Source organism: Pseudomonas deceptionensis (assembly GCF_900106095.1).
In the GTDB taxonomy this organism is placed as follows: Bacteria; Pseudomonadota; Gammaproteobacteria; order Pseudomonadales; family Pseudomonadaceae; genus Aquipseudomonas; species Aquipseudomonas deceptionensis.
In genome coordinates this window covers 691,099-746,599 of sequence record NZ_FNUD01000002.1, presented here as the reverse complement: position 1 = coordinate 746,599, position 55,501 = coordinate 691,099, and the positions used below count along the sequence as shown (strand labels likewise).

At 59.4% G+C, this 55,501-nt stretch carries 54 protein-coding genes and 2 tRNA genes (2 of these 56 running past the window's edge); 18 read left to right on the top strand and 38 right to left on the bottom strand.

All coding sequences use genetic code 11. The features are described from left to right. The 6 genes from BLW11_RS03200 to BLW11_RS03175 all read right to left on the bottom strand — a co-directional run. Nucleotides 1-382 carry the start of a DegT/DnrJ/EryC1/StrS family aminotransferase gene (locus BLW11_RS03200; RefSeq protein WP_048360554.1) on the bottom strand. The gene continues 761 nt to the left of window position 1, outside the view, so only the first 382 of its 1,143 coding nucleotides appear in the window; the start codon lies at nucleotides 380-382; its stop codon lies off the left edge, out of view. A gap of 178 nt (nucleotides 383-560) precedes the next feature. Next, entirely contained in the window at nucleotides 561-875 is a 315-nt protein-coding gene (locus BLW11_RS03195; protein ID WP_048360649.1) for a DUF2388 domain-containing protein, read from the bottom strand. A gap of 66 nt (nucleotides 876-941) precedes the next feature. Continuing rightward, nucleotides 942-1,391, bottom strand: a complete 450-nt coding sequence (locus tag BLW11_RS03190) for an NfeD family protein (protein WP_048360553.1) — start codon at nucleotides 1,389-1,391, stop codon at nucleotides 942-944. A gap of 3 nt (nucleotides 1,392-1,394) precedes the next feature. Further along, nucleotides 1,395-2,315: an SPFH domain-containing protein gene (locus BLW11_RS03185; RefSeq protein ID WP_048360552.1), complete on the bottom strand. Its 921-nt coding sequence runs from the start codon at nucleotides 2,313-2,315 to the stop codon at nucleotides 1,395-1,397. Between the two features lie 99 nt (nucleotides 2,316-2,414). Beyond that, nucleotides 2,415-4,181, bottom strand: a complete 1,767-nt coding sequence (gene tfpB, locus BLW11_RS03180; protein WP_048360551.1) for a type IV pilus assembly ATPase TfpB — start codon at nucleotides 4,179-4,181, stop codon at nucleotides 2,415-2,417. A 104-nt stretch (nucleotides 4,182-4,285) separates the two neighbouring features. Next, nucleotides 4,286-4,621: a hypothetical protein gene (locus BLW11_RS03175; protein WP_048360550.1), complete on the bottom strand. Its 336-nt coding sequence runs from the start codon at nucleotides 4,619-4,621 to the stop codon at nucleotides 4,286-4,288. 127 nt (nucleotides 4,622-4,748) lie between these two features. On the opposite strand from BLW11_RS03175, the gene BLW11_RS03170 reads away from it, so the two are divergent. After that, the gene (locus tag BLW11_RS03170; protein ID WP_048360549.1) at nucleotides 4,749-5,213 is read left to right on the top strand and encodes an Lrp/AsnC family transcriptional regulator; all 465 of its coding nucleotides are present in this window, start codon (nucleotides 4,749-4,751) and stop codon (nucleotides 5,211-5,213) included. 46 nt (nucleotides 5,214-5,259) lie between these two features. On the opposite strand, the gene BLW11_RS03165 is transcribed toward BLW11_RS03170, so the two are convergent. From BLW11_RS03165 to BLW11_RS03150, 4 genes are all read right to left on the bottom strand, one after another. After that, complete coding sequence (locus tag BLW11_RS03165; RefSeq protein WP_048360548.1) at nucleotides 5,260-5,736, bottom strand: glycine zipper domain-containing protein; 477 nt, start codon at nucleotides 5,734-5,736, stop codon at nucleotides 5,260-5,262. 219 nt (nucleotides 5,737-5,955) lie between these two features. Then, the gene (locus BLW11_RS03160; RefSeq protein ID WP_048360547.1) at nucleotides 5,956-8,304 is read right to left on the bottom strand and encodes an FdhF/YdeP family oxidoreductase; all 2,349 of its coding nucleotides are present in this window, start codon (nucleotides 8,302-8,304) and stop codon (nucleotides 5,956-5,958) included. Continuing rightward, nucleotides 8,301-9,140, bottom strand: a complete 840-nt coding sequence (gene fdhD, locus BLW11_RS03155; protein WP_048360546.1) for a formate dehydrogenase accessory sulfurtransferase FdhD — start codon at nucleotides 9,138-9,140, stop codon at nucleotides 8,301-8,303. Before fdhD ends, BLW11_RS03160 begins: the two co-directional genes overlap by 4 nt. A 94-nt stretch (nucleotides 9,141-9,234) precedes the next feature. Continuing rightward, nucleotides 9,235-10,122, bottom strand: coding sequence for a LysR family transcriptional regulator (locus BLW11_RS03150; RefSeq protein ID WP_048360545.1), 888 nt, complete (start codon nucleotides 10,120-10,122; stop codon nucleotides 9,235-9,237). A gap of 104 nt (nucleotides 10,123-10,226) precedes the next feature. Here BLW11_RS03150 and lysM point away from each other — a divergent pair, with 104 nt between their 5' ends. Next, a complete protein-coding gene (gene lysM, locus BLW11_RS03145) occupies nucleotides 10,227-10,667 on the top strand; it encodes a peptidoglycan-binding protein LysM (protein WP_048360544.1) in 441 nt (146 codons plus the stop codon). Between the two features lie 77 nt (nucleotides 10,668-10,744). On the opposite strand, the gene yrfG is transcribed toward lysM, so the two are convergent. Beyond that, nucleotides 10,745-11,407, bottom strand: coding sequence for a GMP/IMP nucleotidase (yrfG, locus tag BLW11_RS03140; protein ID WP_048360543.1), 663 nt, complete (start codon nucleotides 11,405-11,407; stop codon nucleotides 10,745-10,747). Between the two features lie 88 nt (nucleotides 11,408-11,495). Here yrfG and nudE point away from each other — a divergent pair, with 88 nt between their 5' ends. Both nudE and cysQ read left to right on the top strand, forming a co-directional pair. After that, the gene (nudE, locus tag BLW11_RS03135) at nucleotides 11,496-12,062 is read left to right on the top strand and encodes an ADP compounds hydrolase NudE (RefSeq protein ID WP_048360542.1); all 567 of its coding nucleotides are present in this window, start codon (nucleotides 11,496-11,498) and stop codon (nucleotides 12,060-12,062) included. Continuing rightward, nucleotides 12,059-12,886, top strand: a complete 828-nt coding sequence (gene cysQ / locus BLW11_RS03130; protein WP_048360541.1) for a 3'(2'),5'-bisphosphate nucleotidase CysQ — start codon at nucleotides 12,059-12,061, stop codon at nucleotides 12,884-12,886. Before nudE ends, cysQ begins: the two co-directional genes overlap by 4 nt. Nucleotides 12,887-13,002: 116 nt before the next feature. On the opposite strand, the gene BLW11_RS03125 is transcribed toward cysQ, so the two are convergent. The 5 genes from BLW11_RS03125 to rfbB form a co-directional block, all read right to left on the bottom strand. After that, complete coding sequence (locus BLW11_RS03125; protein WP_048360540.1) at nucleotides 13,003-13,458, bottom strand: thioesterase domain-containing protein; 456 nt, start codon at nucleotides 13,456-13,458, stop codon at nucleotides 13,003-13,005. A 12-nt stretch (nucleotides 13,459-13,470) separates the two neighbouring features. Beyond that, nucleotides 13,471-14,865 carry a sigma-54-dependent transcriptional regulator gene (locus BLW11_RS03120; protein ID WP_048360539.1) on the bottom strand — a complete coding sequence of 465 codons (1,395 nt, stop codon included), beginning with the start codon at nucleotides 14,863-14,865 and terminating at the stop codon, nucleotides 13,471-13,473. Further along, nucleotides 14,862-16,676, bottom strand: a complete 1,815-nt coding sequence (locus BLW11_RS03115) for a sensor histidine kinase (RefSeq protein WP_048360538.1) — start codon at nucleotides 16,674-16,676, stop codon at nucleotides 14,862-14,864. The genes BLW11_RS03120 and BLW11_RS03115 overlap by 4 nt, the downstream gene beginning before the upstream one ends. A gap of 177 nt (nucleotides 16,677-16,853) precedes the next feature. Beyond that, a complete protein-coding gene (gene rfbD, locus BLW11_RS03110; RefSeq protein WP_048360648.1) occupies nucleotides 16,854-17,717 on the bottom strand; it encodes a dTDP-4-dehydrorhamnose reductase in 864 nt (287 codons plus the stop codon). Nucleotides 17,718-17,734: 17 nt separating this feature from the next. Next, a complete protein-coding gene (rfbB, locus tag BLW11_RS03105; RefSeq protein ID WP_048360537.1) occupies nucleotides 17,735-18,817 on the bottom strand; it encodes a dTDP-glucose 4,6-dehydratase in 1,083 nt (360 codons plus the stop codon). 282 nt (nucleotides 18,818-19,099) lie between these two features. Here rfbB and aguA point away from each other — a divergent pair, with 282 nt between their 5' ends. Then, nucleotides 19,100-20,206, top strand: a complete 1,107-nt coding sequence (gene aguA, locus BLW11_RS03100) for an agmatine deiminase (RefSeq protein ID WP_048360536.1) — start codon at nucleotides 19,100-19,102, stop codon at nucleotides 20,204-20,206. Nucleotides 20,207-20,376: 170 nt separating this feature from the next. Here the strand turns inward: aguA and BLW11_RS03095 are convergent, their stop codons facing one another. After that, nucleotides 20,377-22,455: a TonB-dependent receptor gene (locus BLW11_RS03095; protein WP_048360535.1), complete on the bottom strand. Its 2,079-nt coding sequence runs from the start codon at nucleotides 22,453-22,455 to the stop codon at nucleotides 20,377-20,379. 256 nt (nucleotides 22,456-22,711) lie between these two features. Between BLW11_RS03095 and BLW11_RS03090 the strand changes: the two genes are divergently transcribed. Together BLW11_RS03090 and BLW11_RS03085 are read left to right on the top strand one after the other, a co-directional pair. Continuing rightward, a complete protein-coding gene (locus tag BLW11_RS03090; protein WP_048360534.1) occupies nucleotides 22,712-23,407 on the top strand; it encodes a DsbA family protein in 696 nt (231 codons plus the stop codon). A gap of 252 nt (nucleotides 23,408-23,659) precedes the next feature. After that, a complete protein-coding gene (locus tag BLW11_RS03085) occupies nucleotides 23,660-24,943 on the top strand; it encodes an OprD family porin (RefSeq protein ID WP_048360533.1) in 1,284 nt (427 codons plus the stop codon). Nucleotides 24,944-25,052: 109 nt separating this feature from the next. On the opposite strand, the gene dsdC is transcribed toward BLW11_RS03085, so the two are convergent. The 10 genes from dsdC to BLW11_RS03040 form a co-directional block, all read right to left on the bottom strand. Beyond that, the gene (gene dsdC, locus BLW11_RS03080) at nucleotides 25,053-26,003 is read right to left on the bottom strand and encodes a DNA-binding transcriptional regulator DsdC (protein WP_048360532.1); all 951 of its coding nucleotides are present in this window, start codon (nucleotides 26,001-26,003) and stop codon (nucleotides 25,053-25,055) included. Nucleotides 26,004-26,167: 164 nt separating this feature from the next. Continuing rightward, the gene (dsdA, locus tag BLW11_RS03075) at nucleotides 26,168-27,514 is read right to left on the bottom strand and encodes a D-serine ammonia-lyase (protein WP_048360531.1); all 1,347 of its coding nucleotides are present in this window, start codon (nucleotides 27,512-27,514) and stop codon (nucleotides 26,168-26,170) included. Nucleotides 27,515-27,557: 43 nt separating this feature from the next. Continuing rightward, nucleotides 27,558-28,898: a GntT/GntP/DsdX family permease gene (locus BLW11_RS03070; protein ID WP_048360530.1), complete on the bottom strand. Its 1,341-nt coding sequence runs from the start codon at nucleotides 28,896-28,898 to the stop codon at nucleotides 27,558-27,560. 197 nt (nucleotides 28,899-29,095) lie between these two features. Further along, on the bottom strand, nucleotides 29,096-31,534 hold the full coding sequence (locus BLW11_RS03065; protein WP_048360529.1) for a TonB-dependent siderophore receptor: 2,439 nt from the start codon (nucleotides 31,532-31,534) through the stop codon (nucleotides 29,096-29,098). Between the two features lie 110 nt (nucleotides 31,535-31,644). Then, the gene (locus BLW11_RS03060; RefSeq protein ID WP_048360528.1) at nucleotides 31,645-32,592 is read right to left on the bottom strand and encodes a FecR domain-containing protein; all 948 of its coding nucleotides are present in this window, start codon (nucleotides 32,590-32,592) and stop codon (nucleotides 31,645-31,647) included. Then, a complete protein-coding gene (locus BLW11_RS03055; protein ID WP_048360527.1) occupies nucleotides 32,592-33,092 on the bottom strand; it encodes a sigma-70 family RNA polymerase sigma factor in 501 nt (166 codons plus the stop codon). The genes BLW11_RS03060 and BLW11_RS03055 overlap by 1 nt, the downstream gene beginning before the upstream one ends. 205 nt (nucleotides 33,093-33,297) lie before the next feature. Further along, nucleotides 33,298-33,373 (bottom strand) — tRNA-Thr (locus BLW11_RS03050). A gap of 61 nt (nucleotides 33,374-33,434) precedes the next feature. After that, complete coding sequence (locus tag BLW11_RS24035; RefSeq protein WP_208599728.1) at nucleotides 33,435-33,611, bottom strand: hypothetical protein; 177 nt, start codon at nucleotides 33,609-33,611, stop codon at nucleotides 33,435-33,437. Beyond that, a complete protein-coding gene (locus tag BLW11_RS03045) occupies nucleotides 33,592-34,965 on the bottom strand; it encodes a heavy metal sensor histidine kinase (protein WP_048360526.1) in 1,374 nt (457 codons plus the stop codon). The genes BLW11_RS24035 and BLW11_RS03045 overlap by 20 nt, the downstream gene beginning before the upstream one ends. Next, nucleotides 34,958-35,632 carry a heavy metal response regulator transcription factor gene (locus BLW11_RS03040; protein ID WP_048360525.1) on the bottom strand — a complete coding sequence of 225 codons (675 nt, stop codon included), beginning with the start codon at nucleotides 35,630-35,632 and terminating at the stop codon, nucleotides 34,958-34,960. The genes BLW11_RS03045 and BLW11_RS03040 overlap by 8 nt, the downstream gene beginning before the upstream one ends. A gap of 135 nt (nucleotides 35,633-35,767) precedes the next feature. On the opposite strand from BLW11_RS03040, the gene BLW11_RS03035 reads away from it, so the two are divergent. Together BLW11_RS03035 and uraH are read left to right on the top strand one after the other, a co-directional pair. Continuing rightward, on the top strand, nucleotides 35,768-36,247 hold the full coding sequence (locus BLW11_RS03035; RefSeq protein WP_048360524.1) for a GlcG/HbpS family heme-binding protein: 480 nt from the start codon (nucleotides 35,768-35,770) through the stop codon (nucleotides 36,245-36,247). A 36-nt stretch (nucleotides 36,248-36,283) separates the two neighbouring features. Beyond that, nucleotides 36,284-36,694 (top strand): hydroxyisourate hydrolase, encoded by a 411-nt coding sequence (gene uraH / locus BLW11_RS03030; RefSeq protein ID WP_048360523.1) that lies wholly within the window; start codon nucleotides 36,284-36,286, stop codon nucleotides 36,692-36,694. A gap of 90 nt (nucleotides 36,695-36,784) precedes the next feature. Here the strand turns inward: uraH and BLW11_RS03025 are convergent, their stop codons facing one another. Genes BLW11_RS03025 through BLW11_RS03005 form a run of 5 tightly spaced genes read right to left on the bottom strand, consistent with a single transcriptional unit; the run spans nucleotide 36,785 to nucleotide 40,979 of the window. Beyond that, entirely contained in the window at nucleotides 36,785-38,017 is a 1,233-nt protein-coding gene (locus BLW11_RS03025; RefSeq protein ID WP_048360522.1) for a methyltransferase, read from the bottom strand. Further along, nucleotides 37,998-38,687, bottom strand: a complete 690-nt coding sequence (locus tag BLW11_RS03020) for an ABC transporter permease (RefSeq protein WP_048360521.1) — start codon at nucleotides 38,685-38,687, stop codon at nucleotides 37,998-38,000. The genes BLW11_RS03025 and BLW11_RS03020 overlap by 20 nt, the downstream gene beginning before the upstream one ends. Then, nucleotides 38,687-39,379, bottom strand: coding sequence for an ABC transporter permease (locus BLW11_RS03015; protein ID WP_019824782.1), 693 nt, complete (start codon nucleotides 39,377-39,379; stop codon nucleotides 38,687-38,689). Before BLW11_RS03015 ends, BLW11_RS03020 begins: the two co-directional genes overlap by 1 nt. A gap of 57 nt (nucleotides 39,380-39,436) precedes the next feature. Further along, nucleotides 39,437-40,192, bottom strand: a complete 756-nt coding sequence (locus tag BLW11_RS03010; protein WP_048360520.1) for an ABC transporter substrate-binding protein — start codon at nucleotides 40,190-40,192, stop codon at nucleotides 39,437-39,439. A gap of 13 nt (nucleotides 40,193-40,205) precedes the next feature. After that, nucleotides 40,206-40,979, bottom strand: coding sequence for an ABC transporter ATP-binding protein (locus BLW11_RS03005; RefSeq protein WP_048360519.1), 774 nt, complete (start codon nucleotides 40,977-40,979; stop codon nucleotides 40,206-40,208). A gap of 551 nt (nucleotides 40,980-41,530) precedes the next feature. On the opposite strand from BLW11_RS03005, the gene gabP reads away from it, so the two are divergent. From gabP to BLW11_RS02980, 5 genes are all read left to right on the top strand, one after another. Beyond that, nucleotides 41,531-42,922: a GABA permease gene (gabP, locus tag BLW11_RS03000; RefSeq protein WP_048360518.1), complete on the top strand. Its 1,392-nt coding sequence runs from the start codon at nucleotides 41,531-41,533 to the stop codon at nucleotides 42,920-42,922. 194 nt (nucleotides 42,923-43,116) lie between these two features. Beyond that, nucleotides 43,117-43,842 (top strand): IclR family transcriptional regulator, encoded by a 726-nt coding sequence (locus BLW11_RS02995; protein WP_048360517.1) that lies wholly within the window; start codon nucleotides 43,117-43,119, stop codon nucleotides 43,840-43,842. A 20-nt stretch (nucleotides 43,843-43,862) separates the two neighbouring features. Next, complete coding sequence (gene hutG, locus BLW11_RS02990) at nucleotides 43,863-44,801, top strand: formimidoylglutamase (protein ID WP_048360516.1); 939 nt, start codon at nucleotides 43,863-43,865, stop codon at nucleotides 44,799-44,801. Between the two features lie 58 nt (nucleotides 44,802-44,859). Then, entirely contained in the window at nucleotides 44,860-46,068 is a 1,209-nt protein-coding gene (gene gltS / locus BLW11_RS02985) for a sodium/glutamate symporter (RefSeq protein ID WP_048360515.1), read from the top strand. A gap of 234 nt (nucleotides 46,069-46,302) precedes the next feature. Further along, on the top strand, nucleotides 46,303-46,536 hold the full coding sequence (locus tag BLW11_RS02980; RefSeq protein ID WP_074836703.1) for a DUF1272 domain-containing protein: 234 nt from the start codon (nucleotides 46,303-46,305) through the stop codon (nucleotides 46,534-46,536). A gap of 45 nt (nucleotides 46,537-46,581) precedes the next feature. Here the strand turns inward: BLW11_RS02980 and BLW11_RS02975 are convergent, their stop codons facing one another. Then, the gene (locus BLW11_RS02975) at nucleotides 46,582-47,442 is read right to left on the bottom strand and encodes an alpha/beta hydrolase family protein (RefSeq protein ID WP_048360514.1); all 861 of its coding nucleotides are present in this window, start codon (nucleotides 47,440-47,442) and stop codon (nucleotides 46,582-46,584) included. Between the two features lie 59 nt (nucleotides 47,443-47,501). Beyond that, complete coding sequence (locus BLW11_RS02970) at nucleotides 47,502-47,972, bottom strand: hypothetical protein (protein WP_048360513.1); 471 nt, start codon at nucleotides 47,970-47,972, stop codon at nucleotides 47,502-47,504. Between the two features lie 176 nt (nucleotides 47,973-48,148). Here BLW11_RS02970 and BLW11_RS02965 point away from each other — a divergent pair, with 176 nt between their 5' ends. Next, nucleotides 48,149-48,475 (top strand): hypothetical protein, encoded by a 327-nt coding sequence (locus tag BLW11_RS02965; protein ID WP_048360647.1) that lies wholly within the window; start codon nucleotides 48,149-48,151, stop codon nucleotides 48,473-48,475. A 195-nt stretch (nucleotides 48,476-48,670) separates the two neighbouring features. On the opposite strand, the gene BLW11_RS02960 is transcribed toward BLW11_RS02965, so the two are convergent. From BLW11_RS02960 to BLW11_RS02945, 4 genes are all read right to left on the bottom strand, one after another. Then, nucleotides 48,671-48,746 (bottom strand) — tRNA-Phe (locus BLW11_RS02960). A gap of 104 nt (nucleotides 48,747-48,850) precedes the next feature. After that, nucleotides 48,851-49,123 (bottom strand): oxidative damage protection protein, encoded by a 273-nt coding sequence (locus tag BLW11_RS02955; RefSeq protein ID WP_003438557.1) that lies wholly within the window; start codon nucleotides 49,121-49,123, stop codon nucleotides 48,851-48,853. Further along, nucleotides 49,120-50,187, bottom strand: a complete 1,068-nt coding sequence (mutY, locus tag BLW11_RS02950; protein WP_048360512.1) for an A/G-specific adenine glycosylase — start codon at nucleotides 50,185-50,187, stop codon at nucleotides 49,120-49,122. Before mutY ends, BLW11_RS02955 begins: the two co-directional genes overlap by 4 nt. Then, complete coding sequence (locus BLW11_RS02945; protein ID WP_048360511.1) at nucleotides 50,184-52,394, bottom strand: AsmA family protein; 2,211 nt, start codon at nucleotides 52,392-52,394, stop codon at nucleotides 50,184-50,186. Before BLW11_RS02945 ends, mutY begins: the two co-directional genes overlap by 4 nt. A gap of 298 nt (nucleotides 52,395-52,692) precedes the next feature. On the opposite strand from BLW11_RS02945, the gene BLW11_RS02940 reads away from it, so the two are divergent. The 3 genes from BLW11_RS02940 to hisH form a co-directional block, all read left to right on the top strand. Then, nucleotides 52,693-54,354: an OFA family MFS transporter gene (locus BLW11_RS02940; protein WP_048360510.1), complete on the top strand. Its 1,662-nt coding sequence runs from the start codon at nucleotides 52,693-52,695 to the stop codon at nucleotides 54,352-54,354. A gap of 243 nt (nucleotides 54,355-54,597) precedes the next feature. Beyond that, nucleotides 54,598-55,191, top strand: a complete 594-nt coding sequence (hisB, locus tag BLW11_RS02935) for an imidazoleglycerol-phosphate dehydratase HisB (RefSeq protein WP_003438561.1) — start codon at nucleotides 54,598-54,600, stop codon at nucleotides 55,189-55,191. Continuing rightward, nucleotides 55,191-55,501, top strand: partial view of an imidazole glycerol phosphate synthase subunit HisH gene (gene hisH, locus BLW11_RS02930; RefSeq protein WP_048360509.1) — the 5' portion only. It continues 328 nt past the right edge of the window; only the first 311 of its 639 coding nucleotides appear in the window; it begins with the start codon at nucleotides 55,191-55,193; the stop codon falls past the right edge of the window. Before hisB ends, hisH begins: the two co-directional genes overlap by 1 nt.

Genomic DNA, 55,501 nt, shown 5'->3' with positions numbered 1-55,501 from the left:
TGATTGCCTTGGTGCGCGCAGTGATGGCGGCTTCGAGCTTGGCCAGGTCGATGTTGCGTGTGACGGGGTCGATATCGGCAAAGACCGGCGTAGCGCCGACCTCGATAATCACGTTGGCGGTGGCCACCCACGAAATAGGCGTGGTGATGACTTCATCGCCTGCACCGATACCGGCGATGCGCAGAGCGATTTCCATGGTGCAGGTGCCGGAGTTGAAGGTACGCACCGGGCGCCCGCCAAAGTACTCGGACAATTGTGCTTCGAAAGCCTGAACCTTTGGCCCACTGGTAATCCAGCCCGAGCGCAATACGTCGCCCACGGCAGCAATGGTGGCTTCATCAATGGTGGGTTTGGAAAACGGCAGGAAAGGCAGCGAGCTCATAGAGGCGTGACGTCCGATGTGAATGAGTTTGGGTGACTAAAGAGCAATAGCATAGTGCTCAAGATCATACCCGGAGGATCGCTCACATCTGGTGAAAATTCTGTATGGCGGCTGAATCAAACAAGGACGCACGCCCCTGTAGCCGCTACCGAAAGCTGCGGCTACAGGGGCGTGGCTATTACTCGGCAGTGGCGTTTTTAACCAGAATCGCGTTGGCCAGATCCATGTCGCTGACCTTCAGACCCGGGTTATCAGCGCGCACTTGCTGCATGGCCGATTCGAGGTACGGGCCACGGATCGAACCATTGCTGGCCACAAAGCTGCCCGCGTCATCTTGAGCGGCGATGACTTTGCGGTCTTTTTTGAACGTCAGGTAGGTGGAGCCGGTTGTCGCACCGGAGGACAGCACATTTCTCCAGAAGCTGTCGGCCATTGCAGAGCCAACAGGAAGGGACAGCAATGCAATAGCGGCTACAGCATATTTGAGACGCATGACGGTGACTCCGAATAAGTTTTCTACCAGTTTGGATTGCAAATGACGCTCCGGAGTTCCGTAACGTTACGGCACAATTTCTACGCTCAGCACCGCTCCGTTTTGCGCTGTAACGCGGACGGGGGTTCCTACGGGGGCGTCAGGGCCAACCGCCATCCATACGCTGTCGCCTACCTTGATTTTGCCGCGTCCCTCCACGATTGCCTGTTGAACGACAAACGTACGGCCGATCAGCTCATGGCCGCGACGATTCAGGTTGGGTTGGTCGCCACTGTCGACAGTACCGCGCTGGCGCCGCCACCAGTACACCGCCGTTAGAATCGCCAGTACGCCGAACAGCGGAAGTTGCAGTGTCCAGGACAGGCCGGGGATCAGGAAGGTCAACACCCCGACGATGATGCCGGCAATACCTGCCCACAGCAGATAACCACCGGCGCCGAATACTTCCAGAATCAACAGCACCGTGCCCAGTGCCAGCCAGTCCCAGTAGTTCAGATGTTGCATGAACTCCCACATGCCTCAGACCTTTTTGGAATCAAAGGTGGCTTTGACGATTTCGCCGATGCCGCCCACAGCGCCGATAACCTGACTGGCTTCCAGCGGCATGAGGATGACTTTGCTGTTGTTGGCAGACGCCAGCTTGCCCAGTGCATCGATATATTTTTGCGCGACAAAGTAATTGATTGCCTGCACGTTGCCTGAGGCAATGGCTTCGGACACCACTTGCGTTGCTCGCGCTTCGGCTTCGGCCTGGCGCTCGCGGGCTTCGGATTCCAGGAACGCGGCCTGGCGACCACCTTCGGCCTCGAGGATCTGTGCCTGCTTTTTACCTTCGGCGGTCAAGATCGCCGCAGCTCGCAGGCCTTCGGCTTCAAGAATCTGCGCGCGCTTGATACGTTCGGCTTTCATCTGCCCGGACATGGCGGCCATCAGGTCGGCCGGCGGGCTGATGTCCTTGATCTCGATACGGGTGATCTTGATGCCCCAGGGAGCCGTCGCTTCATCTACTGTGCGCAGCAGTTTTTCATTGATCCCGTCACGCTGGCTGAGCATGGCATCCAGCTCCATCGAACCCAGCACGGTACGGATGTTGGTTTGCAGCAGGTTGCGAATGGCGTGCTCGAGGTTGTTGACCTCATACGCAGCCTGAGCCGTGTTGACCACCTGGAAGAAACACACAGCATCGATTTGAACGGTGGCGTTGTCGGCGGTGATGACTTCTTGCGGCGGGATATCCAGCACGCTTTCCATCACGTTGATTTTGCGCCCGATGCGGTCCATCACTGGAATGATGATGTTCAGGCCCGGTTTAAGGGTGTTGGTGTAACGCCCAAAGCGCTCCACCGTCCATTGGTATCCTTGCGGGACCACCTTGAAGCCCATAAAGAGCACGGCGATAGCCAAGGCGACAAATAACAGGACCACAGTACCCACTTGCATGACCATTCCTTGTTTTTGAGGTTTAAGAGCTAAACGAACACGGCGTGTAGCGATCAAGAAAATTGCTCAACTGTTTAGATTTTAGTCAAAACAATTCAACTACGCGGGGGTAACTCGCATTGCTTCCTCTAATGATGTCACCCCGATGGCGACTTTACGGGCGGCGGCCAGCCTCAGGCTGAGCATTCCTTGTGCACACGCCTGGTGACGAATGGCGTTCAAGTCCGTATCAGGGCCAATCAGTGCCTTGAGTTCCTCACTCATCGACATGATTTCGTAGATGCCTACCCGACCGCTGTAGCCGGTTCCGCGACAGTGTTCACACCCCGTGGCCCGCCAGGTACATACGGGCAGCGGGCCGGGCCAGGTGGGGGCGAAACCCGGCCAGTCGCGCTGGTCCAGTGGCTGCTCGGCCCTGCAGTCAGTGCACAGGGTTCTGACCAGTCGTTGGGCCATCACGCCCAGCAATGTGGCTTTTATCAAGTAGGGGGCAACCCCGAGTTCTTGCAGGCGGCTGATGGCGCTGGGTGCGTCATTGGTGTGGAGGGTCGAGAGCACCAGATGCCCGGTCAGCGCCGCTTGAATCGCCACTTCGGCCGTTTCCAGGTCACGTATTTCACCGAGCATGATGATGTCCGGGTCCTGGCGCATCAGGGCCCGCACGCCGTTGGCGAAGGTCAGGTCGATGTTGGGTTGAACCTGCATTTGATTGAAGGCCGGCTCAATCATTTCGATGGGGTCTTCAAGGGTGCATAGATTGATTTGGGGGGTGGCCAGTTGCTTGAGCGTTGCGTACAGGGTGCTGGTCTTGCCCGAGCCGGTAGGGCCGGTGAGCAAAATAATGCCGTTGGGCCGAGTGGTCATTTGTTGCCAGTGCTGCAGGTCTTCGGGGGTGAAACCCAACTGGTCGAAATTTTTCAGCAGTACCTGCGGGTCGAAAATACGCATGACCATTTTTTCGCCAAAGGCGGTGGGCAAGGTGGCGAGCCTCAGTTCCACTTCGGCTCCGCCCGGGGTTCGGGTTTTTATCCGGCCGTCCTGAGGTTTGCGTTTTTCAGCGACATTCATCCGGCCCAGGCTTTTGAGGCGGCTGACAACGCCCATCGTGACCTGCGCCGGGAACTGGTAAACATCGTGCAACACCCCGTCGATACGAAAGCGCATGGCGCCTTGCTCGCGCCGGGGCTCTATGTGGATATCGCTGGCCCGTTGCTCAAAGGCGCACTGAAACAGCCAGTCGACAATATTCACAATGTGCGCGTCGTTGGCGTCCGGCTCGCGGGCGCCTGTGCCCAGGGTAAGCAGTTGTTCGAGGTTGGCCTGGGGGCTGCTTTTTTGGTCGTTCAGCACGGCCCCGGTGACCGATCTGGCCAGCTGGAAGAACTCTGCGCTCAAGCGCTGGATTTCCAGGGGGTTGGCAATCACCCGCAGTATGGGTCGTTTGAGTACCTGACGCAGATCGGCTTCCCAACTGCTCACCCAGGGCTGGGTGCTGGCGATGGTGATAGCCGTGTCATTGGCGGCTACCGCGAGGATTCCATGGCGCTGGGCAAAGGCAAATGACATCAGCCCTGTAGCCGTAACGGCGTCTATCTTGAGCGGGTCCAGGCGCAGATATGGTTGCCCGCAGTGGCTGGCGAGCCAGGCGGTGAGCGTCTCGATATCGAGCGTTCTGCCGGCCCGGCTGGGGTCTTCGAGGTGCTGGCGTGCCAAAAACACCAGTGGGTGCACGGTGGCGTTGGCGGCTGTGCGGCCGGCGATCAATGCCTGTTCGGCGCAACTTTGGCGGATCCGGTTTTGAGCAAGCAGGGCGGGTAACAGCTGTTCGAGATCCAGCCACTGGTCATGGGGCGAGGTGATGCGCATAAAAGCTCCTTTCAGCATCGGGCCAGACAGGTCCTTGTCTGGCCGTGAACATCAAAGCCTAGCCGCGCTATTTTCGCTTCTGTGCGCCCAATGGTTGCGAACTATTACCCCGAGATGTGCAAAGCCGGGTGCCTGGCAGCTTGCACCGGATGCAGTTCCATCTCGAAGACGCTGATCAGGTTGCGCAATTTTTCACCGATGATCCGGGCTCGATGCCAGCTCTGCTCATGGCTGCGGATTTCAATGTTCAATGTGTCCTGATCGCGCACCACGTCCACCTGTTGCGGGATCAGTTGCTGCAAGGCAAACAGGTTGAGCACCCGGCACAGCACATCGGCATCGGCGTCCGCCTGGATACGGTAGATCACCGGGCAGGGGGCTGCATTGCTGGCCCAAACGTCGGGGCGCGGTGAGTGATTGACGACTTCCAGATGCGGCATGCAATAGCTCCTGTTTAGGCTGGAGAAATATTTACACGCCGCTGGAGAAATTTTTTATCTAAGATGTTTTGAATTAGCGATAAATAGACTTGTTCGAGTCGCGAATAATCAATTTATAGGTGTTTTTATGCATGGTGAACTGGACGCTTACGACCGACGCATTTTGGCGCTGCTGCAACAGGACGCTTCGCTGTCCAGTGCACAGATCGCTGAAAAGGTGGGGTTGTCGCAATCACCCTGCTGGCGACGTATCCAGCGGATGAAGGATGAGGGGATCATCCGCGGGCAGGTGACCTTGCTGGATCGCAAGAAAATCGGGCTCAACACGCAAATTTTTGCCGAGATCAAACTCAATGCCCACGGGCGCTCCAACTTCACCGAATTCACCGACGCGATTCGCGGTTTCCCGGAGGTGCTGGAGTGTTATGTGCTGATGGGGTCGGTGGACTTTTTGCTGCGTATCGTGACGGCCGATATCGAAGCCTATGAGCGTTTTTTCTTCGAAAAACTGTCCATGGTGCCGGGCATTCAGGAAGTGAATTCCATTGTGGCGTTGTCAGAGATCAAATCCACCACGTGCTTGCCGGTCTGACGCGGACAATAAAAAACGGCCTTCGCAAGGAAGGCCGTTTTGTGTATCAGTCGTCGTGGCGATGCTTGTTCTTGCGATGGCCGTAAGCGTGACCACGGCCACGGTGGTCGTCGCGGTAGTAACGACGGTTATCGCGATCACGATAACGGCGATCGTCGCTGTCGCTTTTATTGCCCATGTAGTTACCCAGCGCGCCACCAGCACCACCGCCGGCTGCTGAGCCGACCAGAGCGCCAGTGCTGCCGCCGACACTGCGGCCCAGCACGTTGCCGCCTGCAGCACCCAGTGCGCCGCCAATGGCCGCTTCGCCACGGCTGCGTTTGTCGGCACCCACGGCACTGCCTGCCGCGCCACCCACACCTGCGCCAATTGCAGAACCGGTCGAGCCGCCGAGTTGTTGGCCAACAACGGCGCCAAGAACCCCACCTAATGCGCCGCCTACACCGGCTTCGGTGGTGCCACCGGCCGAGGCAACGCCACTGACCAGGCCAAGGGACAACAAGAGAATCGAGGTGAGCTTCATAGATGAGCCTCAAGGAGATGACGGCGCGATCCTGAGGCTGAAGGAGGGTGGTGACAATCGAAATCCGACGAGTAACACGAGTTGTAGACAATTCTATAAGTTGTTGTTTTTACTATGGAACTTATTGGATTTTCGACGGTCTGTTAACTAGTTCGATGAGGCCGTTTCCGTAGGGAAACGGCCTTTTTTGTGCCTGGAATTTGAGAGGGCGCTGTTGGCTTAACCGGCCTTCGCCATGATCAGCTTCGACGGGCTGGCGGCTTCCAGGCAAATGGCGACGAACTTTGAGGTAGGTGTGTGGCTGCCATCGCCGGTGCTTTCCAGCGGCACGAGCGGGTTGACCTCCGGGTAGTAAGCCGCCGCTTGCCCTGCCGGTATATCGAATGCCAGCAGGGTGAAGTTTTTGACCCGGCGTTCATGGCTGTCATCCCAGATCGAAACGATGTCGACTTTCTGTCCCGGCTTGAAGCCCAGGCGGATGATGTCGGCTTCGTTGACGAACAGCACGTCACGCTGGCCCTTGACCCCGCGGTAGCGGTCATCAAGGCCATAAATAGTGGTGTTGTACTGATCGTGTGAGCGCATCGACTGCATGATCAGGTCGGGCAGCTGGCCGGTGGCGCGGGTGCGGGCATCGACCAGGTCTTGTGGCAGCACGTTGGGACGGAAGTTGGCGCGCTGGGATGGCGTGTTCCACTGTCGCGCACCGGCCGAGTTGCCAAGGTAAAAACCGCCCGGATGCTGGAGCCGGGTGTTGAAGTCCTTGAAGCCGGGAATGGTGTCGGCGATCAGTTCGCGAATGCGCCGGTAGTCGGCCACGGCCCAGCTCCAGTCAATCGGATGCGTGCCCAGTGTGGCGGCGGCGATACCGGCAATGATCGAGGGTTCGGAGCGCATCTGGTTCGACAGCGGCTGCAATTGGCCATTGGAGTCGTGGACCATGCTGAACGAGTCTTCCACCGTGACCGCTTGCGGGCCTTCGGCCTGGATGTCGATGTCGGTACGGCCCAGGCACGGCAAAATCAGGGCTTCCTTGCCGTGCATCAGGTGGCTGCGGTTGAGCTTGGTGCTGATCTGTACGGTCAGGTCGCAATTGCGCAGCGCTTGTGCGGTGCGGGGGCTGTCCGGGGTGGCCTGGGCGAAGTTGCCGCCCAGCCCGATAAACACCTTGGCGCGGCCATCAAGCATGGCGTGGATGGCTTCAACCACGTTGTGCCCGTTGTCACGCGGCACCTTGAACTGGAAGCGGCGCTCCAGGGCGTCAAGGAAGGCCACTGGCGGGCGCTCGTTGATACCCATCGTGCGGTCGCCCTGCACGTTGCTGTGGCCGCGCACCGGGCACAGGCCGGCGCCGGGGCGGCCGATGTTGCCGCGCAGCAGCATCAGGTTGGCGATTTCCTGAATGGTCTGTACCGAGTGCCGGTGCTGGGTGATGCCCATCGCCCAGCACATGATGACGTTCTTGCCTTTGAGGTACATGCGGGCGGCGCGCTCGATATCCACCAGGGTCAGGCCCGATTGCTCCACGAGGTGATCCCACGAGGTGTCATCGAGGCTGGAGATGTAATCGAGGATGCCTGCGGTGTGCTCATTCAAAAAAGCGTGATCGAAGACTGCCGGTTCGCCTGCGGCCTGGGCATCGCGCTCCCACTGCAACAGAAACTTGGCCATGCCGCGCAACAGCGCCATGTCGCCGCCCAGCGCGGGGCGCAAGTAGGCCGTGTTGGTCGGGCGGTCGCCGTTGGTGAGCATTTCCAGTGGATGTTGCGGGTTCTGGAAGCGTTCGAGCCCGCGTTCTTTGAGCGGGTTGACGCACACCACCTGGGCGCCGCGCTTTACCGCTTCGCGCAGGGGTTCAAGCATGCGCGGGTGGTTGGTGCCGGGGTTTTGCCCCAGTACGAAAATCGCATCAGCGTGTTCGAAGTCATCGAATGTCACCGTGCCTTTACCGATCCCGATGCTTTGCGCCAGCGCCACGCCGCTGGCCTCATGGCACATGTTCGAGCAGTCCGGGAAGTTGTTGGTGCCAAACGAGCGCACAAACAGTTGATACAAATACGCCGCCTCGTTGCTGGCACGGCCCGAGGTGTAGAACTCGGCTTCGTTGGGGCTGGACAGGTTGAGCAAGTGCCTGGCGATCAAGGTGAACGCCGCATCCCAGCTGATGGGTGTATAGCGGTCGGTTTCAGGGTCGTAGCTCATCGGCTCGGTCAGGCGGCCCTGATATTCGAGCCAGTAATCGCTTTGCTCCAGCAGCGCGGTGACGCTGTGTTTGGCGAAAAACGCGGCATCTACCCGACGCTTGGTCGCTTCCCAGTTCACCGCCTTGGCGCCGTTTTCGCAGAACTTGACCAGGCCGCTTTCCGGCGAGTCGCCCCATGCGCAACCCGGGCAGTCGAAGCCGCCGTGCTGGTTGGTCTTGAGCATCATGCGCAGGTTTTTCAGCGCGTTGTCGCTGGTCAACCAGGCCTGAGCCACACTGATCAGCGCGCCCCAGCCACCGGCCGGGCCCTTGTAGGGCTTATAGCGGGGAGTCGGGGTTTTGTCGGCTTGATGATGTGTGCTCACGGTTGGTTCTCCTGCGCGGGGCTGTACACCCGTGGCGCGCTTTTTTGTGGCAGATGAATAAGGTTGAGGTTGTGGCGGCGGGCCCATTGCAGCGCCAGGCCCGTGGGCGAGGACAGGCTGATCAGGGTCTGGATGCCGGCGCGCAACACTTTTTGAATCAGTTCAAGGCTGCATCGGCTGGTGACAATCGCCGCGCCACCGGTCAGATCGATGTTTTGGCGTACCAGCGCACCGATCAATTTATCGAGGGCGTTATGGCGGCCAATGTCTTCACGGCCCATCAGCAACTGGCCCTGGCCGTCCATGTAAACAGCTGCGTGGACTGCGCCGCAGTGCTGGCCCAGCGGTTGAAAGTCACTGATGCGCTGGCGCAAGCCGTCCAGCCACTGTGCGGGGGGCAACGGTGCGCCTGACAGCACTTTGAGGTCAGGCAGGGCTTGTTCGACCGCTTCTACGCCGCACAAACCGCAGCCGCTGGTGCCAGCCAGCTGGCGGCGTTGCTGTTTGAGGTTCCAGAACGCCCGGCTGGCGATTTCGACCTGTGCGTAGTGGGCCGAACCTGCGCCCGTGAGCTTGAGGTCGTAGATTTCACTGGCGTCCTGGATGATGCCGCTGCCCAGGCTGAAGCCGACGATGAAATCTTCAAGATCTGTGGGCGTGACCAGCATTACGGCCTGGCTGATGCCGTTGTAGGCAATCGCCAGTGCGACTTCTTCGGCCAAGGCCGTTTGCGCCCCGGCGCTGTGGTCCAGGGTGACGTAGTCGTAATTCTGGCTGGCAGCAGGCGCAGGCGTAACAGAGGCGGGCGCCGCGCACAGGGGGCGCTTGGCGTTCATAAGGCAGTACCGGCAATCAATCCAGCACTAAGCCTAGGCGCGACACAGTGTCGCGTCTAATCGCTAGTGCTGATGTATTGATAGATGGCGTCGATCAAGAAGGGTCTGGTGATTTCTGATAGAGCGCAAAGCAGGCTTCGGCCAGGGCGGAACGCGGGGCTTCACGACGCATGATCAAACCCAGTCTGGCCAAGGTGCGGGCGTCTTCTATGGGGTGCAGGCGCAGGTGATCGGTCAGTGCTTCCAGTCCGCCTTCAAGGGGCATCACCGCGCAGCACAGCCCGCCATGGACAGCTTGTAACAGTTGATGAACGGCATCGGTTTGCAGCAGCGGTTGCGGGGTGAGGCCGCGACTGTGGAAGTTATGGTCGATGGACTGGCGAAAGTGCATGCCACTGCTGAGCAGGCCCAACGGCAACTCAATCAGCGCTTCCCAGCTCAACGGCTGATCGCCAAAGCTGAAATACCGCTGGTCGTACAGCAGGCCCATACGGGTTTCGCCGAGGGCGAGTGAATCAAAGCGTTCCTGATCGAGGCGCTCAAGGTAGGACACGCCCACGTCCAGCCGATTACTGGCCAGCTGTTCAAGGATTTGCTCGGAACTGAGCGCCGATAACTCGAAACGCAACTCGGGATGTGCCTGGTGCAAACGCTGCAATAAAGGCAGCGGATCAAAACTCGACAGTGGCACGACCCCCAGGCGCAAGGTGCCGATGAGGTTTCCGCGGCAGGCGGCCGCTTCGGCTTGCAAGCCATCGTAGGCGGCCAGCACGGTGCGGGCCCAGGCCAGTACGCGTTCGCCGGGGGCGGTGAAGCTTTCAAAACGCTGACCGCGGTTGACCAGTTGCAGGTCGAGCTCTTGCTCGAGGCTGCGCAAGCGCATGGACAAAGTGGGCTGGGTGATATGGCAGCGGGCGGCAGCCTGGCCGAAATGCCGGGTTTCATCGAGGGCAATGAGGAATTTCAGCTGTTTGATGTCCATCGTCGCTCCAGGCGAAATTCAGTGGGCGATTCTAGCGCGCTTGCTCGCGTCAATGATGGTCTACGCTCATGGGTCTGGATCTTCCAACCCTAGGAGCGTGATTTATGAGCATTTTCAGTTTTGTGAAAGAAGCTGGTGAAAAACTGATCAATCTGCTGACACCCGGCAACGCCAATGCCGGTGAGGAACTCAAAAAGCACGTGCAGGAAGTGGGCTTGGGCAATCCAAATATCACGGCCACCGTTGACGGTGACAAAGTGACGGTCAGTGGCGAAGTGGCCACGCAGGAAGAGAAAGAAAAAATCATCCTGGCAGCGGGCAATATCGCAGGCGTGGCCAGTGTTGAAGACCAGATTACCGTCACCGGCCCGACCGTGGTGGCTTCGCGCTTCGTGGTGGTGAAAAAAGGCGACACCCTGAGCGCGATTTCGCTGCAGGTGTACGGCAACGCCAACCAGTACAACAAAATTTTCGAAGCCAACAAACCGATGCTCAAGGACCCGAACAAAATCTACCCGGGCCAGACGCTGCGTATTCCTGAGTAAGCCGATTTTACCCTGTGGGAGCGAGCCTGCTCGCGAACGCCCTTCGCGAGCAGGCTCGCTCCCACAGGTTCAGAGATTCACAACCCTTCCAGCAACTCGCGATAATCCCCCAGCGCGGTGAATTCCTCGGTGTCTTTCGGGCCTTTTTTGCTGTCGGGCTGTTTGACCGCCAACAAGTGGGCTACGCCAAAATCCCGGGCACTGCGCAGGATCGGCAAAGTGTCGTCGATAAACAGGCTGCGGCTCGGGTCAAAGTCGATATCGGCTTGCAGGGCATCCCAAAAGGCAGGGCTTTCCTTGGGGAAGCCGTAGTCGTGGGAGCTGATCAGGCGCTCGAAATAAGGCGCCAGTTCGATGCGTTCCAGTTTCAGCGACAAGGAATCACGGTGTGCGTTGGTGATCATGATCACCCGCTTGCCCGCCTGTTTGATCGCGGCCAGGAAAGTATCGGCGTCGGAGCGCAAGGCAATCAGATGAGCGGTTTCGAGCTTGAGCTCGCGCACCGGGATCTTCAGTTCGCGGCTCCAGAAATCCAGGCAATACCATTTGAGCTGGCCGGCATTGCGCTCGAACAGCGGCGTCAGTTCCAGATCGGCCATTGCCCGGCTGATGTCATGCAGCTCGGCATAGCGCTGGGGCAGGTGTTCCATCCAGAAGTGATTGTCGTAGTGCAGGTCGAGCAGCGTGCCGTCCATGTCGAGCAGCACGGTATCGATGTCGCGCCAAGGTAAAACGGTCATGCAAAACTTCTCCTACAGGTGAAAAATTTCCGACACAGACAATCGGAAAAGCCGGGGTATAGTACCCCGTTCATATTGAGGAGCCGCTATGCGCCAAAAACCCACCGTACTTGCCCGTGAAATTGTTGCCAGTAGCCGATTGTTTCGGGTCGAAGAAGTGCAGCTGCGCTTTTCCAATGGCGTTGAGCGTACTTACGAACGGTTGGTGGGGCGCGGTAATGGCTATGGCGCGGTCATGATTGTGGCCATGATCGATGCCGAGCACGCGATTCTGGTTGAAGAGTATTGCGGTGGTACCGATGAATATGAAGTGTCGTTGCCCAAAGGCCTGATCGAGCCGGGTGAGGATGTACTGGCGGCCGCTGAGCGGGAGTTGAAGGAAGAGGCCGGCTACGGCGCCCGTCAGCTGGAGCATTTGACCGAGCTGTCACTGTCCCCGGGTTATATGAGCCAAAAAATCCAGGTGGTACTGGCTACCGATCTGTATGAAGAGCGTCTGGAAGGCGACGAGCCCGAGCCGATGCGCGTTGAACGCGTCAATCTGCGTGAATTGTCGAGCCTGGTGCTCAACCCGCAATTCAGCGAAGGCCGTGCTTTGGCTGCGCTGTACCTGGCCCGCGACCTGTTGACCCAGCGCGGAGTGTTCCAGCCGTGAGTGGTTTGCCGCATCCGTTGCTTGAGGGCGTCATCACCCTGGCCCATGCCGCTGGCGCCGCCATTTTGCCGTTCTGGCGTGCGGATACTGAAGTTATCACCAAGGCTGATGACTCGCCGGTAACGGCCGCTGATCTGGCGGCGCACCACGTGCTGCTGGAGGGTCTGACGGCGCTGGACCCGAGCATCCCGGTGCTGTCGGAAGAAGACGCCAACATCCCCCAAGGCGTACGTGCCGGGTGGACGCGCTGGTGGCTGGTCGACCCGCTGGATGGCACCAAGGAATTTATCTCGGGCAGTGAAGAGTTCACCGTCAACATTGCGCTGATCGAGCAAGGCCGCGTGGTGTTTGGTGTGGTTTCCATGCCCACCAGCGGTCGTTGCTACTACGGTGGCGCGGGCCTGGGTGCATGGCGGGCGGATGCCGGTGACGTTGTGCCCATCAGCGTGCGCAACACACCGCCTGAAGGTGAAGCGTTGACCGTGGTCGCCAGCCGTCGCCATTCCAGCCCCGAGCAAGAGCGTTTGCTGGCCGGGCTGAGTGAGCATCTGGGGGAGTTGCAACTGACCAGCGTGGGCAGCTCGTTGAAATTCTGTCTGCTGGCTGAGGGCGCTGCCGACTGTTACCCGCGGCTGGCGCCGACTTCGCAGTGGGACACGGCAGCGGCTCAAGGCGTGCTGGAAGGCGCAGGGGGTGTGGTGCTGCAACTGGATGGCGAGCCGTTCAGTTACCCGGCCCGTGAGTCGTTGCTCAATGACTCGTTTTTGGCGTTGCCTGCCAAGGCACCGTGGCGTGAAAAATTGCTGAATTTGGCAAAAGCCTGAGCGCCCCGCAAAACCTGTAGCCGCTGACGAGGCTGCGATGGGCTGCGTAGCAGTCCTGAAGGCCCTTCGGACCTTATCGCAGCCTTCGGCAGCGGCTACAGGTGGTTTTCCTTGGCCTAGCGATGCAACACGTACTGCCCGCTAAACCGCACCGCATCATCTGCGCCGTCAACATTGATCACCCGTGTGTCGAGGGTTATCCGTGCGCGGCCGTGGCGTTTGTACATAGCCAAAAACTTGTTCCAGGCCACATCATCAGGCGCATCGCACAGCACGATGGCGTCCTGGGTCACGGGCAGCGGGTAGCTGATGTGGCCTTCCTGAATCACGATATGCCCGTCATCAATCCCCGCTTCGCGCAGGCTCAAGTGCAGCCAGCCCCAACCCGCCAGCACCGCGCCGCAGTACAGGCTGCCGCCAAACATGGTGCTCTTGTGGTTGATATTGGCCTCAAGCGGCAGCTGCAGGCGCAATTGCCGGCCTTGCCAGCTCAGCACCTTGAGGCCCATTTCACGGGTGAGCGGAATGTCGTGATGCAGGACGGATTCCAGATGACGACTGTCGCGGTTCATGTAATCGCCTTTTCAATCAAGTTCGTCAGTATGAGGGTGACTGCCACTTTCGAAGTTCAGCCCGTACTTGCGCAGTTTGTCGTGCAAGGTTTTACGCGGTACGCCCAGCGCTTCGGCCAGGCTGCGCATCGAACTGTGGGAGCGTTCAAGCTCGGCGGCAATCAGGCTTTTTTCGAAGTGTTCGACCTGCTCGCTCAAGCCCCCGGACGACTCGATGCCAGAGGCGTGCGCGGTGTTGGTGGCGTTATCGTCCAGGGCCAGTTCCAGGCCAAGGGCGAACCGCTCGGCGACGTTTTGCAGTTCGCGCACGTTACCCGGCCAGCCGTGACGCAGTAACAATGTCCGTTGCGCCGGTTGCAGCACGTTGGGCGTCAGGTCGTGGCGTACGCTGGCTTCACCGGCAAAATAGTCAAACAGCATCAGGACGTCTTCGCCCCGTTCGCGCAAAGGGGCGATGCGCAGCGGCGCTACGTTCAGACGGTAATACAAGTCGGCGCGGAAGCGGCCCTGATCGGCCGCCTGGCGCAGGTCTTCCTTGGTGGCGGCGATTACCCGGATATCCAGCGGGATCAGTTGATTGCCGCCCAGCCGCTCGACCACACGTTCTTGCAGCAAACGCAGCAACTTGACCTGTACATCCAGGCTCATGCTTTCGATTTCATCGAGGAACAAAGTGCCGCCATTGGCAAATTCAAACTTGCCGATGCGGCGCTTTTGCGCGCCGGTAAACGCCCCCGGCTCATGGCCGAACAGCTCGCTTTCCACGACCGACTCCGCCAGGGCACCGGCGTTGATGGCCACAAACGGGCCATTACGTCGGGACGACAGGTCGTGCAACGCCCGTGCGACCACTTCTTTGCCTGAGCCCGTCTCGCCAAGAATCAGTACATCGGCCTTGGTTGCTGCCAACGCGCCGATTTGTTCGCGCAGCCGCAGCATGGCTGGCGATACGCCCACCAACCGCGTGCTCAACAGCTGGCGATCGCTCAGGGCCATGCGCAGGCTACGGTTATCCAGCACCAGAGCGCGCAGGGCCAGGGCTCGGCGTACGCTATCGAGCAGCGCGTCACTGGCAAAGGGTTTTTCGAGGAAATCATAGGCACCTGCGCGCATGGCTTGCACCGCCAGTGGTACATCGCCGTGGCCGGTGATCAGCAGCACCGGCAGCTCCGCGTCCTGGCCATGGAGTTGGGCCAGCAGCTCAAGACCGTCCATGCCGGGCATGCGAATGTCACTGACTACCACGCCCGGCCAGTCACGCCCGATGCGCCCGGCAAGACCGTTGGCCTCGGCCAGCGGCAATACGTTGAGACCCGCCAGATCCAGTGTTTGGTACAGGGCCTGGCGCAGGTGCGGGTCATCATCGATCAGGATGACCTGTACGCGCGAATCGACGGGTTGGCTCATGACCTTGAGTCCTCACTGGCTTGCAAACTGACACCTGGCGCGCCGGCGCGCAGGCGTAAGGTAATTAAGGCACCGCCTTCCTTGTGGTTGGCGAACAACAATTCGCCGCCAAACGCACGGATCAGCGTGTCGCAAATGGCCAGCCCCAACCCCAAACCCTGGGTGCGGGTTTTGGTGGTGTAGAACGGCTCTCCGGCACGGCCCAATGCTTCCATGCAAAAGCCCGGGCCGTTGTCGCGAATGTAAACAGTGACGCCTTCTGCCGTGGATTGGGCACTTAGCCACAAGCGTCTGGGCGGGCCTTTTTCCGTCAGGGCATCGAGGGCGTTGGCCAGCAGGTTGCCCAGCACCTGACGCAAGCGGGTTTCACCGGCTTCAACCCACAGCGTGGCGGCGGGCAAATCGCGGATCAGTTCGACTTCCATGCTGCGTCGACGCTTGGCCAGCAATGCCAGCGCATCATCCAGCGCCGGTTGCAGGGCAACGCTTTCCGGTGCATGGCGATCACGCCGGGCGAATGCGCGCAGGTGGGCGATGATCGAGGACATTCGCCCGGTCAGTTCGTTGATCAGCTTGAGATTGCCGCGAGCGTCTTCGATGCGCTGATGATCGAGCAACACTTCAGCGTTTTCGGCGTAAGTGCGGATGGCCGCCAGCGGCTGGTTGAGTTCGTGGCTGATGCTGGCCGACATGGTGCCCAGCGCTGACAGTTTGCCGGCTTGCACCAGATCGTCCTGGGCGCGTACGAGTTCCTGTTGCGCATGTTCGCGCTCCAGCACCTCTTCACGCAGAAGCCGGTTGAGCCCCTCCAGGTCGCTGGTGCGTTCCGCCACACGCATTTCCAGTTCATGGCGGGTCTTGGCCTCAAACGCAATCCGGTCCAGGTAGTGGCGCCGGCGCTGCATCATCAAGCCGATCAACAGCATGACCACCAGCAAGGTAGCGCCACCGATGGCGAGCACCGTACGCACCGAACGGTCGATCAGCGTGCGCGGAGCAAGGATATTGACGCTCCAGCCGGTCTCGTCGATTTTTTGGGTTTGCACCAGCCAGGCATTCAGGTCGAGGTCCAGCGGCTTCGGGTCGCGGGTCGGGTAGGGCAGGATGGCGAAAATGGCCTGGCGCTCTTCCTCCGAAAGCTCGCGGGTGGCTCTGAAGCGCCACTCCGGGCGTGATGTGAGGATGACCACGCCGTTGTTGTCAGTCGCCAGCAGTTGCTCGGGTGTGTTGCCCCACAACTGCTCGGTGTGGTCCAGATCGACCTTGACCACCAGTACGCCGAGTTTTTTATCGCCCTCGAGTATCGGTGCCGCGAAGTAATAGCCGCGCTTGCCGGAGGTGGTACCCAGCCCGAAAAAGCGCCCCAGTTTGCCGGCCATTGCCTCGCTGAAATACGGGCGAAAGGCGAAGTTGCGCCCGATAAAGCTGTCGCTTTTATCCCAGTTAGACGTGGCCAGGGTATTGCCATTGGTATCGAGCAGGTACATGACCACCGCGCCGGTCTGGGAGCTGATGCTATCCAGCAACTGGTTGGCCTTGGCCTGAGCCCGGGCATCTTCGGGGTTGGCCAGCACGTCGCGCAGGTCTGGCAGCTCGCCAAGAATCTGCGGTAATATTTCATAACGATGCAGCGTACCCAGCAGGTTGGCGACGTACAGGTCGAGGGTCTGGCGATTTTGCCCGGCCAGTTCGCTGCGGTAATAGCGCTCGGCCAGGTGCTGAAGCGGCCACAACAAAGGGGCGAGGCACAATGCCAATAAGGCCAGGCTGCGCCAGCGGGGTCTGCGAGGAACTGAGGAGGTGGTGATCATCGGGAGGCCGCGCCGCAAGAGTACGGCGCAGTATACCTGTGCAGAGCCCCTGTAGCCGCTGCGGCAGCGGCTACAGAAATGCTTCAACCGTGGGAGCGAGCCTGCTCGCGAAGATCATTCGCGAGCAGGCTCGCTCCCACGGCGGGCTTTAACCGGTAATAAAGTATTTACAGAGAGTTAGCGGGCTAGGCACTCACGCAATGCGGTTTGCCAGTCGGGCTGGGTGACGTTCCATTCGCGGGCAAGACGGCTGCAATCAAGGCGCGAGTTCTGTGGTCGTGCTGCGGGCGTCGGGTAGGCGCTGGCAGGGATGGGTTCGAGCGTTGCGCACGGCTTGCCTTGCGCACTCAGGTGCTCGGCAATGGCCTGGGTGAAGCCAAACCATGAGGTTTCGCCTTGGGCGGTCAGGTGGTACGTGCCCCAGGCCCCGGCTTCGCCGGCCTGCCAGCGCTCGATCAAGGCGCGGGTGCTGCGGGCAATGGTGCCGGCCCAGGTCGGCGCACCGATTTGGTCCGCCACTACGCGCAGTTCCGGCCGCTCTTGCAGCAGGCGCTGCATGGTCAGCAGGAAGTTCTTGCCGTGGGTCGAGTACACCCAGCTGGTGCGCAGGATCAAATGCTGAGCACCGCTCGCCGCGATGGCCAGTTCACCCGCCAGCTTGCTCTTGCCGTAGACGCCCAGCGGGTTGGGGACATCGTCTTCGGTGTAGGGCGCCGACTTGCTGCCATCGAATACGTAGTCGGTGGAGTAGTGGATCAGTGGAATGCCCAGGGCTGCGGCTTCTTCAGCCAGCACGCCTGGTGAGGTGCCATTGATCGCGAATGCCAGCTCAGGTTCGTTTTCAGCCTGATCCACAGCGGTATGGGCTGCGGCATTGATGATCAGGTCGGGCTTGTGTGCCCGCACCCGGGCCCGGATTTTCTCGGGCTGGCTCAGGTCCAGCTGGTCACGTCCCAGCACTATCAGCTCGCCCAGACCGGCAAGGTGCTTTTGCAGCTCAACCGCAACCTGGCCGGTTTTGCCGCTGATCAGGATTTTCAAAGGGGCTTTAAGGTCATTCACGCGATCAAGTCCTTGGGTTCGGTGGAGCCCAGTCGTTCGCCTTGATAGCTGCCGTCTTGAACCCGGCGACACCACTCCAGGTTGTCCAGGTACCACTGCACGGTTTTGCGCAGGCCTGTTTCGAATGTTTCTTCGGGTACCCAGCCCAGCTCGCGCTCGATTTTGCTGGCGTCGATGGCGTAGCGCTGGTCGTGCCCCGGGCGGTCCTTGACGAAGGTAATCAGGTCGGCAAATTGGTCGACGCCGGCCGGGTGTGCGGGTGCAAGTTCTTCAAGCAGTGTGCAGATGCTGCGCACCACATCGATGTTGGTTTGTTCGTTGTGCCCGCCGATGTTGTAAGTCTCGCCCACCGTGCCTTCGGTCACGACTTTAAGCAGGGCACGGGCGTGATCTTCGACGAACAGCCAGTCACGCACTTGCAGGCCATTGCCATACACCGGCAGCGGCTTACCGGCCAGGGCGTTGAGAATTACCAGCGGAATCAGTTTTTCCGGGAAGTGGAACGGCCCGTAGTTGTTCGAGCAGTTGGTCAGCAACACCGGCAAACCGTAAGTGCGGTTCCAGGCGCGTACCAGGTGGTCGGACGCCGCCTTGCTGGCCGAGTACGGCGAGCTTGGTGCGTAAGGCGTGGTTTCGGTGAACAGGTCGTCGACGCCGTGCAGGTCGCCATACACTTCATCGGTCGAAATATGGTGGAAGCGGAACGCGCTTTTTTCCGGCTCAGGCAGGGTCAGCCAGTAAGCGCGGGTGGCTTCGAGCAGGCTGTAGGTGCCCACGATGTTGGTCTGGATAAAATCCGACGGGCCGTCGATGGAGCGGTCTACGTGGGACTCGGCTGCCAGGTGCATGATGGCCTGGGGCTGGAAGCGCGCAATAACGGCGCTGACGGCGGCCTGGTCGACGATATCGGCCTGGACGAACTCGTAACGGGTATCGGTGGCGATGCTTTGCAGCGACTCCAGGTTACCGGCGTAGGTCAACTTGTCGAGGTTGAGGACTTCATGCCCGGTATTTTTGATCAGGTGACGGATCAACGCTGAACCAATAAAACCGGCGCCGCCGGTGACTAAAATGCGCATGGAGATTTTCCTTGTTCCCTGGAGGGCTTTAATCGACTGGCGCATAGCTTGTGGGGATGTACGGGAGGGTGCAAGTGTGGGAGGTCAGGAAAATACGGAGACAGGTGTAAAGACGGATTTATATCCGTGTTTTGTGGTTTATATCAGCATGACATTCGAAAATTTAATTTAATTGCAGATATATATCGGCTATAAAGACGCTCGTTGTTGACGTGATACAGGCCAGCGTTCACTGTCTTCTTACTATACGAATCCAAATCCCGATGCTTTCCAGGAGTCCAGATGACCACTTTGCACAGTTCGCCACGCGCTGACGGCTTTTACATGCCGGCTGAATGGGCTCCGCAGACCCAGACCTGGATGATCTGGCCAGAGCGTCCGGACAACTGGCGTCTGGGCGGCAAGCCTGCCCAGGCGGCGCACGCCGCGGTGGCCAAGGCCATTGCACGCTTTGAGCCGGTGACGGTCGGTGTGTCGGCTGCTCAATACGAAAATGCCCGGGCGCAACTGGATGTGCCGAATATCCGTGTGGTCGAGATGTCTAGCGACGACGCCTGGGTTCGTGACAGCGGGCCGACCTTTGTCATCAATGACAGCGGTGAAGTGCGCGGCGTGAACTGGGATTTCAATGCATGGGGCGGTTTTGACGGCGGTTTGTACTTCCCATGGAACCGCGATCAGCAAGTCGCCAGCAAGGTGCTGGAAATCGAACGTAGCCCGCGTTACTACACCGAAGGTTTTGTGCTTGAGGGCGGCTCGATCCACGTCGACGGCGAAGGCACGCTGATCACCACGGCCGAGTGCCTGATGAACCGCAACCGTAACCCGCACCTGTCCCGCGAAGAGATCGAGGGCGTGCTGCGTGCGCAACTGGCTGTGGACAAGATCATCTGGCTGCCCGATGGCCTGTTCAACGATGAAACCGACGGTCATGTGGATAACTTCTGCTGCTACGTGCGCCCGGGTGAAGTGCTGTTGGCCTGGACTGACGACGAACGCGACCCGAACTATGCCCGTTGCCATGCGGCGATGAACGTATTGGCGACCAGTACTGACGCCAAAGGCCGACCGTTTGTCGTACACAAAATGCCGATCCCGGGGCCGATGTACGCCACCCAGGAGGAATGCGACGGCGTCGACAAAGTCGCGGGTAGCCAGGACCGCAACCCGTCGGAGCGTTTGGCCGGTTCTTACGTCAACTTCCTGATCGTCAACGGCGGCATCATTGCGCCGAGCTTTGACGACCCGATGGATGCGCAAGCCAAAGGCATCCTGCAAAACCTTTTCCCGCAACACGAAGTGGTGATGGTGCCGGGCCGCGAATTGCTGCTGGGTGGTGGCAACATTCATTGCCTGACCCAGCAACAGCCAGCGCCGCATAAGGCATAACCCCGCTAGATGCGGCGTGGCTCCTGTAGCCGCTGAGGAGCGCAGCGAGGCTGCGTTCGACTGCAAGGCAGTCGTGAAACCATGCGTCTCGGTTTGTGAGATGCATTTTCACGATCGCTTCGCGACCGGACGCAGCCTTCGTTCCTCGTCAGCGGCTACAGATATGTGGTTTAAAACTTGTACGTCCCCGTCATCACCAGGCTGCGCGGCTCGCCCGGCATGATCTGCGCCGCACTGGTCGCCGAGGCGTAGTAATAACGGTCGGTCAGGTTGGTCAGCGCACCGCTGACATCCCAGTCTTTTTCACGGTACCCCGCCAGCGCATCCCAACGCCCGTAACCCGCCAATGTCACGGTGTTCTGGTTGTCGGCATAACGCTGCCCCACCAGGGTCAGGCCCGTTTCGGCGTACCAGCCCATTTCCGGTTTCCAGGTCACGTACAGGCTGCCATTGTGCTTGGCTACGCCATTGATGCGTTTACCTTCGAGGCCGTTGTTGTCCTTGACCACCGTTGCGTCCTGCAGGCCAATGCCACCGCGCATGTACCAGTTGCCGCCGAGCTTGCCGCTGGCCGTCAGCTCAATACCGCGTGAGCGTTGCAGGCCGGAAAGCAGGGTGATCGTCGGGTCATCGGGGTCTTTGGTGCGACGGTTATAAAGTTCGAGCTCGTACACCGCCAGCGTGGTGCTCAGGCGGTCATCCATCCAGTCGCTTTTCACGCCGATTTCTTTCTGCTTGGTCAGCTCCGGGCTCAGGTCATTGGTATTTCCGGCCGCCCCCGGGGTGATGCCGATCAGGCCGCCGCCCACCGGGGAGAACGTTTTGGTCCAGGATGCGTAAAACGAGTGGTTCTCCAGCGGGGTCCAGACCACGCCCAGGCGCGGGCTGGTGCTGTGGCTTTGGCGGTCTTCAGTACGGTCGGTTTTTTTCAGGTAGTTGGTGGATTCGATATCAAAGCGGTCATAACGCAAACCGGCCAGTACCTGCCATTGATCGTTGAGGCGAATCTGGTCCTGAACATACAGGCCCTGGCTTTCGACTTCGGTATGGCTGTCGCTGAAGATCGGCATCGCTCCGGCCGGGTGCAGGGTGCGGTCCGGGTTGTACAGATCAACTGCGGGTACGCTCGCGGCTTTGTAGAGCTTCGGGTCGCGACGCTGACTGCCGATTTCCAGACCGGTCAGCAGGCGGTGCTCAAGGCCAAAGGTGTCAAAGCCGCCTTCGATCTCGACGTTGTTGAAAATGTTGCGGGTGCTCATGTCCTGCTGCCAGCTCTGGCGGTTGACCTTGTTGATTTTTGGGTCGTAGCCGGTCAGGTAGGTGTTTTCGAACTCACTGTCGAGTTTGAACACGCCGAGGGTATGACGCAGTTGCCAGTTTTCGCTCAACTCATAACTCAGGCGTGAGCGCAGGTTCTGGGTTTTGTCATCGATGTAATCGTTTTTCCCGCCGTACGACGTGCCGCGGCTGACGTCGGCAGGGCGCCCGTTGATGCTCGGGATACCGCGATCCGGGGTGCGGTTGTAGCGGCTGTATTCGTACTGCACCAGCCAGTTCAGATCCGGGGTGATTTGCCAGCTCATCGACGGCGCGAACAGTTGGCGGTTACCGCTGACGTTATCTCGAAAGCTGTTTTTGTCCTCATTGCCCATGTTCAGGCGCAGGCTGATGGTGTCGCTCGGGTCGGTGCTGAGGTCAGCGTACAGGCTGCGCAAATCCTCACTGCCCCCCTGGGCCTGAATGCTCGACTGGCGGCCGAACTGCGGCATCTTGCTGACGCGGTTGATGATCCCGCCCTGGCTGCCCCGGCCATACAGTACGGCTGCCGGACCTTTGAGCACTTCAATGCGTTCGATGTTGTGCAGGTCGCGCACGTATTGGCTGTCGTCGCGAATACCGTCCAGATAAAAGTCGTTGCTGGCGTCAAAACCGCGGATGCGCAGGCTGTCGAAGCGGGTATCGGCTGTGCTGCTGACGTTGGGGATGCCGCTTAAGGCTTCGCCAATGCTGTTGATCCCGTAATCCAGCAGGTTGGCGGTCTTCACCGAGTCGATGGCTTGGGGTACATAACGCGCAGGCGTCGAAGTGCGAGTGGCGGTGGTTACATCTTTGACACGCGGGTCATCGGCCTCGGCCTCGCTGGCGCTGATCGACAGCTCGGGGAGTAGGGTGGCAGCGTTGCCAAATCCGGCGTACAGCAAGGCACAAAACCCCAGATTCAGGGGTGTTAAACGGCGGGGGGAAAGCATGGTTGAGGAGTGTCCGGGCGGTGGGGAGGAGTTATATTTTTTAGGGCGCGAATAGTAATGGTTGTCGTTACCAAATGTTAACTATTGCCATTCATGACGACTGCAAATATGTATCTATTTGTTTCGTTGCCGTGCAGCCCTTGCCACACCTGATTCGCCCGGTTCTCGAAACACACTAGAAGCCATACCGGCGTTTTTCCCGGTATGACAGAAGGCTAGGCTGGCGCTCTGATTTATTGAACATACGGAGCAAACCATGACTGCCATGCCTGTCCTGCATTACATCTACGACCCCCTGTGCGGCTGGTGCTACGGCGCCAAGCCGCTGATTGACCAGGCCCGCGACATTTTGCCGGTGGTGGCCCATGGCGGCGGGATGATGACCGGCGCGCAGCGCCGCCCTGTGTCGGCGCAGCTGCGTGACTATGTGATGCCGCACGATGTGCGGATCGCGCAATACACCGGGCAGCCGTTTGGTGAGGCCTACTTTGAAGGTTTGCTGCGCGACACCACGGCGGTGTTTGATTCGGCACCGCCGACCAGCGCGGTGCTGGCCGCTGAACAGTTGGCCGGGCGCGGGCTGGAGCTGTTGGGACGTTTGCAAACGGCGCACTACGTAGAAGGGCGGCGGATTGCCGATGACGACGTGCTGATGGCAATAGCGGTTGAAATGGGCCTGGCGGCCGACGGGTTTCGCGCGGCTTATGTTGCGGTCAGTGGTGAGGTGACCCAGGCGCACTTCAAGGCCAGCCGCCAGTTGTTGTCACGGGTCGGTGGGCAAGGCTTTCCGACCGTAGTTTTAGAACAGTCCGGTCAGTACCAAGTGATCGACCTGGGGCCGTATCTGGGCAAGCCGCAAGCCTTTGGTGACTGGTTGCGCCAGCTGGATGCAGTGCGCGGGCAAGACTCAAGCGGTTCAGCTCCATCCTGCGGCCTGGATGGCTGCCAGTAATAATTTTTAACAGTTTGCTAAAAATGAAAAATAAATCGCCCAATTAACAATTTTTTCACGAAATTGACACTTCGCCGTCACGGCAGCTAGGATTCCCGCCAACGCCTGTGGCGATAAGCCTTACACCGACTATCCAAAAGTCCTGCACTGAATCTTCATGCAGGTTTTTTTTTGTTTATGTGAAGCAACCACCACTCAATGTTTCAGCTTGATACCCACAGCGCGCCTCTATTCAGAAATAAGGAAAATAAAATGTTGAACAAACGGATAGGTCTGCTCGCTTTGGGCGTACTCAGTGCTACCCAGGCCATGGCTAACGATCAAGCTGACGCAAAAGGTTTTGTAGAAGACAGTCACCTCAATGTATTGGCGCGCAACGCCTACATCAGCCGTGACTACAAAAATGGCAAGCAAGATAAAGCTGAATGGGGCCAAGGCTTCCTCGGCACCTTCAGCTCGGGCTTCACCCAAGGCACCGTGGGCGTGGGTGTGGATGCTTTCGGCATTTACGCACTGCGTCTGGACGGCGGCCGTGGCAAAAGCGGCGCGGGCGGTATCGACTTCTTCAAGCAAGGCGCCAGCGGCAAAGCGGCTGACGACATCGCCAAGGCTGGCGCTGCAGTGAAAGTGCGTGTGTCCAACACCGTACTCAAGTACGGCGATCAAATGCCTGCGCTGCCGGTGCTGATGTACGACAACTCGCGCCTGATGCCAGAAAGCTTCACCGGCACCCTGTTGACCTCCAAAGAGATCAACGGCCTGGAGCTGAACGTCGGTCGTTTCACCGCAGAATCGCGCAAGAGTGCTGAAGCGCGCGACAGCGGCGACCTGAAAAGCATCAACGTGTTTGGCGGTAGCTACAAGTTCACCGACAACCTGTCGGCTTCGCTGTACGGCTCCGAGATGGAAGATGAGCTGCGTAAGCAATACGTGGGCGTGACCTACGCGCTGCCGCTGCAAGACAAACAGTCCCTGACGTTTGACTTCAACGGCTACCGCACTCACGTCAACGACGACTACGCACGTGACGTGCTGAAAGTTGACGGCCAGGACAACAAGATCTGGAGCCTGGCAACCACCTACGGCTTTGGCGCACACACGGTGACCCTGGCTTACCAGAGCAGCACCGGCGAAATCGGCTACCCGTACGGCGGCTACCGCAACGCAGGCGGCGTGGGTGATGGCGGCAACACCATCTTGCTGGCCAACTCCTACTGGTCCGACTTCAACGCCAAGGACGAACGTTCGTGGCAGTTGGGTTATGGCTTCGACTTCGGCTCCGTTGGTATTCCGGGTCTGACCTACAACATCGCCTACGTGCGCGGCACCAACATCGACGACGGTTCCGACCGTGGCCGTGGTACCGAGCGCGAAATCTTCAACCAGGCCAAGTACGTTGTACAAAGCGGCCCGGTCAAAGACTTGAGCGTGCGTCTGCGCGGTTCGTGGTTGCGCGTTTCCAACAACGCCAGCGAATACAACGTTGGCGGCAACGAAGTCCGTGTATTTGTTGATTACCCGATCAGCATCTTCTGATGCCACCGGCCTGTCAGCCAGGCCGGACATCTGAACAAAAAACGCCCCGACTGGTTCGGGGCGTTTTTGCAGGTGCAGTGTTCGATCGTACGGCTTTGTTTAAGCACTTCTACTCAAACGTCTTCTCCTGCTGCGCACATTCATGCAACCAGTTCATAAACACTTGCAAGCGCTTGGGCACAACGCTTAGCGGTGAGTGAACCAGGTAATAGTCGTAGTGGCCGCACCGGCTGAAACCGCCAAAAGGCAATATCAGCTCGCCGCGATCAACCCGCTTTTGCACCAGTTGCTGGCGCCCGATGGCGATTCCGGCGTGGTTCATGGCGGCCGTCACGCAGAGGTCCGAGCGGTCGAAGGTCAAGGTGCGTTTGGGCAGTGCCGCCAGCAGGTTGTGCTGCTCGGCCCACAGGGTCCACTCGGCGTCATAGGCGGCATGATCCCAGGCCAGGGAGTCGTGCAGGGTGGTGCAATGGCGCACGTTTTCCGGGTTTTCCTTCAGGCGATGGCGTTTTGCATATTCAGGGCTGCACACCGGCGCCATTTGCTCGCGCATCAATCGATGGCTCGTCAGCCCGGGAAATTCGCCATTGGCGTAATACAAGGCCAGGTCAATTTTGCGGGTGCGAAAGTCGACATTGTCATTGCCCACTCGCAGGTCCAGTGAGACCAGCGGGTACCGCTCCATAAAGTCGGCCAGCCGGGGCACCAGCCAGCATTGGGCGACCGAGGGCCTGGCATAGAGTGCAATGGAACCGGCGATTTCTGCCTGGGATGACTGCTCAAGCGCTTCGGACAATTCGCCCATCGCACTCTGGAGGATTTCGAAGATTCGCTCGCCTTCGTCAGTCAGGCTGACTTGCCGGGTCAGGCGCTGGAACAGTTTCATGTTTAGCGCAGCTTCCAGCCGGCTGATGCGGTGGCTCACGGCGCTGGCTGTCAGGCACAGCTCTTGTGCCGCACGGGCGAAGCTCAGATGCCGGGCGGCTACCAAAAAAGTGTGAAGGTTGGCGAACTGGCTGCTGTTGAGCCGGGAGCTGATACGGGGAGGAAGATTAAGCACGGCGGGTTTCCCTCAAGCCAAAGGCTGACTTCTGGCGTAATACTGCTCGCGACGCGTTGAAACCTTCGCGAGCAGGCTCGCTCCCACTGAGGGGGTCATAGCATTACGGCGCGTGGCGGGATGTGGCAATGCGTGCATCTTGCCACATCCGCTTTGTGCTTGAATCAGCCCAGCAACTCACGGCCCTTGGCCAGATAAGCGTCCATCTCGTCAGCAGGCACCATATTGCCGCCGGTTGCCCAAACCAGATGGGTGGCGTTGGCCATGGCCTGTTGGTCCAGACCTGTGCGGGCCAGGTAGCCTTGCTGATCGGCCAGAACCCTGGCAATGCCGGGTACGCCAGCCAGCGCGGAAGGCTCAAGGCGCAGACCTTCACTGCGTTCCATCAGTGCCAGCAAGCTGTACATTTCTTCGTCGCTGACAGTGTAGAAACCGTCCAGCAAGCGCTGCATGGCCTTGCCGACAAAACCGGAAGCGCGGCCTACGGCCAAACCGTCTGCGGCGGTGACGTTATCAATACCGAAATCCTGCACGCTGACTTCGTCGTGCAGCCCGGTATAGACGCCCAGCATCATGCACGGCGAATGGGTGGGTTCGGCGAAGATGCAGTGTACGGCGTCACCAAAGGCCAGCTTCAGGCCAAAGGCCACGCCGCCGGGAGCACCACCCACACCGCAGGGCAGGTACACGAACAGGGGATGCTGCGCATCCACGGTGATCTGCGCCGCCGCCAATTGCTGCTTCAAGCGCTCGCCGGCCACTGCGTAACCCAGAAACAGGTTGACCGAGTTTTCATCGTCCACGAAATGGCAGGCCGGGTCGGACTCTGCTTGCTGGCGACCCTGAGCCACGGCCACGCTGTAATCGCTGGCGTATTCGATCACCGTCACGCCGTGGGAGCGAAGTTTGTCTTTCTTCCATTGCCGGGCATCTGCCGACATATGCACGGTCACTTCAAAGCCCAGCGCGGCGCCCATGATGCCGATCGACATACCCAGATTGCCGGTGGAGCCGACGGCTATTTTGTACTGCCCGAAAAAGGCCCGCGCCTTGTCGCTGTGCAGCAGTGCGTAGTCATCGTCGAGCGTCAGCAGGCCACCGGCCAGGGCCAGGTCCTCGGCATGCTTGAGCACCTCGTAAATGCCGCCGCGTGCCTTGATCGAACCCGAAATGGGCAGATGGCTGTCGCGCTTGAGCCACAGCGCACCGTTCAGGGTTTGCCCATAACGTTCGCCGAGCAGTGGCTGCAGATGTGCCACGGGCACGATGTCGGACTCGATAATACCGGCGCTGCACTCGGTTTCAGGGAATGCACGGCGCAGGTAAGAGGCAAACCGCGCCAGTCGGGCGCTGGCATCGGCGACATCAGCGGCGGTCAGCCCTACATCGCCAAGCGCTTGCGCAACCGGAGCCACGCCCGGGTTGAACCAGGTGGTTTCTTGCAGTGCGACCAGATCGCGAATCAGCGGGTAGCTGGCGTACCAGCTTTCAAGTGTTCTGCCCAAAATCATGACGGGGTCCCTTTAAACGATAAGGCTGAAAATACGGGTTGGATCAAACAAAATTCGCCAGCAACAGGGTCAGCCCCAGTGCGACAGTCGAAGCCAGCACGGTGGCGGTGGTGAACGTTTTCAAGGCGTCGGTCAGTGACACGCCCAGGTATTCCTTGACCACCCAGAAGGCCGAGTCCGTGACGTGAGTCCAGCCCATGGCGCCGGCGCCGATGGCGATACAGATGATCTCTTTGCTCACGGTTGGATGAGCACCCAGCATAGGCAAGACCATGCCTGCGGCGCTGATCATCGCGACCGTTGCCGAACCGACGGCGAAGTGCATCAGGCCGGCCACCAGCCACGCCAGAACGATGGGGTTCATATTCAGTTGCGTCAAAGAGGCGGACAGCGCGCTACCCACGCCACTGTCGACCAGAATGCCGTTGAATGCGCCGCCGGCGCCGATGATCAGCAGGATGCTGGCCAGCGGAGGAAAGCTTTTTTGAGTGTAAGCGAGCAAATCCGGCATGGACAAACCGCGACGCAAACCCAGTGCCCAGTAAGCGAACACCACGGCAATCGACAGTGCGATCAACGGCGTGCCCAGGAACGAAATAACGTTGAAGGCCATGGAGTCATGGGGCAGGCCTGCGGTGAAGCTTTTGCCGACCATCAGGATCAGCGGCAACAAGATGGTGAACAACGTCACCCCAAGGCCTGGCAAGTCCCGGGTTTTGCTGTCATCACAATGCTCGTTCAGAAAGGCTTCCTGAGCTTCTGGCGCTTGGGGCTTGCACACCAGCTTGACCCACAGCGGCCCGGCAATGATGGCGGTCGGCAGTGCGACGATCAGCCCGTACAAAATCACCTTGCCGACATCGGCGCCCAGCATCCCGGTGATCGCCATCGCGGCAGGGTGGGGCGGCAACATGCAATGGACCGCCATCAGCGACACGGCCAGGGGCACACCCAGATACAGCAGATTGATTTTGGTTTCTTTCGCGACCACATAAATCAACGGAATCAGCAGAACGAAACCCACCTCGAAAAACACCGGAATGCCGGCGATAAAGCCGACCAGCATCATGGCCCACGAGGCGCGTTCTTTACCCAGCGCGCTCAACAGCGCCTGAGCAATGCGCTCCGCGCCACCGGACTCTTCCAGCATCTTGCCCAGAATCCCGCCCAGGCCAATGATCGTTGCCAGGAACCCGAGAGTTCCGCCGACACCGGCTTCATATGAAGAAGCAATTTTTACCAACGGCATACCTGACCCGATCCCCACCACAAAGCTTGCAGCGGTCAGTGCCAAAAAGGCATGGACGCGAACTTTGACGATAAGAAAAACAATCAGGGCTATGGCGCAAAACAACACCAGCAATAGAGTGGGACCGCTGTGCATGGGAGATGCTCCGGGAAGCGCTTTTATTGTTGAAATAAGTGATCGGAGTCACTTTGCTTTCGGCAATTAGAGGGCACGGCTGCGGGGCTGACAAAGGATGGTTTTTCACGGGACAGATGATGTGGGGTCATCTGTCAGTGGGCCAGAAACATAAAAGGCCCACCTTGCGGTGAGCCTTTTTTCGATACGCGCCGGGGTCAGAAATCCCAGCGGGTGGTCAGCATGAAGTTGCGTGGTTCTCCATAAATCGCGGAGTTATAGAACCCGATATTGGTGAAGTAGTACTTGTCGAAGACGTTGTTGACGTTAAGCGTGGTCGACAGGTTTTCAGTGAATTGGTAGCGGGTCATCAGGTCCACCACCCAGTAGGGTTTTTGCGAGAAGTCTTCGTACCGGTCCTTGGGGCTGTTGTACATCTCTTGCCAGGCCGAGCTCTGCCAGCGTGCGCCACCGCCTACGGAGACTTTGTTCAGGTCGCCCTTGAGCTTGTAGATGGTGTAGAAACTCAGTTGATCTTCGGGTTCAAAGGTCGAAATCTTTTTGCCGGTGTCATCGCGTACCACCTTGTGGGTGTACCCCGCCTGCAGGCTCCAGCCCGGGCTCAGCTCACCGGATACTTCCAGCTCGTAACCCTTGGTTCTCGCGGCAGTGCCCTTGAAGGCATAGTTGGGCGGGGTGGGTGACAGGTTGTTCCAGGCATCGTCAGGGATGGGGCGATTGCTTTCCTTGACCTCAAAATACGCCAGGCTGGCGTTCAGGCGACCGTCGAAGAACTCGCTCTTGAGGCCGACTTCATAGTTTTCGCCCTCGTCCGGGTCCAGCATCTTGCTGTTGCGATCCAGGTTGTAGAACTCCTGGGGCATGAACACGTCGGTGTAGCTGGCGTATGCCGTCAGGTAGTCGGTCAGGTCATAGGTGATACCGGCGTAGGGAATCAAACGCCCCGATTCGCGGTAAGTATTGGTAGTACCGGTCAGGGTGTAGTCGACCACTCGCCCGCCCAGAAAGACCTTCAGTTCATCGGTGACATTCAGGCGCGTGGTGGCGTACATGCCTGTCTGGCGCACGGTGTCATCGCTGATTTGCGAGGCGCTGCCCCAGTCAGGTTTGGCCAGGTGCCCGTCCCAGTTGAAGTAATCGACGATGTTCGGCGTGCCGAAGGTCACGTCCCAATAGCCTTTGCCTTTCCAGTTCGCGGTACTGATCGAACCGCCCAGCACCAGCTCATGCTCGCGCCCCAGAAAATCGTAGGGGCCGCTGACATAAATATCAGCCGCGTCGCTGACGGTTTCGCCCTTGTAGCGTTGTGCGTTGATTTTGGCGGTGCCATCCGCCGCAGGCTGGTTGAACTGGATGGCCCCCAATTGGGCATCGTAGCCATTGATCTTGTGGTCCAGTTGCAGCTTGCCCACCCAGCCACTGCCCAGATCCTGTTCCAGGGTCGCGAAGACGGTACGGGTGTATTGCTGCCAGCTGCTCCAGTCAGTGGCGTTGCTGAACGAGCGTTTGGCGCTGTTGATTTCACCCGCGTAGTTGTAGAGCGGAAAACTCCCCGACCAGGTAGAACCCTGGGGTTTGTTGTCCTGATAGTCGGCGCCCACGGTCAGCAAGGTGTCGGGCGACAGGTCGAATTCGAGGATGCCGTAGAACACCGAGCTCTCGTTCGAGTAGCGGTCGATATACGACTGCCGGTCCTGATAGGCCGCCACCGCTCGACCGCGTACATTGCCGGTTTCGGTCAACGGGCCGCTGAGGTCCACTTCAGTGCGGTAGTTGTCCCAGGAGCCTGCGCCTGCGGTGATATGGCCGTGAAAATCGCGGGTGGGTTTCTTGCGCACCAGGTTGATGGTGCCCCCCAGCGAACCCGCCCCGCTGAGCAGACCGGAGGCGCCCTTGAGCACTTCGATACGGTCATAGATCGCCATGTCGCTCAGGGTGTTGCCCGCCGAATACGCGACGTTGCGCACGGCGGAGGGAATGCCGTCGTACTGGAAGTTATTGATCGAAAAACCGCGGGAGTAGTAGTTGGTCCGGTCAGTGTCATAGGCCGATACGGTAATGCCCGGGGTATGGCGCATCACGTCGTCGACATTGTCGAGCGCGAAGTCATCCATGTGCTGACGGGTGATCACGCTGATCGATTGCGGCGTCTCTCGGGGTGTCAGTACCAGGCGGGTGGCCGTTGCAATGGCCCCTGGCGTGTAGGAGCCCGTACCTTCGGTGACGGTACCCAACTGGTTGGTGACGACCTGAGTGGCCCCCAGCTCCAGCGCGGCTTCGGTGTTACTGGCGACCAGTACGTAACCCCCGTTGCTCTGGCGCTCGGCTTGCAAGCCGCTGGTGGCAAGCAAGCGGTCCAGGCCTTCCTCGACGCTGTATGAGCCTTCAAGCCCGTCGGTGTTGAGGTGTCGGGCCTGTTCAGTGTCGAACGAAATCGTGACCCCCGCTTGCACGCCGAATTGGGTCAGGGCCTTGCCCAGCGGACCAGCGTCGATCTGATAAACCGTCTGGCTTTGTGCAGCTGCCTGAGCGGGTATCAAGGCCAGGCCGGACAGGCTGGCGAGGGACGCGCCAAATACCGCCAGGCGCACAGCGCGGGTTATTTTGGTGGTGGCATTGAGGGGGAGCGGGGGCATTCGGTGATCCTTGCGTGGTCATGGCAGAAACTCGCTGCGATCGCGGCTTATGTCATTGACGGATGAGAATCAAAATCAGCAAGGTTAAGGGCCACATTTTGTGCGTGTGCTTATGCCGGTTCGATACTGGCCCAGTAACGGGTCAGGTAACGAACCTTCACCGGTAAGGATTTACCCAGGTTCTCCAGTACTGTCTCGGTGTCATCGAGACGAAAAGCCCCTGAAATACTCAGGTTCTGAACCGATGTTGCACAGCGCAGTACCCCTGGGCGATAGCGCCCCAACTCCTCGATAAAGTCGCCCAACCGCCAGTCGTCCACGCTCAACATCCCCTGCACCCAGGCAGTTGAACCCGAAGGCAGAGGCTGAACGTCATCGACGTTATCGCGATCGAAAGTGACTTGTTGCCCGGCTTCCAGGCGCATGGGCCGGTCAACGTGCCCGAGGGGCCGTATTTCAACAGCCGATTGCAGCACACCGACCCGCGTGTGCTCAGGCAATTGACGCACGCTGAACCGGGTGCCGAGGGCACGTACGCTGCCATTCCCGGTGTGCACGATAAACGGGCGCTGGTCAGGGTCCTTGGCGGTCTGAACAAGAATTTCGCCACGGTGCAGGCGGATCAGCCGCTGTTTTGAGTCGAAGTGGATATCCAGCGCCGTGCCAGCGTTCAGTTCCAGATGTGAGCCATCGTCCAGACGCAGCGAGCGCCGCTCACGGATGCCGGTACGTTCCCCGGCGAGCATCGTGCGATACGGAACTTGCTCAGCCGCCAGCCATGTACCGCTGCCAACGGCCAGCAACATGGCCAGAATTTTCAGCACGTCACGGCGTTGAGCGTTCGCAGCATCAAGGCTGCGCAGGGCTGCTTTTGGCGGGATCGTTGCCCATTGGCGTTGAAATTTTTCCACGCGGGCCCAGGCCGCCGCGTGCTGTGGGCAGGCCTTGACCCACGTCTGCCAGGCCCGTGTCCGCGCCTCGCTGACAGCGCCGTCATTGAGTTGCACGTACCAGGTGGCGGCGGCTTCAAGCGTCTTGAAGTCCGGGGAGGAGGGCATCAATTCTCGACCAGCAACAGGCAGCGGGTCATGGCGCGGATCAAATGATTTTTGACTGTGGTGACCGACACACCGAAACGCTCAGCCGCGGTAACGTAGCTCAGGCCTTCAAGCTGCACCGCCAGGAAAATCTCCCGAGTCCTGGTACCGAGTTCATCGAGCATGCAGTCGATCGAAATCAGCGTTTCGATGATCGACAGGCGTATCTCCGGCGAAATATCCACGGGTTCAGGCCTCAAGGCCAACGCTTGCAAGTAAGCCTGCTCAATGGTTCGACGGCGGACCTTGTCGATCAAAAGCGCACGGGCAATGGCACTCAGATAACTTCTTGGCTCACGGATTGGAGCATCGTGGCGTGCGGTCATAACCCGCAGAAACGTGTCTTGAGCCAGGTCGCACGCATCCGCCGTATTGCCCAGTCGGGCTCGTAACCAGCCCTTTAGCCAACCGTTGTGTTCGCTGTACAACCGATGCAGAACTGAATGATCGAGCGCCGACATAATGATGTCACCAAGGTGTAATTGGTAATCAGTCGCATTATTGTGATGGCAGAGTGTTTATGCAAGGGGGTTTTCTAGCCGCAGCTGCTTTGCGCGAGCTGAGTGTTTGGAGTCTTTGATAGCGGGAGAACGCTTTTTGCGAGCCTTCCAAATCCCGGAAACAAAAAAGGCCCACCTTGCGGTGAGCCTCTTTCGGTGTTGCGTATGGTGCCGGCACCAAGAGTCGAACTCGGGACCTACTGATTACAAGTCAGTTGCTCTACCAACTGAGCTATACCGGCGTTATGGGCGACGAGTATACCCGGATGTTTGAGCTTGTAAACCCCTGATAACAGACTATTTTCACGATTCGCGCCGCAGCTCGCTGAAGTACTGGCGCAAGTGCTCGACCGTGACTCGAAATTTGGCCGAATTGGCCGACCGGGTGCCGATAACGTCCAGTATGAATCCGTCTTTACCCGTCGTGGCGTAGACAGCATTCTTAGCCTGCGGCAGCGGGTTACCGATGATCGCGGGCAAATCCCAGCTCAAACAGCGTGCCGCTGGCGTCGCTCACCACCCGCACCTGGCCGCCATGCAGTTGCATGATCGAATGCACAATCGCCAGGCCCAGGCCGCCAGAGTCACCCGGTTGTGCCCGTGACGGGTCTACCCGGTAAAAGCGGTCGAACAGTTTGTCGATATGTTGCGGATCAATGGCGGGGCCAAGGTTATGCACACCTGTCCAGCAATACTCGGCATCGTCGCGACGCAGCAAGCGCACGGTCGAACCGGGCTGGGCATGGCGCACGGCATTGGCCAGCAGATTGCCCAGTGCCCGTTGCAGCAGTTGCTGGTCAGCCATCAGCGGCCCGCTGAGCTGATTATCCAGCTGCAACTGACGATCCTCGGCCAACGCCTCGAAGTAATCACACAGCCCGTCACCCACCTCTCGAAGATCCAGCACTTGCAGCTGTAACGGGCGCTGGCCGTGTTCGGCGCGGGCGAGAAACATCAGGTTTTCTGCCATGCGATTGAGCCGTTCGTATTCTTCGATATTCGACGCCAGTACCTCCTGGTACTCGGCCGGGCTGCGTGACTGGTTCAGTGCCAGGCTGTTGCTGCCCAGCAAGTTGTGCAACGGGGTACGAATCTCATGGGCCAGGTCGGCGGAGAATTGCGACAGCCGTGCAAAGCTGTCTTCGAGCCGCGCGAGCATGGCGTTGAGTGCCTGCACGGGCTCTTTGAGTTCGGCCGGTACGTTGTCAGCGGCCATGCGTTGATCGAGGCTGCGTGGGTCGATGCCAGCCATGGCGTGGGCCAGTTCGCGCAAAGGCGTGAGGCCGCGACGCAACAGCAGCAGGCCAAGCCCGAAAGCCATCAGTGCACCCAATCCCACAGCACCATATAAACGCATGCGATAGCTGGCGAGCATTTGCTCACGCTCATCAAGACGCTTGCCCACGGTTACGCTCAAGGTTTCCCCTGCAGGGCCCTGGGCCATACCGGCCAGCAACACGGTCGCGTCTGCCGTTTTGATATCTGAGCGCCGGGGCGCTTGTGCTTGGGCAATGGGCTGCACATGCGCCAAGGCTTGTTGATGGGGGTTGATGGCAATTAACGGGCTGCCGTCCTCGCGGTTGACCAGCAACACGCTGTCCAGGTTGCCCAGCATGTTTTGATACAAACGCGGGCGTTCCTGCAGGGCTTCGAGGCTGTCGCTGTCATGTAGCAGGGCGCGTACCTGCTCAAGGCGCCCCAGCAGCGCCTGATCGTCACGAAACGCCAGTTCCGAGGCCAGTGAGCGATACAGAAACACCCCGATCACACTCAGCACCAATGCGCAGGTCAGGGCAATCGCCAGCGCCAGGCGCCAGGCGATGGATTTACTCATCGGGTGCTTCCAGCTGATACCCGACGCCGCGCACGGTGTGGATAAGTTTGGGCATAAAGGGATCGTCGACCTTGGCGCGCAATCGGCGCACGGCGACTTCGACCATATTGGTGTCGCTGTCGAAGTTGAGGTTCCAGACCTGCGAAGCGATCAAAGTGCGGGACAAGACTTCGCCCTGCCGGCTGGCCAGCAGTTGCAGGAGCGAGAACTCCTTGTTGGTCAGGCTGATGCGCTGGCCGCCCCGGCTGACGCGGCGGCGCAGCACGTCGATTTCAAGATCGGCGATGGCATATGACTCGGCCTCGCGCATGGGGCCACGGCGCAGCAAGGTGCGGACCCGGGCGAGCAGTTCGGCAAAGGCAAAAGGCTTGAGCAGGTAATCGTCAGCACCCAGTTCGAGGCCGCGCACGCGGTCTTCGATGGCATCCCGGGCGGTCAAAAACAGCACCGGCGTGGCGCCGCGCTGGCGAATCAGTTGCAGTAATTGCCAGCCATTGAGCCCCGGCAGCATCACGTCGAGGATGATCAGGTCGTATTCCTGTTGCTCGACAAAGTAACGACCGTCCAGCCCGTTCAGCGCCACATCCACCGCAAAGCCTGACTCTTTAAGGCCCTTGGCCAGGAAATCTGCCGTCTTGGCTTCGTCTTCAACCACTAACAAACGCATCTCACACCTCGATCAATCGTCTGCACAGGCTAGGCGCCTTCGGGTGTGTTGCCTATTACAAACTTGTAATGCAACTGACGGGGTTCTGACGAGGGTCGCTGGTTAAGGTGGGCGCATTCGTACAGGAGCTAGCCAATGATGCTGAAAACCTTGTTGTTGTGGACTGCCGTTGGCGTTGCCAGCGCGGCCCAGGCAGCCCCGAATCTGGTGCGTCATGCCGATCTGGATCTGGCCACCGCCCGCCAGTTGGCCGATGCGGCCATCAAGCACTGCACAGGTGCGCTGAGCGTGCTGGACCGTGGTGGCAACGTGTTGATGGCGATGCGCCCGGAGAGTGTTGGCCCGCACAACCTGCTGGCCAGCCAGCGCAAAGCCTACACCGCGTTGTCGACCAAAACCCCGACCCGTTTGTTTGCCGAGCGCGCGCGCAGCAATCCTGAGGCGAGCAACCTCAATTCCATTGCCGAGCTGTTGCTGCTGGGAGGGGGTGTGCCGTTGTTTGCCGAGGGCGAACTGGTGGGTGCCATTGGCGTGGCGGGAGCAGGCGGCGCAGAGCAGGACGAAGCTTGCGCGATCAAGGCGGCGCAACAGATTGGCCTGACGACTCAACGCTGAGTTGATTGTTTTTTAACCATTATTAGAGGATGACCGATGAAATCTTTGCGAATCACGTTGGCGGCTTTGAGCCTGAGCGCTGTGTCGAGCCTGGCGCTGGCGGCTGGCAACCCGTTGAGTGTGCATGTGCTCAACCTTGAAAACGGCCTGCCGTCACCGGGCGTCAACGTGACCCTGGAAAAACACGTAGGTAAAGACTGGCAGCCGCTGGCGCAGGGGGTGACCAATGAGCAGGGGCGCATCGGCGAACTGTTCCCGGCCAAGCAAGCGTTTGAGGCGGGTGAATATCGAGTGGTGTTTAAAACCGGTGAGTACTTCAAGAAAGCTGGCCGCGAGACGTTCTTCCCGGAGATCCCGGTAATTTTTGAAGTGAAAAACGCCGATCAGCATTACCACATTCCGCTGCTGCTCAGTCCGTACGGCTTCTCGACGTACCGCGGTTCGTAGGCCTGTCAAAAACCCGTAGTCGCTGCCGAGGAACGAAGGCTGCGAGCTCTTTCAGATTAAAAGCTCGCAGCCTTCGTTCCTCGGCAGCGACTACAAAGGCTCTGCAGACCGCTGCGCAAGCACCATCAAATTACGGGGCGTCAGCTGGCTGTCGCAGAACTCGCCGACCTGTACTTCATAGCCGTTTTCCTTCAGGTACAGCGCTCGATCCAGCACCAGCCACAACTCCAGCGGGCGACGGAAAAGCCCGCGCACCAACTCCAGATTGCGCACCTGTGCCAGTCGCTCCCAGCCTGCGGCCTCAAGCGCAGGCCAGTCTTCGTCGCCGCTTGTGGATAAGTTCTTCAGCGCCGCCAGATCCGCGCAGTACTCGGCAAACGGCTTGTTCAGCCAGGTGCCGGGCAACGAGGGTGTGGATAAGTACTCATCACACTGACGGCGCTGGCGTTGCCACACATCAAAGCCCAAACGCCGTGCCATTGATTCGTCGCGCTGGCGTCGTACACGGTTGCCGGCGGTCACGGTTTCGCTCATGGGCAGGCTCAGGTCTTCCAGCGACAGCTGCAAGGGTGAAGCTTTGGCGGCTGTGGATAACGGCTGATAGTGCGGCGCGCTGATGCGGTTGTAGCAGCAGGGCGAGACGGCAAGTTGTCCACAGCCCGCCGCGCTGGCCAGTTGCAGCAGGCGCACATGTAAATCGCCACAGGCATGCAGCGCCACGGGTGTCATCCCGGGCGTGAGCTGCAAGGCCGCTTCGGGCGCGAGCACATCCTGTTGCACATGACGCACCGCCAGGTGATGGCGCTGGCTGAGGTGCTGGCCTGACTCGATCAATGCCGGGTCATATTCCAGGCACGTCAGTTGCTGCCCGGCGCTTAACAGGCGACGACCCAAATGACCTTTGCCCGAGCACCAGTCCAGCCAGTGGGCGGGTGTTTGCGTGAAGGTCAGGCTCTGGGCGAAGGCTTCAATTTGTTGCCATTTACGCCCCGGCACGTCCACCTGCAAGCGCGGGTTCGCAGGCGCAAGGGCCTGTGTCGGCAGCCGGTCGACTGTACTCAGGGCGAGGGAAGTCGCCGCCAGTTCAGGGAACGGCGCGGGGGCGGGCACGTGTTGGGGGTGGTTGTGGCTGGCTTCGGCATCTTGCAACGAACGCTGGCGCAACCACTGCGCCAGTTCGGGGTGTTGCGCTTCCCACGGCATGTTCAGGTGAGTGAAAGGCCGTGGGCGCCACAGGTGCTGGTGGTCACGCAAAAAGCTGTCCAGCGCCTCAAAGCGGGCGAGCAGCGGCTCGCCCCCATGGTTAACGGCCTTGGCAGGCATCGACGCGCAACCAGCGCTCCAGCAGCTTGAACCCCTGGATCAGCACAAACGACATCACCAGATAAATCGCGCCTGCGGTCAGGAACATGTCCACCGTCAGGTAGTTGCGAGCAATGATGGTGCGGGTCATGCCGGTCAGTTCCAGCAGGGTCACGGTACTCGCCAGCGAGCTGGCCTTGAGCATCAGGATCACTTCGTTGCTGTACGCCGGCAGGCCGATGCGCGTGGCGCGTGGCATGACGATGTGCACCAGGGTTTTGAAGCGCGACATGCCCAGGGCACGGGCCGCCTCGATTTCACCGGGTGGTATGGCCTGGATCGCGCCACGCAGGATCTCGGCGATGTAGGCGGCGGTGTGCAGGGTCATGGTGATGATCGCGCACCAGAACGGGCTGCGCAGGTAAGGCCACAACGCGCTTTCACGCACCACATCGAACTGGGCCAGGCCGTAATAGACCAGAAACAGCTGGATCAGCAGCGGCGTACCACGGAAGAAAAAGATGTAGGCATAAGGCAGCGAGCGCACATACCAAAGTTTGGATGAGCGGGCGATGCCCAGCGGGATGGCCACGATCAGACCGGCGATGACCGAAATGGCGGTCAGCTCCAGGGTCAGGGTCGCGCCCTGCATCAGCTTGGGCAGCCACTTGAGGATTACTTCCCACTCCATTACGTCCTCCTCACGAAGCCGCGCGCTGCGCGTTTTTCAAGCACGTGCATGGTGCCCATGGCCAGTACGGTCAGGCCTAGGTACATCACGGCAGCCACCATGTAGAAGGTGAACGGGTGTTTGGCGAAGGTCACAGCGTTTTGCGCCTGACGCATGATTTCTTCCAAACCGATTACTGACACCAGTGCGGTGTCTTTCATCAGGATCATGAACAGGTTTCCCAGGCCGGGCAGGGCGATACGCCACATTTGCGGCAAAACCAGCCGGGTGAAGATCCGTGGTTTGGACAAGCCCAGCGCCATGCCCGCTTCGCGGTGGCCTTTGGGGATGGCCAGGATGGCGCCACGAAACACTTCAGTGGCATAGGCACCAAAGCACAGGCCCAAAGCGATCACACCCGCCGCGAAGGCGCTGAGGGTGAGTTCGGGCATGCCGATGTATTCGCCGATGGCGCGCACCAGATTCACGCTGCCGAAGTAAATCAGCAGCACCCAGAGCAGTTCGGGAACGCCGCGAACCAGGGTCGAATAGGCGCCGCCCAACCATCTAAGCGGTTTGTAGGGGGATGTTTTGGCCAAGGCACCGAGCAATCCGAGCACCAGGCCCAGACACAGCGCAGTGAGTGCCAGTTTGACGGTCATCAGCGCGCCAGCGGCAAGCGCCGGGCCGAATCCGTATAGATCGATAGTCATGGGGTAGGCAGGCTTTGCTAGGGACCGGTGCGCCCGCAGGCGCACCGGTCAGGCAGGTCAGTAGATGCTGAACGGGAAGTACTTGTCGTTGATCTTCTTGTAGGTGCCGTCTTCAACGATTTCCTTGAGGGCCAGGTTCAGCTTGGCGCGCAGTGCGTTGTCGCCTTTACGCAGGGCGATGCCGACCTTGTCGTCTTCGTTGACCGGTTCACCCTTGAACTCGTAAGCCTGGCCAGCCGGGCTTTTGAGCCAGTCGTAGTTGGCGTACTTGTCAGCCAGCAGCGCATCAACACGGCCCGAAGTCAGGTCGAGGTAGGCGTTTTCCTGGGTGTCATACAAGGAGATGGTCGCGTCTGTGCCCAGGTTGTCATCCAGCCAGGTTGCGGCCTGGGTTGAACGCTGGGTGCCCAGGGCCTTGCCCTTGAGCGAAGCGAGGTCGGTTTTGAAATCGACTTTTTTCGGAGCAATGAACTGCTGCTTGTTGGAGTAGTACGGGTCGGTGAAATCGACCGCTTGCTTGCGCTCGTCAGTGATCGACAGCGACGACACGATGAAATCGTACTTTTTGGCGTTAAGCGCCGGGATGATGCCGTCCCAATCGGAAGTGACAATCTCGCACTCGGCTTTCATCTTGGCGCACAGGGCCATGGCGATGTCCGGGTCGAAGCCGACGACTTCACCACTGGCGTTTTTGTTATTGAACGGTGGGTAAGCACCTTCAATGCCCACTTTGTATTTATCAACAGCCAAGGCATTGGCGCTGAAAACCAGTGTGGCGGCAGCGGCCAGGAGAAGCTTTTTATAGTTCTGCATTCGTATTGCTCCGTTAGCGGTTGCTGGACATGAATTGTTTACAACGCGCCGAAACCGGGTTGTCGAACACCTGTTCTGGCGACCCTTGCTCTTCGATCAGGCCTTGGTGCAAAAATACGACTTCGGTGGACACCTGACGGGCAAAGCCCATCTCATGGGTGACCAGCAGCATAGTGCGACCTTCTTCGGCGAGTGCGCGGATCACACTAAGTACTTCTTGAACCATTTCCGGGTCAAGTGCCGATGTCGGCTCGTCGAACAGAATGACTTTGGGTTGCATGGCCAGGGTGCGGGCAATCGCAGCGCGCTGTTGCTGACCGCCAGACAACTCGGATGGATAGGCGTGGCGCTTTTCGGCAATGCCAACCTTGGCCAGCAATGCTTCGGCCACTTCGATCGCCTCGGCCTTGCTTTGCCCCAGTACCCGACGCGGTGCCTCGATGATGTTGTCGAGGATGGTCATGTGCGGCCACAGGTTAAAGTTTTGAAACACAAAACCCAGTTCACTGCGCATGCGATTGATCTGCTTGCCATCGGCCGCGACCAGTTCGCCATTTTTGGCTTTCTTGAGTTTGAGCTCTTCCCCGGCGACCACGATCTGGCCTTCGTGGGGGTTTTCCAGCAGGTTGATGCAGCGCAACAGGGTGGACTTGCCGGAACCGGAAGAACCCAGGATCGAGATCACGTCGCCGTCGCGTGCGGTCAGCGAGATACCTTTAAGTACCTCAAGCTCGCCGTAGCGTTTGTGCAAGTTGCGGATTTCAAGCGCGGGCGTGGCCAAAGCCATGTGCGTTCCTCATTGTGTTCGGGTGCGACCCTGCTGTTGGGCGGCCTTCCTGGCGATGGCCAAGCTAGCATAGGGTCGCAGTGGCAACCAACCGCCCTGACGGCACAAAAAAGCGAGGGGGTGGTCATGTGTCGCATCGCTACAGCAGACTGTCGCGCCGACAACAACCGACCCCTTGTTTCGCCGTTTGGCCAGACAGGTGTCGCGTAAAAAAGGTCGCGATGGTGCCAGTTTTGGCCCGGTGTTGGAAGCGCGAACCTACTAAAGGTCAAAGATGCGCACCGCTTTTGGGCTATATGGGCAATTTTGTGTATTTTTGGTGCGTCGCAAGCCATGTAACTGAGTGTTACGGTAACGAATTGGCAAAAAGCCATTACTCTCAATGGGTTGCAGCGAGCGCGATGAATCGTTGCAGCCCGCGCAAACCGTGCACTTGTCACATTCTGGCTCATTTATTGCGTAAATAATTCTAAACGCCCCGTAGGTTACTTTTTACGAGAAGGTAATCAAGCGCGGCGCTCGGAATGGCTTTCACTGCAAAGGTAGTCCCAATGAGCAATACGCAAACCTCTAATGGCCTGGAGCAAGGGCTCAAGCCACGGCATGTCACCATGCTGTCGATTGCCGGGGTCATCGGTGCCGGCTTGTTTGTCGGCTCCGGACACGCGATTGCGCAAGCGGGTCCCGCGGTACTGCTGGCTTACGCGGCAGCCGGTACGCTGGTGGTGTTGGTGATGCGCATGCTGGCCGAAATGGCCGTCGCATCCCCTGACACCGGTTCGTTCTCCACTTACGCCGACCGTGCCATCGGGCATTGGGCCGGCTTCACCATCGGCTGGCTGTACTGGTGGTTCTGGGTGCTGGTTATCCCGCTGGAAGCTGTCGCGGCCGGCACCATCTTGCATGCCTGGTTCCCCGGCACGGCGATCTGGGTGTTCACCCTGGTCATCACCCTGTTGCTGACGGCCACCAACCTGTTTAGCGTCAAGAACTACGGCGAGTTCGAGTTCTGGTTTGCGCTGGTCAAGGTACTGGCGATCATTGGCTTCATTATCCTCGGTGTGCTGGCGATTTTCGGCTTCCTGCCTACCAGTCAGGTCAGCGGCGTCTCGCACCTGGTCGACACCATTGGCTTTATGCCGAACGGCATGGGCGCCGTACTGGCCGCCATGCTGACCACCATGTTCTCGTTTATGGGCACTGAAATCGTCACCATCGCGGCGGCGGAATCCAAAGACCCAAGCAAACAGATCACCAAGGCCACCAACTCGGTGATCTGGCGCATTGGCTTGTTCTACCTGGTATCGATCTTCATCGTTGTGGCCCTGGTGCCGTGGAACGACCCGGGCCTGGCCCAGTTCGGTTCCTACCAGACAGTACTCGATCGCATGGGCATCCCGAATGCCAAGCTGATCGTGGATATCGTGGTATTGATCGCGGTCACCAGCTGCCTGAACTCGGCGCTCTACACCTCCTCGCGGATGCTGTACTCCCTGAGCAAGCGCGGTGACGCACCGGCTGCGGCCAAGCGCACCAACGCTGCGGGCACGCCTTACTGGGCAGTGATGATGTCCACCGGCGCAGCCTTTGTAGCGGTATTTGCCAACTACGTGGCCCCGGCTGCCGTGTTCGAATTCCTGCTGGCCAGCTCTGGCGCCATTGCGTTGCTGGTGTACCTGGTGATTGCCATATCGCAGCTGCGCATGCGTCAAAAACGTACGGCACTGGGTGAGGAAATCTCGTTCAAAATGTGGCTGTTCCCGGGCCTGACCTGGGCGGTGATCGTCTTCATCGTGGCCATTTTGACGCTCATGCTGTTCCAGGAAGCGCACCGCGTTGAAATCATGGCCACCGGTTTGCTGAGCATTCTGGTGGTGTCGGCTGGCTTGCTTGTGGCACGCCGTCGACGTATCGAGAAGTTGGGGGCACCGGTACTCAGCTGAGGCCAGGAAGGCTTTCACTGTTGAGTCCACAATCAAGGCCGCCATCCTCAGGGATGGCGGCCTTTTTTGTGGGTCAAAGAACGCGAATTAGCGACCGCTGATCGTTATCTGCGGGTTTTTTCCCACTCAGTGGGAATCGAGTTTCAGCTAATGGGAAACTCGGTGCACCATGCCCGCAAGAGCATGAGGCCGATATGAACTACAACACGCCCACTGATCGCTTGCTGCAAATCCTCGTCACTCTGGGGCAATCCGGCGAGGCGATCTCCGCCAAAGAACTGTCCGAGCAACTGTCTCAGCCGCTCAGCAGCACCTATCGCCATCTCAAGACCCTGCTGCGCTGGGGGCTTGCCGAAGAGAACGGTCAGGGTCGCTATTTGCCGGGGCCAACCTGTTTGCAACTGGCCAAGAAATTCGACCGCGAAGCCGTGTTGGTGACCCTCGCCAAGCCGGAACTCAAGCGCCTGGCCGAGCAAAGCCAGGAAAGCGTGGCGCTGATGGTGCCCAGCAATGGCCAGGCGATTTGCATCGAGCTGGTCGACAGCCCGCAGCCGCTGCGTTGCTGCTACCAAAAAGGGCTGGCCCAGCCGCTGTTGGTCGGCGCGTCTGCGAGGGTGCTGTTGGCCTACATGGATGAGGCGCAAAGCCTGTCGGCTCTTTTGGCGCAAGGCGTCGAAAGCGAGCAAGTCGCCACGTACCAGCGCAGTTTTGCCGAGATCCGCGCTGCCGGTTATGCCGTGAGCGTGAGTGAGATCGACGACGGCATTTGGGGTATCAGCGCGCCGTTGCTCGACAGCCGCAATCGCCTGCAAGGCGCCATCAGCCTCATGGCTCCCGCCTCCCGGGCGCACACCCGCAGTGAACGCCTGATCCGCTGGACCCAGGACGTGGCCCTGCGCCTGAGCGCCCGGCTCGACTGAATTTGACTGGAGTTTCAAGCATGACTGTTGTTTCTGACATGCCCCTGTGGACAGGTCGTATCGACGCTGGCGAAGGGCAGGGCGCGCTGCGCTGGCATCAATGGGTCAAGCCCTTCTGCGAGGATCAGCCTGCAGGTGCGGCACTGATTGGACTGGCCTGTGATGAAGGGGTCAAACGTAATCAAGGACGCACCGGCGCCCGTCTTGGCCCGCCAGCACTGCGCACGGCGTTGGCCAACCTGGCGTGGCACGGTCGGGCGCCGTTGTATGACGCGGGCGATGTGAGCTGCACCGACAGCAACCTTGAAGGCGCGCAGCAGATTTACGCTCACCACGTCAGCTATCTGCTCGACCAGGGCCATTTGCCGTTGGGGCTGGGTGGCGGCCATGAAATCGCTTTTGCCAGCTTTAGCGGTCTTGCCGATCACCTGCGCCAGGCCACCCCGCATGCGCGGATCGGCGTTCTCAACTTTGATGCCCACTTTGATCTGCGCCATGGTGAACAGAGCAGTTCGGGCACCCCTTTTCGCCAGATAGCCGAGTACTGCCAGCGCGCGCAGATGCCGTTCACCTATTGCTGTCTGGGTGTCAGCCAACTGAACAACACCCAGGCGCTGTTTGAGCAGGCGCAGCGACTGAATGTGCGTTACCGCCTCGACCGGCAAATGAACAGCTGGGACATACCCGCCTGCGAAGCGTTGATCGATGATTTCTTGCAAGACGTCGATCACCTCTACATGACCATCTGCCTTGATGTCCTGCCCGCCAGCCAGGCGCCCGGTGTCAGTGCGCCGTCGGCCCATGGTGTGGACATGCAGATCGTCGAGCATCTGGTACGCCACGCCAAGGCCAGCGGCAAATTGCGCATGGCCGACATCGCCGAGCTCAACCCCGGCCTGGATATCGACAACCGAACCGCCCGCATTGGCGCGCGTCTGCTCGCCAGCCTGATTGATTAAGTTTTTCCGTAAATCCCTGAAACCGCTTGTTGAATCATAAGAAAAAGAGAAATTCGCCATGCTGACATTCGAACTGGATGCGCTGAGCACCCTTGCTCTCGCGTTGCTCCTGCTGGGCCTGGGTGCCCAACTGAAAAAACGTAGCTACTGGCTGCGTCAACTGTGTGTTCCTGCACCGGTGATTGGTGGTTTTGGTTTTGCCTTGGTGATCTGGCTGTTACGTGATCAGCAACTGCTCAACCTGACCCTCGACACCAGCCTGCAAACCCCGCTGATGGTGGCGTTTTTCACCACTGTCGGCTTGGGCGGCAGCCTGGGCTTGCTGCGCAAGGGCGGCAAATTGCTGTTTATCTACCTGGGTGCGTGCTGGGGCCTGGCGTTGGTGCAAAACGTGGTGGGTGTCAGTGTCGCCAAGCTGCTGGGCATCGACCCGTTGCTGGGGATCATGGCCGGCGCGGTGTCACTGGAAGGCGGTTTTGGTGCGGCGGCAGCCTTCGGGCCGATTGCTGAAAACCTCGGCGCGGTAGGTGCGACCACTGCAGCGCTGGCCGCTGCAACCTTTGGCATGGTGGCAGGCGGCTTGCTGGGTAGCCCGCTGGCGCGCTGGTTGATCGAGCGCAACAAACTTGTGGTCAAGGCCGAAGCCGTTGGCAGCCTCAAGGCGTTTGAAGACGTGGTCCACACGCCGCCGTCCGCGCTGGACGCAGCCACTTTGTTGCGCTTGTTGACCTGCATTGTGGTGATCATGGTGCTGGGGTTCTGGCTGGGCTCCAGCTTGCAACAGCATCTGGGCATCGTGTTGCCGAGCTATGTGGGCGCCATGTTCGTCGCGATCATCCTGCGCAACCTCAATGACCGTGCCCAGGTTATCGAGATGCCCGACCATGCCGTCAGCACTATTGGCGATGTGTGTCTGGGCATGTTCCTGACCATGGCAATGATGAGCTTGAAGTTTTGGGAGCTGGAGAAGCTCGGCTTGCCGCTGCTGGTGATCCTGGTGGTGCAGGTGGTGATCATGATTTTGCTGTGCGTGTTCGTCCTGTTCCGTCTGTTTGGCCGTAACTACGACGCGGCAGTTTTGTGCGCCGGCTTCATGGGTCACGGGCTGGGCGCGACGCCCAATGCCGTGGCCAACATGGGCGCTATTTGTGACCACTACAAAGTGTTCTCTTACAAAGCCTTCATCATCGTGCCGCTGTGCGGCGCCGTGCTGATCGACATTGTGGCCATCCCGATGATCACCTGGTTTATCAACGCTTTCAGTTGATGATCACCTGGCGGTTTTTCTGCTGAATCGCACCGAAGCCATCGCCGGCAAGCCGTCCCCTGCACGTGGGGGCCAGCTTGCCGGCGATGGCGTCTGTGCGCATTCAATTTGGTCGTGGGATTTTGATCTGTCCCAAGGCCACAGCATGGCAGTCCGTAAATTAGCGGTTGGTTTTTTGTGGGAAGCGTCTTAAATGCAGTGGAGGAAAGTTTTCCTGTTGCCAATGAGGTGCCCATGCTCGAATTACGCCCCAATTGCGAATGCTGTGATTGCGACCTGCCACCAGACACCTCTCAGGCCCGGATTTGCTCGTTTGAGTGCACCTTTTGCGCGACTTGCGTGGAGCAGAAGCTGGGAGGGCTTTGCCCTAACTGCGGCGGAGAATTGCTGGCGCGCCCGCGGCGGCCGGCGAATAACCCGCCGTCGGGTGCGCGGGTGTACAAGCCTGAAGGCTGTACCGTCCGCTGACGTGCCCGGGTTCAGTTCAATTGTCGTGTGTGAGACCGGGGGTTATCAGGGCTTGCTGCTGATCACTCGCCCCGGCACATCCAGCGCCAATTCCCCCGCTTGCAGCCATTGCAAAGCAATCGGCCACAAGGTGGTTTGAAAGCGGCTGTGGAAAAACGCGAAATGGCCGATCGAGGTTTCGCCAATTTCTTCAGGTTTTATCCGTAGATGCGTACGCGGGCTGGCGCTGAAGTGGCTTAGCAGGCGTTCGATGGCGGCCACGGTGCCGAAAGGATCGTCGCTAAGGCTGATAGCGAGGGTTTTGGCGGTCACTGATGAAAATGGCAGGGCCGTAAGGTGGCGTGCGCTGGGGAGCTTCTCGTAGCGCGTACTGAAAGCGCCCCAGTCCTTGACCACACCTGCGGGGGTGTCTTCGAGCCAGCCCATGCGCTTGCCGGGGAAATAACCGCATACGCGAGTCAGCAATGGCATGACCCCGTGCCATTTGGCGAGCATTTGCCAGCGCTGTGCAGGCGCGTAGTCGCGCCAATGCGCAAATTGCGCGCCCACGGTCACCAGATGGCGAATGGCCGTCCCGGAAGCCGCCAGCCCCGCAGCACAGCCGCCAAAGCTGTGGCCGACCACGTCGATCGGCTGGCCGGGATATTCGCGCTGTGCGCGCTTGAGGAGCGCCTGAGCGTCCAGTGCGCCCCAGTCCGACCATGTGGCCTCAAAACCGCGCAGCGAACCGGCCCGTGAAGCGCCGATGCCGCGATAGTCGAACAGCATCACGTCCAGGCCATGGCTGAACAGGTATTCGGCAAAACGGGAGTAGTACTGGCAGCGCACTGAGGTGGCGGCGTTGATGATGACCACGGCACGGGTGGTGTCCGGCGTGGGTTGGCGCCATTCAAAACCGCCCAGCAGGTAACCGTCAGCAGCGGGCTCGGTGAACGCCCGGCTGACAGGTTCGAGCAGCAGTGCTGTCAGTGCGTGCTCCGGGCGTTGCGCTCCATCAGCAGGCGGGAAGCTTCGACGTAGGCTTTCTGGAAGGTCGGGGTCTCGATCCAGGCCACGGCGCTGTCTTCATCGTCGCCATGGATGGCGATGCGGTATTCGATCAGCAGGCCCATCAGGAAGTCGGTAGCAGGCTCTTCTTCCTCTTCCGAGATCACCAGCTCCAGTACCGGATATTGCAGGAACACCGTGCACATGGTCTGCAGGTTGACGGTTTCGGCTACTTTCATGGCCTGGAACAGGTCGTCGTAATCGGCCGGGTCAAAGCCGTTGTCGAGGATGTCCTGGAAGTTGAACGTGCTCAGGTCGATCTTCACGTCATCGAACGGATTGTCGATCAGTGCGCCAGCCGACGCCTTGGCCGGTTTGCCGACGCGGTTCTGCTTGGCTTTGGTCTTGGCCCGCTGCGCGTGCTTTTGCTGTTTGTTTGGCGTTGCCATGTACATGTGTCCTTTGCGGGCTAAGGGGGTATTGAACCTCAGGTTTTGGGGATCACCAAGTGTGGATCATGGATTGAGTCAATTATTGGATGTGCAGCCGGGCCTGCCGGGAACCTATCCTGCTCGGATCGCTCAAATTCCAGACAATAACTTGAACTTGCGGGATGCACCGAACCATGAATATCACCTCGCTGACCTTGCTGTGTCTGACCGCTTTCGCCGTTCAAGTGCAGGCTTCCAGCTCCGATGCTTGGGAGGGCTACAACAAGGAGGTGCTCGCGGGCTGCACCCAGGCCAGCACCCTGAAAAAGGTGACCCCCGTCGGTGCTCCCGCGCAATTTGACGATCGGGTGGGCTACACCGCGATTCTGTTGCAGGGTCAATATCCGCAGAAACACATGAAAGGCCGGTATGGCACTGAGCTTTGCCTCTACAACAAACAGACTAAAGCGGCCTACGTGACCGAATGGGACTCGATCCGGCCTGCCGGGAAGGCTCAGTAATGAGGTGCGGGTTTCAAGGCAAAGGCGCGTAGAGGGGGAGCGGTTGTGGGGGCTCAATAAACCCTGTGCCGCGAAAGGCACAATCATGGGTGAATGAGCCCGAGCACATTGTTAAATCACGGCCAAAAAAAAACCCGCACTAGGCGGGTTTTTCTTTGCTTTGAGGTGATGTTTGCACCACATCAAAGCTGAATGTGGTGCCCAGAGACGGAATCGAACCGCCGACACGGGGATTTTCAATCCCCTGCTCTACCGACTGAGCTATCTGGGCAACGGGGCGCATTAGAAGCCTTTTTCGATGACCCGTCAAACACTTTTTTGAAAAATATTTAGTTATTACCGTCGCTTACGGACCAAAGCCTTTAAAACCGGGATTTATTCGGTTGGCGGAACGTAGCCTTCAGCTTGTGCGTATTCTTCGCCGCTGAAGAATTTATCCATTTCGCCCTGCAAATATTTTCGATCTTCGGCGTTCATCATGTTCAAACGCTTCTCGTTGATCAGCAAGGTCTGGTGTTTTTGCCAGTCGGCCCAGGCTTTGGCCGAAACGTGATCAAAAATGTCCTGACCTTTGGCGCCCGGAAACGGAGCGCGCTCAAGGGCGGGCAATTCTTCTTTGTACTTGCGGCAGATGATGGTGCGGGTCATGACGACTCTCCAGCGTTCAATAGGTCGGCTGCGCGTTTGAGCAGCTTCTTGACCGGGGCAGCAAGGCCCAGGCGCGGCGGGGTGGCGAGGTTATACCAGAGCCAGTCGGCCTCGGCCACGTGATGGCCGGACTCCTTGACGTGGATCAGCCAGGGTTCGATGGCCAGTTGGAAGTGGCTAAAGGTGTGAGTCAGGCCGCCCAGTTCGTGCTGCGCGCCCAGGGTCAGTGAGTGTTGCAGCGCCAGGTGCTCGATGTCTTTGAGGTCATCGAGTTCGGGCAGGCTCCACAGTCCGCCCCACAAACCGGTCGACGGGCGGCGGTAAAGCAGGATCGCACCGTCGGCATTGGCCAGCATTGGCATCAGCGTGCGCCTTTGCGGGATGGTCTTGCGCGGCTTGGGGATCGGGTAGCGCGTCTCAAGGCCCAGCAGGTGCGCTTCGCAGCCGCTTTCGAGCGGGCACAGCAGGCAGCTGGGCTTGCTTCGGGTGCAGAGCGTGGCGCCCATGTCCATCATCGCCTGGGTGTAGGCGTTGACGCGGTCGTGGGGGGTGAAGCGCTCTGCGGTGGCCCACAGTTCTTTGGCAACCTTGGGCTCGCCGGGGTAGCCCTCTTGCGCGGTGTAGCGTGCCAGCACCCGTTTGACGTTGCCGTCCAGGATTGGTGCACGCAGGCCCATGCTCAGGCTGGCAATCGCACCTGCGGTGGATAAACCGATGCCGGGCAGCTCGACCAGCTGTTCTACATTGCGCGGGAATTCGCCGCCATGTTCGGCAACGACGATCTTCGCGGTCTTCTGCAAATTGCGCGCGCGGGTGTAGTAGCCAAGGCCTGTCCACAGGTGCAGCACTTCGTCTTCCGGTGCGGCGGCCAGGGCTTCGACCGTTGGCAGGGATGCCATGAACCGGTCGAAGTAGTTCAGCACGGTGCTGACCTGGGTTTGCTGCAGCATGATTTCCGAGACCCACACCCGGTACGGGGTGATGCCCTGTTGCCAGGGCAGGTCATGGCGGCCGTGGCGGTCATACCAATTGAGGACCGCCGCTGAAAATTGCTCGTCTCTCATCGGTTGAACAGCCCCTTGAGGGCGTTTTTGAGTTCCGGGCTGACCTTGTCGCCCAGTTTTTCTTCAAGTTTGTCACTGAGCTTGTTGCCTGCCACCTTGGCGGCGACTTTGCCCAGCCCTTCCTTGTCCAGACGGCAGGCCTTGGCACCCAGTTCAAGCGGGCCACGGCAGCGCAATGGCAGTTCGACGCCGACAAAGTTCTTGCCGACCTGGCACGCCGGGTCCGGCATGGCACGGGTGTCGCCTTCGACGACGATGCCGATGCGGTAGTCCATGCCCAGTACGCGCAGGTCGATGTCGCCATCACCTTTTACGCTCAGGCCAGGCATGCGCACGATCATGTCCGGATTGCTGGCTACGCCGTTGCGGAACACCAGGCTGCCCTTGAGCTCCTTGAACGGAGTGTCTTTGGCCAGCGGGGCGCCGCTCAGGGTTTTACGATTGAGGGTGGAGATGCCCTTGCACAGTTGCTGTTCCAGGTTGGCATTGAGCAGTACGCCGTTGTTGAGCGCAAAGCTGGCGGTGCCGTTGAGGCTGGAAATCAGCGCGCTTTGGCTATTGCCGCTGCCCGTGACGTTGCTGTTGAGGGTCAGCAGGCCCGTTACCGGAGGCTTTTGACCCTGGCTTTGCAGGATTTTTTCGACCGGGACGTTCGTAATGCGGGTTTGCAGTTTGACCACCGGCAACATGGGTTGCACGTCCAGGCTGCCGTTGGCCGCAAAGTTGCCTTTGTAGAGGTCGCCGCTCAGGTTTTCGAGGGTCAGCAGGCCTGCCTTGCTGTTGGCCTTGAGCGCAGCATTCTGGATCGGCAACTGGCTGAGGGTCAGTTGGCCAAAGCTGATGTCGGCAGTCAGATCCAGGGTCTTGAGGCGAGTCACTGGAATGATTTTGGCTGTACTCCAGCCGCTCTTGGTCGGTGCGTCCGGCAGCGGCGTATCGCCCGATGCGGCCAGAGCGTTGGCTTCGCCGCCCTGTACTTCGGCCTTGCGGGCAATGCTGGCGCTGTTGGCTTCGGCCGATTTTGGCGGCAGGTAGCGATCAGCGTCGAATGTGTCGCCTTTGAGCTGGATACGCACGGCTTGTTTGGCGAAGTCCTCAATGGCAATGCGCCCGGTGAAGGTGCTGTCATCGACTTTCAGGTTGAGGTCGTCAAAGGTCACGCTGGTGGGGGTACCCGACAGGCGACTGACCAGCTCGACTTTGCTCAGGCTGTCCGGTGCCATTGCGGGCAGGGGGTGGCCGATGCTGTCGAGGAACCTGGCCAGATCGAGCTGGGCAATCGACAGGCCGCCGCTGATTTGCGCGGTGGTGTCGAGATTGTTGGCCTTGAGTTCGCCCAGGGCCCGCAGCTGGTTGGCGGAGATTTTCAAACTGCTCCATTCGGCGACGTTTGCAGCCAGATCAACCAGGATTTGCCCTTGCGCGGCAAAGGTCATGGTTTTGCCTTGCAGCGGTTCGCCTGACGCTTCGCCCGTGACTTTCATGTCTTCGAGCTGGTAGCGCTTGAGCACACGGTCAAATCGCAGCTTGCCGTCGACTTCGGTCTTGACCCGCATCACGGGCTGGTTGGTGCCCAAAAAGGCCGTCAACTTGACCGGGATGCTGGTGGCTTCGTGTACCGGGCCGGTGCTCAGCTGGATGCTCTCGGCGCTGAATTGCTTGCCACTTTGCTCGTCGTTGTACTCAACCCGGGCGTTGTTCACGGTCAGGCTGTCGATATCGAGCTTGAGCGGCTGGCTGGAGTTGTCCGGCTTGGCAGCCGGCGCGGGCTCGGTGCTGGTGGAGGTGCTCGCGTCTACTGTTGCCGGCTTGCCGATGTCCTGCCAGTTGCCGTGACCGTTCTTGTCGCGGGTCAGGCGCAGGTTCAGGCCTTCGACACGGACATCGCTCATTTGCACTTCTTTGCGCAGCAGCGGCAGCACGCGTACGGACAGACCGAGCATTTGCAGGTCGGCGAAAGGCTGGGTCGGCGCGGCGAGAGTTGCGACGCTGGCGTCGTGCAGCTCCAGGCCGAGCCAGGGGAATAGGCTCCAGCCGATGTCGCCATTGAGGGTCAGCTCAATGTGGGCTTTGTCACGGGCTATCTGGCGGATCTCGTCTTTATAGTCGTTGGGATCGAACAGATGGCTCAGGGCAAAGCCCAGGGCCACGATGATCAGCAACAATCCGAGAAGCACCAGACCCAGGATTTTGCCGAACGCTTTCATGGGCGAGTCCTTGTAAGTCTGAGTGAAAGGGTGAGTTTTAAATTTAGCCGCAGAGTATAGCCCCACGCGCTGAATGACTGGGGGCGGATAGTGCCGGATCAGTTTGCTGCTCAAAGACCAAATCAGCTTGGGCTTTTACCTGCCCCTCAGTGGTAGTCTGCGACTGTTTTCCAGACCTTCTGCGGCGCATTGTCGCGCCATGAACTTGCTCCGACAAAAACGACTGTGTGCCGTAAGGCGCCAAAGTCGGGGGTTGAGTGTGTCTGGAGAATTACTTCATCACCTGGGGGAAACACCAATGAGTACCAGTACTGTTGTGGGCAGCCTTGCCTCACAACCAGCGTTTCTGTCCAAGGAACGCATCATCGCCAAACCCGGCTTCAACCGTTGGCTGGTTCCGCCAGCGGCCCTGGCCATCCACCTGTGTATCGGCATGGCCTATGGCTTTTCGGTGTTCTGGTTGCCGCTGTCCAAGGCTCTGGGCGTAACAGCCCCTGTGGCTTGCGCGCCGGACATGAGCTTTATTGCCCAAATGTTCTCGTCACAATGCGACTGGCCGATTTCGATGCTCGGCTGGATCTACACCTTGTTTTTCATCTTCCTGGGCTGCTCGGCAGCCGTGTGGGGCGGCTGGCTTGAACATGCCGGGCCGCGCAAGGCCGGTGTGGTATCGGCGCTGTGCTGGTGCGGTGGCCTGCTGATCTCGGCGTTGGGCATTTATACCCATCAAATCTGGCTGATGTGGCTGGGATCTGGGGTGATTGGCGGTATCGGCCTTGGTTTGGGCTATATCTCGCCTGTATCGACGCTGATCAAGTGGTTTCCGGACAAGCGCGGCATGGCCACGGGCATGGCGATCATGGGTTTTGGTGGTGGTGCCATGGTGGGTGCTCCACTGGCCGCGGCGCTGATGAACCATTTTGCCGGGCCTGAGGGTGTGGGCGTGTGGCAGAGCTTCGTGGCGATGGCGGCGATTTACTTTGTCTTCATGATCGGCGGCGCCTTGTCGTACCGCGTTCCGCCGACCGGCTGGAAGCCTGAAGGCTGGAAAGCGCCCGTCAAAAAGGCAGCAAACGCGATGATCACCCAGCGCCATGTGCACGTGAGCGTGGCCTGGAAAACTCCGCAGTTCGCGCTGGTGTGGCTGGTGCTGTGCCTCAACGTATCGGCAGGCATTGGTATTCTGGGCATGGCTTCGCCCTTGTTGCAGGAAGTGTTCGCAGGCAAGTTGCTGGGCAATGACCTGACATTCGGTCAGCTGGATGCTGCGCAGCTGGCTCAAATCGCGGCCATTGCTGCCGGCTTCACCGGTTTGCTGAGCCTGTTCAACATTGGCGGGCGGTTCTTCTGGGCTTCGTTCTCGGATTACCTGGGGCGCAAAAACACCTACTTTGTGTTCTTCGCACTGGGTTTTGCGCTGTACGCGATGATTCCCAACCTCGGCCATCTGGGCAACGTGTCGCTGTTTGTGGCGGCGTTTTGCATCATCCTGTCGATGTACGGCGGCGGTTTTGCCACCGTGCCGGCGTATCTGGCCGACCTGTTCGGGACGCAGATGGTCGGCGCGATTCACGGTCGCCTGCTGACAGCCTGGGCGGCGGCGGGTGTGCTGGGGCCGGTATTGGTCAACTACCTGCGCGAATACCAGTTGAGCATCGGCGTTGAGCGGGCGGCGGCGTATGACATCACGCTGTACATCCTCGCAGGGCTGCTGGTACTGGGCTTTATCTGCAACTTGCTGGTGCGTCCGGTGGCCGACAAATACTTCATGACCGACGCTGAACTGGCTGCTGAGCAGGCGCTGGGCCATGACAAGGGTGCAGATGCCAGCACTTCACTGGAGTGGAAAGCCGCACCGGGTAGCCATCCATTGGTTATCGCGGCCTGGTTGGCCGTGGGCATTCCATTGCTGTGGGGTATTTGGGTGACCGTGCAGAAGACGGCGGTATTGTTTAACTGATTCAGGAGGCGCCATTTCGTATGGCGCCTTTGTAGCCGCTGCCGAAGGCTGCGATAAGGGCCGAAGGACCTTCCTGCAAGCTTTACAGTACGCCCCTTCGGGCCCGATCGCTGCCTTCGGCAGCGGCTACAGAATCAGCCGTTGTGTTCACTCCGTCAGCCGTATCACCCTTAATGTTTCTGTTTGCCAGACCCGTGCCTATAATGGCCACCTTTTTCGCCCAATGATTTTGCGGAGCTGGTGATGGCCGAACGTAAGGCGTCAGTCGAGCGCGATACTCTGGAAACCCAGATTAAAGCCTCGATCAACTTGGATGGTACCGGTAAGGCCCGATTTGATATCGGTGTTCCTTTTCTTGAGCACATGCTCGACCAGATCGCCCGACATGGGTTGATCGACCTGGACATCGAGTGCAAAGGCGACCTGCATATCGACGATCACCATACCGTCGAGGATGTCGGCATTACCCTCGGCAAGGCTTTCAGCCAGGCCGTTGGTGATAAAAAAGGCATGACCCGCTACGGTCACGCTTATGTCCCGCTGGATGAAGCGCTGTCGCGTGTGGTTATCGACTTTTCGGGCCGTCCAGGCCTGCAAATGCACGTGCCATATACCCGCGCCACCGTGGGCGGCTTCGATGTCGATCTGTTTCAGGAGTTCTTCCAGGGCTTCGTGAACCACGCCAACGTCAGCCTGCACATCGACAACTTGCGCGGCACCAACACCCACCACCAGATCGAAACCGTGTTCAAGGCCTTCGGCCGCGCGTTGCGTATGGCTGTCGCGCTGGATGAGCGCATGGCCGGGCAAATGCCCTCGACCAAGGGCGTGCTCTGATGCAGACAGTGGCGGTTATCGATTACGGCATGGGTAACTTGCACTCGGTGGCCAAGGCGCTGGAGCACGTTGGCGCCGGTCGGGTGCTGATTACCAGCGACGCCGACGTGATTCGCGAAGCTGACCGCGTGGTGTTCCCGGGTGTGGGCGCGATTCGCGACTGCATGGCGGAGATCCGTCGTCTGGGTTTTGATTCGCTGGTACGCGAAGTCAGTCAGGATCGTCCGTTCCTCGGTATCTGCGTCGGCATGCAAGCGTTGCTCGACCACAGTGAAGAGAACGGCGGGGTTGATTGCATTGGCCTGTTCCC

What these genes read in the sequence shown, in the direction of transcription:
- uraH (WP_048360523.1), top strand. Translation starts at nt 36,284, where the DNA reads ATGAAATCTTTGCGAATCACGTTGGCGGCTTTGAGCCTGAGCGCTGTG.
- BLW11_RS03125 (WP_048360540.1), bottom strand. Translation starts at nt 13,458, where the DNA reads ATGAACCGCGACAGTCGTCATCTGGAATCCGTCCTGCATCACGACATT.
- BLW11_RS03040 (WP_048360525.1), bottom strand. Translation starts at nt 35,632, where the DNA reads ATGCGTTTGTTAGTGGTTGAAGACGAAGCCAAGACGGCAGATTTCCTG.
- gltS (WP_048360515.1), top strand. Translation starts at nt 44,860, where the DNA reads ATGCTGACATTCGAACTGGATGCGCTGAGCACCCTTGCTCTCGCGTTG.
- BLW11_RS03090 (WP_048360534.1), top strand. Translation starts at nt 22,712, where the DNA reads ATGACTGCCATGCCTGTCCTGCATTACATCTACGACCCCCTGTGCGGC.
- BLW11_RS03010 (WP_048360520.1), bottom strand. Translation starts at nt 40,192, where the DNA reads ATGCAGAACTATAAAAAGCTTCTCCTGGCCGCTGCCGCCACACTGGTT.
- BLW11_RS03060 (WP_048360528.1), bottom strand. Translation starts at nt 32,592, where the DNA reads ATGCCCTCCTCCCCGGACTTCAAGACGCTTGAAGCCGCCGCCACCTGG.
- rfbB (WP_048360537.1), bottom strand. Translation starts at nt 18,817, where the DNA reads ATGCGCATTTTAGTCACCGGCGGCGCCGGTTTTATTGGTTCAGCGTTG.
- mutY (WP_048360512.1), bottom strand. Translation starts at nt 50,187, where the DNA reads ATGAGAGACGAGCAATTTTCAGCGGCGGTCCTCAATTGGTATGACCGC.
- BLW11_RS02980 (WP_074836703.1), top strand. Translation starts at nt 46,303, where the DNA reads ATGCTCGAATTACGCCCCAATTGCGAATGCTGTGATTGCGACCTGCCA.
- lysM (WP_048360544.1), top strand. Translation starts at nt 10,227, where the DNA reads ATGAGCATTTTCAGTTTTGTGAAAGAAGCTGGTGAAAAACTGATCAAT.
- tfpB (WP_048360551.1), bottom strand. Translation starts at nt 4,181, where the DNA reads ATGCGCATCACCTCGCCCCATGACCAGTGGCTGGATCTCGAACAGCTG.
- BLW11_RS03065 (WP_048360529.1), bottom strand. Translation starts at nt 31,534, where the DNA reads ATGCCCCCGCTCCCCCTCAATGCCACCACCAAAATAACCCGCGCTGTG.
- nudE (WP_048360542.1), top strand. Translation starts at nt 11,496, where the DNA reads ATGCGCCAAAAACCCACCGTACTTGCCCGTGAAATTGTTGCCAGTAGC.
- BLW11_RS03185 (WP_048360552.1), bottom strand. Translation starts at nt 2,315, where the DNA reads ATGCAAGTGGGTACTGTGGTCCTGTTATTTGTCGCCTTGGCTATCGCC.
- hisB (WP_003438561.1), top strand. Translation starts at nt 54,598, where the DNA reads ATGGCCGAACGTAAGGCGTCAGTCGAGCGCGATACTCTGGAAACCCAG.
- BLW11_RS02955 (WP_003438557.1), bottom strand. Translation starts at nt 49,123, where the DNA reads ATGACCCGCACCATCATCTGCCGCAAGTACAAAGAAGAATTGCCCGCC.
- BLW11_RS02945 (WP_048360511.1), bottom strand. Translation starts at nt 52,394, where the DNA reads ATGAAAGCGTTCGGCAAAATCCTGGGTCTGGTGCTTCTCGGATTGTTG.
- BLW11_RS03115 (WP_048360538.1), bottom strand. Translation starts at nt 16,676, where the DNA reads ATGATCACCACCTCCTCAGTTCCTCGCAGACCCCGCTGGCGCAGCCTG.
- BLW11_RS02940 (WP_048360510.1), top strand. Translation starts at nt 52,693, where the DNA reads ATGAGTACCAGTACTGTTGTGGGCAGCCTTGCCTCACAACCAGCGTTT.
- aguA (WP_048360536.1), top strand. Translation starts at nt 19,100, where the DNA reads ATGACCACTTTGCACAGTTCGCCACGCGCTGACGGCTTTTACATGCCG.
- BLW11_RS03150 (WP_048360545.1), bottom strand. Translation starts at nt 10,122, where the DNA reads ATGGACATCAAACAGCTGAAATTCCTCATTGCCCTCGATGAAACCCGG.
- gabP (WP_048360518.1), top strand. Translation starts at nt 41,531, where the DNA reads ATGAGCAATACGCAAACCTCTAATGGCCTGGAGCAAGGGCTCAAGCCA.
- BLW11_RS02965 (WP_048360647.1), top strand. Translation starts at nt 48,149, where the DNA reads ATGAATATCACCTCGCTGACCTTGCTGTGTCTGACCGCTTTCGCCGTT.
- BLW11_RS03095 (WP_048360535.1), bottom strand. Translation starts at nt 22,455, where the DNA reads ATGCTTTCCCCCCGCCGTTTAACACCCCTGAATCTGGGGTTTTGTGCC.
- BLW11_RS03085 (WP_048360533.1), top strand. Translation starts at nt 23,660, where the DNA reads ATGTTGAACAAACGGATAGGTCTGCTCGCTTTGGGCGTACTCAGTGCT.
- hutG (WP_048360516.1), top strand. Translation starts at nt 43,863, where the DNA reads ATGACTGTTGTTTCTGACATGCCCCTGTGGACAGGTCGTATCGACGCT.
- BLW11_RS03020 (WP_048360521.1), bottom strand. Translation starts at nt 38,687, where the DNA reads ATGGAGTGGGAAGTAATCCTCAAGTGGCTGCCCAAGCTGATGCAGGGC.
- BLW11_RS03175 (WP_048360550.1), bottom strand. Translation starts at nt 4,621, where the DNA reads ATGCCGCATCTGGAAGTCGTCAATCACTCACCGCGCCCCGACGTTTGG.
- BLW11_RS03005 (WP_048360519.1), bottom strand. Translation starts at nt 40,979, where the DNA reads ATGGCTTTGGCCACGCCCGCGCTTGAAATCCGCAACTTGCACAAACGC.
- BLW11_RS03165 (WP_048360548.1), bottom strand. Translation starts at nt 5,736, where the DNA reads ATGAAGCTCACCTCGATTCTCTTGTTGTCCCTTGGCCTGGTCAGTGGC.
- dsdA (WP_048360531.1), bottom strand. Translation starts at nt 27,514, where the DNA reads ATGATTTTGGGCAGAACACTTGAAAGCTGGTACGCCAGCTACCCGCTG.
- BLW11_RS03190 (WP_048360553.1), bottom strand. Translation starts at nt 1,391, where the DNA reads ATGTGGGAGTTCATGCAACATCTGAACTACTGGGACTGGCTGGCACTG.
- BLW11_RS02995 (WP_048360517.1), top strand. Translation starts at nt 43,117, where the DNA reads ATGAACTACAACACGCCCACTGATCGCTTGCTGCAAATCCTCGTCACT.
- BLW11_RS03025 (WP_048360522.1), bottom strand. Translation starts at nt 38,017, where the DNA reads ATGCCTGCCAAGGCCGTTAACCATGGGGGCGAGCCGCTGCTCGCCCGC.
- BLW11_RS03070 (WP_048360530.1), bottom strand. Translation starts at nt 28,898, where the DNA reads ATGCACAGCGGTCCCACTCTATTGCTGGTGTTGTTTTGCGCCATAGCC.
- BLW11_RS03055 (WP_048360527.1), bottom strand. Translation starts at nt 33,092, where the DNA reads ATGTCGGCGCTCGATCATTCAGTTCTGCATCGGTTGTACAGCGAACAC.
- BLW11_RS03015 (WP_019824782.1), bottom strand. Translation starts at nt 39,379, where the DNA reads ATGACTATCGATCTATACGGATTCGGCCCGGCGCTTGCCGCTGGCGCG.
- fdhD (WP_048360546.1), bottom strand. Translation starts at nt 9,140, where the DNA reads ATGAACGCCAAGCGCCCCCTGTGCGCGGCGCCCGCCTCTGTTACGCCT.
- BLW11_RS03195 (WP_048360649.1), bottom strand. Translation starts at nt 875, where the DNA reads ATGCGTCTCAAATATGCTGTAGCCGCTATTGCATTGCTGTCCCTTCCT.
- BLW11_RS03045 (WP_048360526.1), bottom strand. Translation starts at nt 34,965, where the DNA reads ATGAGTAAATCCATCGCCTGGCGCCTGGCGCTGGCGATTGCCCTGACC.
- yrfG (WP_048360543.1), bottom strand. Translation starts at nt 11,407, where the DNA reads ATGACCGTTTTACCTTGGCGCGACATCGATACCGTGCTGCTCGACATG.
- BLW11_RS02970 (WP_048360513.1), bottom strand. Translation starts at nt 47,972, where the DNA reads ATGGCAACGCCAAACAAACAGCAAAAGCACGCGCAGCGGGCCAAGACC.
- BLW11_RS03120 (WP_048360539.1), bottom strand. Translation starts at nt 14,865, where the DNA reads ATGAGCCAACCCGTCGATTCGCGCGTACAGGTCATCCTGATCGATGAT.
- BLW11_RS03035 (WP_048360524.1), top strand. Translation starts at nt 35,768, where the DNA reads ATGATGCTGAAAACCTTGTTGTTGTGGACTGCCGTTGGCGTTGCCAGC.
- BLW11_RS03170 (WP_048360549.1), top strand. Translation starts at nt 4,749, where the DNA reads ATGCATGGTGAACTGGACGCTTACGACCGACGCATTTTGGCGCTGCTG.